The sequence below is a fragment of the Cellulomonas iranensis NBRC 101100 = JCM 18110 genome (assembly GCF_001552375.1).
In the GTDB taxonomy this organism is placed as follows: Bacteria; Actinomycetota; Actinomycetes; order Actinomycetales; family Cellulomonadaceae; genus Cellulomonas; species Cellulomonas iranensis.
The window spans coordinates 1-53,665 of record NZ_BCRB01000022.1 but is presented as its reverse complement, the minus strand read 5'-3'; the positions used below and the strand labels follow the sequence as shown (position 1 = coordinate 53,665).

Here is a 53,665-nt window from a genome sequence, read left to right as displayed (position 1 = left end):
GGTCCGCGGGCCGCTGCTGCTGCGCGTCCGCGGTCGTCTGGCCGCCGCGACCGCGGCGCACGTGCGCGGCGACGACGCGCGGGCGCTGCGCGAGGCGCGGGCGGGCCTGCGGGACCTCGCGTCGCACCGCTCGGCGCTGCCGACGATGGAGCTGCGGGCCCTCGCCTCGGGCCACGGCGGCGAGCTCGGGGAGGCCGGGCTGCGCGTGCTGCTGCGCACCGGGGACCCGGTGCGCGTCCTGCGGTGGATGGAGCGCACGCGGGCGGCGGCGCTGGCGGCCCGGCTGCCGGTCGCGCCGCCGGGCTCCGACGAGGCGAGCACCGGCGAGGTGCGTCAGGAGGAGGAGGGGGGTGCCGCGGGTCCGTCGCCCGTACCCGCGCAGGACGTGCTGCGCGCGGTCGCGCGGGGGGTCGTCCGTGCGGCGCCGACCGCCACCGGCCCGGTGCTCCCCGCGGGGGCGGCGGAGGCGCCCGCCGACGTCACGAGCACCCCGCCGCCGGCCGCGGCCGCGCTGCGGGCCGCGCTCGACGGGCGGGTCCTGGTGGAGCTGGGGGCGTGCGACGGGCGGTACGTCGCGGTCGTGGTGGACCGGCGTCGCACGCGACTGGTCCCGCTGGCCGCGACGGCCGACGTGACGTCCGCGCTGCGGCCGCTGGTGTTCGCGCTGCGCCGCCTCGCCGACCCGCGTTCGGCGGCGGCGGGTGCGGCGGCCCGCGCGAGCGCCGAGCTCTCGCTCGCGCGGCTGCGCGCGCTGCTGCTCGACCCGTTGGGCCTCGCGGGGACCGAGCTCGTCGTCGTCCCCGTGGGGGAGCTGCACCAGGTGCCGTGGGGCGCGCTGCACGACGCGCCGCTCGCGCTCGCGCCGTCGGCGACGGCGTGGTGGGCGACGGCGGTCGCGCCGCAGCGGCCGTCGACGTCGGTCGTGCTGGTCGCGGGCCCCGAGCTGCGCGGCGCGCGGGAGGAGGTCGAGGTGCTGGCGCGCCTGCACGCGGACGCGCGCGTGCTGGGCCCCGACGCGAGCCGTGCGCGCGACGTCGTGCTCGCGGTCCGGGACGCGGGGCTCGCGCACCTCGCGTGCCACGGCCTGCCGCGCGGCGACAACCCGATGTACTCGTCGCTGGTGCTCGCGGACCGCGCGCTCACGGTGCAGGAGCTGCACGCCGCCGGGGTCGCGCCCCGACGGCTCGTGCTCGCGTCGTGCCACGCGGGGGCCGACGTCGCGTACGACGGCGACGAGGTCCTGGGCTTCGTGTCGGCGATGCTGGCGCGCGGCACGCGGGGCGTGGTCGCGTCGATCGCGGCCGTGCCGGACGTGGAGGTGGTGGACCTCATGGTCGGGCTGCACGCGGGGCTCGCGCGCGGCGAGACGATGGCGCGGGCGCTGCACGCGGCGCGCGAGGGCGTCGACACGTCGTCGCCGGCGGGGTTCGTCAACTGGTGCACGTTCGGGGCGCACGGCGCGGCGTGACGCGGCCGGTGCGCTGTCCCCGGGGTGGTGCGGCGCGCGACGGAGCCGCGGCGGACGTGCGGCGAACGTGCGAGGACGTGCGGCAGCGTGCGCATTTGGTCCTGCCGCGCACGTGCCGTAGTCTCGTGGGGCCCAAGACCGCCGGTCGTCGGTCCGCTCGTCGGACAGGCCGAAGCTCCGCGAGAACGCGGGGGCCAGCGCAGGCGAGAGTTCACCGCACGGCACGTCCGCACGTCCGAGCCTCACGGTTCGAGTGCGTCCCGCCCTGCTCCGAGCCCCGCGCCTGCGCGGGGCTCTCTGTCGTTCTGGGGGTGCGACGCAGACGCCCGGTGGCACCACCATCGGAAGGATTGCCATGGCGAGGCCGGACAAGGCTGCCGCTGTCGCGGAGCTCGCGGAGCGCTTCCGCGGCGCGAACGCGGCCGTGCTGACCGAGTACCGCGGGCTCACCGTCGCGCAGCTCAAGACGCTGCGCAAGGCGCTCGGCGGCAACGCGCAGTACGCCGTGGTGAAGAACACGCTGACCGCGATCGCGGCCAAGGAAGCCGGCCTCGAGGGCCTCGACGACGCGCTCGCGGGCCCGTCGGCGATCGCCTTCGTCACCGGTGACCCGGTCGAGGCGGCCAAGGGACTGCGTGACTTCGCCAAGGCGAACCCCGCACTGGTCATCAAGGCGGGTGTGCTCGACGGGCGCCCGCTGACCGCTGCGGACATCACCAAGCTCGCGGACCTCGAGTCCCGCGAGGTGCTGCTGGCCAAGGCGGCCGGCGCGATGAAGGCCAAGCTCTACCAGGCCGCGTACCTGTTCACGGCTCCTGCCTCGCAGGCCGTGCGCACCGTCGAGGCCCTGCGTGCCAAGCAGGAGTCCGACGCCGCAGCCTGAGCCCGACGCTCCGGCCGCACGCTCTCGTAGCAAGCCCAGCACCCCCCGCCGCCGACGACCGGACGGCGGGTCCGAACGGAAGGAAGCGCCACCATGGCGAAGCTCACCACCGACGAGCTCATCGACGCGTTCAAGGAGCTCACGCTCATCGAGCTCTCGGAGTTCGTGAAGGCGTTCGAGGAGACCTTCGAGGTCACCGCTGCCGCTCCGGCCGCCGTCGCGGTCGCCGCCCCCGCCGCCGGTGGCGGCGCGGACGCCCCGGCCGAGGAGGAGAAGGACTCGTTCGACGTCATCCTCGAGGCCGCCGGTGACAAGAAGATCCAGGTCATCAAGGAGGTGCGCACGCTCACGTCCCTCGGCCTGAAGGAGGCCAAGGACCTCGTGGACGGCGCGCCGAAGCCGGTCCTGGAGGGCGTCAACAAGGAGACCGCCGACAAGGCGAAGGCTGCCCTCGAGGGCGCCGGCGCGACCGTCGGCCTCAAGTGATCCGATCCGGTCGGGGCGCCTGACGCCCTCACCGGTCGAGCACGGCACGAAGCCCGGTCCCCTCGTGGGGGCCGGGCTTCGTGCCGTCCGCGGGGTGCGCGTCCCGGCGGCGGGGTGGTGCGTGCGGGTGGACCGGGCTCGTCAGCCGTGGTGGCCGTGCGCCCCGGGGTCGAGCAGCAGGCCGTGGCTGCCGTGGGGCACGGCGTGCGCGCCCGCCTCGGTGGCCGCCAGGCCGTGCACGGTCGCGGCCGACGCGAGCAGCGCGCCCACGGCGAGGACGCCGAGTCGCGCCCACGGCCCCGGCGCGCGGCCGGCGCGTGCCACCGGTGTGCGCGCCGCGGCCCCCAGCAGGACGGCCCCGCCCAGCGTCAGCGCGCCCGCCGTGACGGCCGCGGTGCCCACGAGGCCCCAGGCGGGGGCCACGACGAGCACGGCCGCCCCCGTCGCGGTCGCCGCCCCCGCGGCGGCGCGAGGGGCACGGCCGGGGCCCCGCAGCGCGGCGACGGCGCCGGCCGCCGTGGTCGCGGCGAGCGCCAGCAGCGCACCGGCGAGCAGCGCGTGGTGCGCGAGGTGGGGGGCCGCGACAGCGATGGTCACGAGCGCGCCGCCGCCGACCGCGAGAGCGCCCGCCGTGCGCGCGCCGAACGACGTCGCGCCCTCGTCGGGCCACGCGGCCCGCGGCCCGGCGACGTGCGCGGACGCGGCGGGCAGCGCGGGCGCCGCGGCGTGGCCCGCGGTGGTCGTCACGCCGTCGCCGTGCGGGGGGCGGTCGCCTTGTCCGCGCCCAGCCCGACCGCGAGCAGCAGGACGGCGCTGGCCAGGTGCAGGACGTTGTCCGCGCCGTTGAGGGCCAGGATGTTGGCGCCCGAGCCGATGAGGAAGAGGCCGAGGACGCCGACCAGCAGGTAGACCGCGCCGATCGTCGTGTTGGTCGCGCGGGCGCCGGCGACCGACCGGGAGGCGAGGAGCAGCGCGAGGCCGATCCCCAGGTGGACGACGTTGTGCAGCGGGTTGACGTCGAAGACGACGAGCGCGTTGCCCTGCTGGCCGGCGAAGGGCAGGCCGCCCGTGACGAGGAAGCCGGCGAGGCCGACGAGCAGGTAGACGGCGCCGAAGACGGTGGCGACGAGCCGGTTCGGGGACGAGGTCATGGCGGGGCCCTTCTGTCGCGGGCGGGTGCCCGGGCCGGCGTGCGCCGGGAGGGTGCGCGGTGCGGCTCCCTCGGGGGTGGTTCGGAGCCGCGGGGCCGGCGGATGGGCGGCGTGCCGCGGCGGCCCGGCTACCGCGTGCGCGTGCGGTGTGCCACCATGTCCGTCGACGGACGGTCGCGAGGCTGCGGCCGTCGCACGGGGTTTACTTCGCGCGCCCGCACGGGTATGCTGTCGCTTTGCGCTGGCCTGTGCCCGCGATCTCAGATATCCCGACCACGATGACGACGTACGTGCGCGTCGCACCGTGGGTCGAGGCGGGGGATCGCGCATCGCCTGGCCGCGCAGCGTGCCACGATCCGCAGGGAAGGACCCCTCTTGGCTGCCTCGCGCATCCCTTCTGCACCGTCCGCCGACGCCATCGCGAACCGCACCGCATCTCGTCGCATCTCCTTCGCCAAGATCCACGAGCCCCTCGAGGTCCCCGACCTGCTCGGTCTGCAGACCGAGAGCTTCGACTGGCTGCTCGGCAACGAGCGCTGGCAGGCCCGCGTGGCCGCCGCGCTCGAGCTCGGACGCAACGACGTGCCGGAGACCGCGGGCCTCGAGGAGATCTTCGAGGAGATCTCGCCCATCGAGGACTTTGGCGGCACCATGTCGCTCTCCTTCCGCGAGCACCGCTTCGAGCCGCCGAAGTACACGGCCGAGGAGTGCAAGGAGAAGGACTTCACCTTCGCCGCGCCGCTGTTCGTCACGGCCGAGTTCGTCAACTACACGACCGGCGAGATCAAGTCGCAGACCGTGTTCATGGGTGACTTCCCCCTCATGACCGAGCGCGGCACCTTCATCATCAACGGCACCGAGCGCGTGGTCGTCTCGCAGCTCGTGCGCTCGCCCGGCGTCTACTTCGAGCGCGTCGCCGACAAGACGTCCGACAAGGACGTCCTCACGGCCAAGGTCATCCCGAGCCGTGGCGCGTGGCTCGAGTTCGAGATCGACAAGCGCGACAACGTCGGCGTCCGCGTCGACCGCAAGCGCAAGCAGAACGCGACCGTCCTGCTCAAGGCGCTCGGCATGACCGAGGGCGAGATCCGCGAGGAGTTCGCCGACTACCCGGCCGTCATCGACACGCTCGAGAAGGACAGCGTCCAGACGCAGGACGAGGCGCTGCTCGACCTCTACCGCAAGATCCGCCCGGGCGAGCCGCCGACCGTCGAGGCCGGCCGCGCGCTGCTCGAGAACTTCTACTTCAACCCCAAGCGCTACGACCTCGCGAAGGTCGGCCGCTACAAGCTGAACAAGAAGCTCGGCCAGGACGCGCCGCTGTCCGACTCGGTGCTGACGCTGTCGGACGTCGTCGCGACCATCAAGTACCTCGCCGCGCTGCACATCGACCGCCCCTCCCTGCCCGGCACGCGCGGCGGCGAGGCGATCGAGGTCCGCGTCGAGCCCGACGACATCGACCACTTCGGCAACCGTCGCATCCGCGCGGTCGGCGAGCTGATCCAGAACCAGGTCCGCACGGGTCTGTCGCGCATGGAGCGCGTCGTGCGCGAGCGCATGACGACGCAGGACGTCGAGGCGATCACGCCGCAGACGCTCATCAACATCCGCCCCGTCGTGGCCTCCATCAAGGAGTTCTTCGGGACGAGCCAGCTGTCGCAGTTCATGGACCAGAACAACCCGCTCGCGGGCCTGACGCACAAGCGGCGTCTGTCGGCCCTCGGCCCGGGTGGTCTGTCGCGCGACCGCGCCGGCATGGAGGTCCGTGACGTCCACACCTCGCACTACGGCCGCATGTGCCCGATCGAGACCCCCGAGGGCCCGAACATCGGCCTCATCGGCTCGCTCGCCACGTACGGGCGCATCAACCCGTTCGGGTTCGTCGAGACCCCGTACCGTCGCGTCGTCGACGGCAAGGTCACGGACGAGGTGGACTACCTCACCGCGGACGACGAGGACCGGCACATCATCGCGCAGGCCAACGCGCCGCTGAACGCCGACGGCTCGTTCGTCGAGGACGCCGTGCTCGTGCGCACCAAGGGCGGCGAGCCCGACCTGGTGCCCGGTGCGACGGTCGACTACATGGACGTCTCGCCGCGCCAGATGGTGTCGGTCGCGACCGCGCTCATCCCGTTCCTCGAGCACGACGACGCCAACCGCGCGCTCATGGGCGCCAACATGCAGCGCCAGGCCGTGCCGCTCGTGCGGTCCGAGGCGCCGCTGGTCGGCACGGGCATGGAGCGTCGCGCCGCCGTCGACGCGGGCGACGTCATCGTCGCGACCAAGCCGGGCGTCGTCACCGAGGTGTCGGCCGACCTGGTCACGGTCGCCAACGACGACGCGACCACGTCGACCTACCGCGTCGCGAAGTTCCGTCGCTCCAACCAGGGCACGAGCTACAACCAGCGCGTGCTGGTCGACCAGGGCGCGCGCGTCGAGGTCGGCTCGGTGCTCGCCGACGGCCCGGCCACGGACGAGGGCGAGCTCGCGCTCGGCCGCAACCTGCTGGTCGCGTTCATGTCGTGGGAGGGCCACAACTACGAGGACGCGATCATCCTGTCGCAGCGCCTCGTGCAGGACGACGTGCTCTCCTCGATCCACATCGAGGAGCACGAGGTCGACGCGCGCGACACCAAGCTCGGCCCCGAGGAGATCACGCGGGACATCCCGAACGTCTCCGAGGAGGTCCTCGCGGACCTCGACGAGCGCGGCATCATCCGCATCGGTGCCGAGGTCGCGGCGGGCGACATCCTCGTCGGCAAGGTCACGCCCAAGGGCGAGACCGAGCTGACCCCCGAGGAGCGCCTGCTCCGCGCGATCTTCGGCGAGAAGGCGCGCGAGGTCCGCGACACGTCGCTCAAGGTGCCCCACGGCGAGTCCGGCACGGTCATCGAGGTGCGCACGTTCAGCCGCGACGACGGCGACGAGCTGCCCGCCGGCGTCAACGAGCTGGTCCGCGTGTACATCGCGCAGCGCCGCAAGATCACCGCGGGCGACAAGCTCGCCGGTCGTCACGGCAACAAGGGCGTCATCTCGACGATCCTCCCGCAGGAGGACATGCCCTTCCTCGAGGACGGCACGCCGGTCGACATCATCCTCAACCCGATGGGTGTCCCCGGGCGCATGAACGTCGGCCAGGTGCTGGAGGTCCACCTCGGGTGGATCGCCAAGCAGGGCTGGGACATCCAGCTCGCCGAGGGCGACGTGCAGTGGCGCGACGGCGTGCCCGAGGTGGCGCACCGCTCCGAGCCCGGCAACCCGGTCGCGACGCCCGTGTTCGACGGCGTGCCCGAGGGGACCCTCACGGGTCTGCTCGACTCGACGCTGCCGAACCGCGACGGCGAGCGGATGGTCAAGGGCGACGGCAAGGCCCGGCTCTTCGACGGCCGCTCCGGCGAGCCGTTCCCGGACCCGGTGTCGGTCGGCTACATGTACATCCTCAAGCTGCACCACCTCGTGGACGACAAGATCCACGCGCGCTCGACGGGCCCCTACTCGATGATCACGCAGCAGCCGCTGGGTGGTAAGGCGCAGTTCGGTGGCCAGCGGTTCGGCGAGATGGAGGTGTGGGCGCTCGAGGCCTACGGCGCCGCCTACACGCTGCAGGAGCTGCTCACCATCAAGTCGGACGACGTCCCGGGCCGCGTGAAGGTCTACGAGGCGATCGTCAAGGGCGAGAACATCCCGGACTCCGGCATCCCGGAGTCGTTCAAGGTCCTGCTCAAGGAGATGCAGTCGCTCTGCCTGAACGTCGAGGTGCTGTCGTCCGACGGCGTGTCCATCGACATGAAGGAGAACGACGACGAGGTCTACCGCGCCGCGGAGGAGCTCGGCATCGACCTGTCGCGGCGCCCGAACGCCAGCAGCATCGAGGAGATCTGAGGCCGAGCCCCGGCCCGGTACCGCACCCCGCACGCGCGGGGCAGCGGGTCCGGGCCGGGCGCCGACACCCCTGTTGCAGATTCGCCGGTGAGCCGTCAGGCCCCGGAACGCGAAGGAAGTAGGAACCTTGCTCGACGTCAACGTCTTCGACGAGCTGCGCATCGGCCTGGCCACGGCCGACGACATCCGTGCCTGGTCGCACGGTGAGGTGAAGAAGCCCGAGACCATCAACTACCGGACCCTGAAGCCGGAGAAGGACGGGCTCTTCTGCGAGAAGATCTTCGGTCCCACCCGGGACTGGGAGTGCTACTGCGGCAAGTACAAGCGCGTGCGCTTCAAGGGCATCATCTGCGAGCGCTGCGGCGTCGAGGTGACGCGCTCGAAGGTGCGCCGTGAGCGCATGGGCCACATCGAGCTGGCCGCCCCCGTCACGCACATCTGGTTCTTCAAGGGTGTGCCGTCGCGTCTGGGCTACCTGCTCGACCTGGCGCCGAAGGACCTCGAGAAGGTCATCTACTTCGCGGCCTACATGATCACGTGGGTCGACGTGGACGGTCGCCAGGAGGACCTCCCGAACCTCCAGAACGAGATCGACCTGGAGAAGAAGGAGATCGCGGACCGCCGCGACAACGACATCAACGCCCGCGCCCAGAAGCTCGAGGCCGACCTGGCCGAGCTCGAGGCCGAGGGCGCCAAGGCCGACGCGCGCCGCAAGGTGCGCGACTCGGCCGAGCGCGAGATGGCGCAGCTGCGCAAGCGTGCCGACGCCGAGCTCGACCGCCTCGAGCAGGTCTGGGACCGCTTCAAGAACCTCAAGGTCGCGGACCTCGAGGGCGACGAGATGCTGTACCGCGCCCTGCAGGACCGGTACGGCAACTACTTCGAGGGCTCGATGGGCGCCGCGGCGATCCAGAAGCGCCTCGAGGCGTTCGACCTGGTCGCCGAGGCCGAGTCGCTGCGCGAGACCATCCGCAGCGGCAAGGGCCAGCGCAAGACCCGCGCCCTCAAGCGCCTCAAGGTCGTCAACGCGTTCCTCACGACGAACAACTCGCCGACGGGCATGGTCCTGGACGCGGTCCCGGTCATCCCGCCGGACCTGCGCCCGATGGTCCAGCTCGACGGCGGCCGCTTCGCCACGTCGGACCTCAACGACCTGTACCGCCGCGTCATCAACCGGAACAACCGCCTCAAGCGGCTCCTGGACCTGGGCGCGCCGGAGATCATCGTCAACAACGAGAAGCGGATGCTCCAGGAGGCCGTGGACTCGCTGTTCGACAACGGCCGCCGCGGTCGCCCGGTGACGGGCCCCGGCAACCGTCCGCTCAAGTCGATCTCCGACATGCTCAAGGGCAAGCAGGGCCGGTTCCGCCAGAACCTGCTCGGCAAGCGCGTCGACTACTCGGGCCGTTCGGTCATCGTCGTCGGCCCGCAGCTCAAGCTGCACCAGTGCGGCCTGCCCAAGCAGATGGCGCTCGAGCTGTTCAAGCCGTTCGTGATGAAGCGCCTGGTGGACCTCAACCACGCGCAGAACATCAAGTCGGCCAAGCGCATGGTCGAGCGCGCCCGCCCCGTGGTGTGGGACGTGCTCGAGGAGGTCATCACCGAGCACCCGGTGCTGCTGAACCGTGCGCCCACGCTGCACCGTCTGGGCATCCAGGCGTTCGAGCCGCAGCTCGTCGAGGGCAAGGCGATCCACCTGCACCCGCTCGTCTGCGCCGCGTTCAACGCGGACTTCGACGGTGACCAGATGGCCGTCCACCTGCCCCTGAGCGCCGAGGCGCAGGCCGAGGCCCGCATCCTCATGCTCTCGAGCAACAACATCCTCAAGCCGTCGGACGGCCGACCGGTGACCATGCCCTCGCAGGACATGATCATCGGCCTGTTCCACCTCACCTCCGACAAGGAGGACCCGCTGGGTGCGGGCCGCTCCTTCAGCTCGGTGTCCGAGGCGATCATGGCGTTCGACCAGGGGAGCCTCGACCTCAACGCGGTCGTGAAGATCCGGTTCGACGACCTCGTCCTCGACGAGGAGACCGCCCCCGAGGGCTGGGAGCCCGGTCAGACGCTGCTGTTCGAGACGACGCTCGGCCGCGCGCTCTTCAACGAGCTGCTGCCGGTCGACTACCCGTACGAGAACGGCGTGGTCGACAAGAAGCGCCTCTCGGCGATCGTCAACGACCTGGCCGAGCGGTACCCGAAGGTCGAGGTCGCGGCGTCGCTGGACGCGCTGAAGGAGGCCGGCTTCCGCTGGGCCACCCGCTCGGGCGTGACCATCGCGATCTCCGACGTCGCCACCCCGGCGATCAAGCAGGAGATCCTCGAGGAGCACGAGGCGCGCGCGGCCAAGGTGCAGGGCCAGTACGACAAGGGCCTCATCACCGACGACGAGCGTCGTCAGGAGCTCATCGAGATCTGGACGAACGCCACCGACAAGGTCGCGAAGGCGATGCAGGCCAACTTCCCGGCCCGCAACACCGTCTTCCGCATGGTCGGCTCGGGTGCGCGAGGCAACTGGATGCAGGTCCGCCAGATCGCGGGCATGCGTGGTCTGGTCGCCAACCCGAAGGGCGAGATCATCCCGCGCCCGATCAAGGCGAACTACCGCGAGGGCCTGTCCGTCCTCGAGTACTTCATCGCGACGCACGGTGCCCGCAAGGGTCTGGCGGACACCGCTCTGCGGACCGCCGACTCGGGCTACCTCACGCGTCGTCTGGTGGACGTCTCGCAGGACGTCATCGTCCGCGAGGAGGACTGCGGCACCGAGCGCGGCCTGACCATGCCGATCGGCGTGGCCGCGGCCGACGGGACGCTGCGCCGGCACGACAAGGTCGAGACGTCCGTGTACACGCGGACGCTCGCGACCGACGTGTCGGTCGGTGACGAGGTCGTCGGCCGTGCCGGCGACGACGTCGGCGACGTCCTGCTGGACCGGCTGCTCGAGGCGGGCGTGACCGAGCTCAAGATCCGCTCGGTGCTCACCTGCGAGTCGCGCGTCGGCACGTGCGCCAAGTGCTACGGCCGGTCGCTCGCGACCGGCAAGCTCGTCGACATCGGCGAGGCCGTCGGCATCATCGCGGCCCAGTCGATCGGTGAGCCCGGCACGCAGCTCACGATGCGTACCTTCCACACCGGTGGTGTGGCGTCGGCCGACGACATCACGCAGGGTCTGCCCCGTGTCCAGGAGCTCTTCGAGGCCCGTACCCCCAAGGGTGAGGCGCCGATCGCGGAGTTCTCGGGCCGCGTGACGATCGAGGAGGGCGACCGCTCGCGGGCGATCGTCCTGACGCCGGACGACGGCTCCGAGGAGATCCGCTACCCGATCACCAAGCGCTCGCGCCTGCTGGTCGGCGACGGGGACCACGTGTCGGTGGGCACCCAGCTCGTCCAGGGTGCGGTGGACCCGAAGAAGGTCCTGCGCATCCTCGGCCCGCGCGCCACGCAGAAGCACCTGGTGGACGAGGTCCAGGAGGTCTACCGCTCGCAGGGCGTGGACATCCACGACAAGCACATCGAGGTCATCGTGCGGCAGATGCTGCGGCGCGTGACGGTGCTCGACTCCGGCGAGACGGGTCTGCTGCCCGGCGAGCTGGCCGAGCGCGGCCGCTTCGAGGACGCGAACCGCAAGGCCGTGTCCGAGGGTGGCCAGCCCGCGTCGGGCCGTCCCGAGCTCATGGGCATCACCAAGGCGTCGCTCGCGACGGACTCGTGGCTGTCGGCCGCGTCGTTCCAGGAGACGACCAAGGTGCTGACCGAGGCCGCGATGTCGAGCCGTTCGGACCCGCTGCTGGGCCTGAAGGAGAACGTCATCCTCGGCAAGCTGATCCCCGCCGGCACGGGCCTGCCCCGCTACCGGGACATCGCGGTGGAGGCGACCGAGGAGGCGAAGGCCGAGCTGTACCCGGCCTTCGGCTACGACGAGATCGACTTCCCGGCGCTCGGCCTGGGCACCGGCGAGGCGATCCCGCTCGAGGACATCGACTTCGGCGACTACCGCTGAGGTCGACCACCTCCCCAGCACGACCCCGAGGGGCCCGTCGGATGCGTCCGGCGGGCCCCTCGGGCGTTCCCGCGCGCCTCGCGTTGGGCCCGCGGGCCCACGCGGTTGGTGCCGTGGTCACTGGCCGGGCGCACCTCGTGGCCCGGAAGATACGGCCATGACCAGGCACGACGCGCGTCGCGACGCGGAGCAGAGGGACGCCGGCGCCGGCGCCGTGGAGTACGTCGGCGTGATCGTCCTCGTCGTCCTGGTCGTGGCGGGCGCCCTCGCGGCCGTCCGCGCGTCCGGGGTGGGCACGACGCTCGCCGAGCGCGTGACGTGCGCGGTGCGGTCGATCGGCACGCAGGCCGGCGACTGCGGCGGCGACGACGCGCCGACCCGGTACGGCGACGACGACGGCGTGCGGGCGCCGGCACCGGCCGCGGACGGCGCGTCGGGTGGCGGGTCGGGCGACCCGGCGGACGGCGCGGGGTCGGCCGAGTACGCCAACGCCGCCACCGACCGGCAGGAGGCCGACCCGGCCCGGGTCGACGCGGCGCTCGACGACGTGCGGGACGCGCTCGAGGGGGGCTTCTGGGGCGTGCGCGGGGGCGACCTCGAGGACGCGAGGACCGCGGTCGCCGGGCTGAACGGGCGTGAGGTCGACGCGCTCGTCGCGGCGATGAGCGACGCGGAGCTCGAGCACTGGGTCGAGCAGATGGAGGAGGGCTGGCTGTTCGGCGGGTGGTCGCGCGAGGAGCGGCGCGAGCTGTGGGAGCTGCTCGCCTCACGGGCGTCGAAGGAGACGCTCGACCGGTTCGCGGCCGTGACCGACGAGCTGCAGCCCAGCTTCGCCGACCTCGGCGGCGACGGCGCGCGCGACGACCCCGAGAGCGTGCGGAACGTCGCGGAGTACGGCGAGGTGCCGCACCAGCTGTACGTCGGTGGCGTCGACCCGGCGGACATCCAGCAGGGGGCGATCGGCGACTGCTGGTGGATGGCCTCGCTGGGGGCCGTCGCGCAGGCCGACCCCGGCGTCATCCGGGACGCGATCACGGTGAACGAGAACGGGTCGTACACGGTGCGTCTGTACGACGACGGCAGGCCTGTCGACGTCACGGTGTCGCCGGAGATGGTGCTGGTCGACGGCGCGCCCGCGCTCGCGCGCTCGCCGCAGTACCTGCTGGACGACGACCGGACGCTCGGCTACGAGGTCTGGCCGATGGTCATGGAGAAGGCGCTCGCGCTGCACTACGGCGACTACGCGGCCATCGAGGGCGGGTGGCCGTCGGTCGGCATGGAGACCCTGACGGGGCGGCCGTCGACGAGCCACGACCCGGGTGACGTGTCGCTCCAGCGGCTCGCGGACACGCTCGACGACGGCGGCGCGATCGGCGTCGCGTCGCTCACCACCGACGGCGCGAAGAAGAGCCCGTACTACGCGGCGGACGCGTCGACGCGGCTGTACGCCAACCACGCCTACTACGTGCAGGAGGTCGACGTGGAGGCGGGTACCGTGACGTTGGTCAACCCGTGGGGGCTGCGGAGCTACGCGCCCGTGACCCTGCCCTACGCCGACTACCTGCAGCAGTTCCGCCAGGTCGACATGAACGAGGTGCGCTGATGTCCCTCCATCGACGGCTCGCGTCGGTCGCGGTGCTGCTCGCGGTCGTCGGGGGGCTCTCCGCGTGCGGGGACCAGGCGTCCGAGCCGCCCGAGGGGGCCGCGCGCCTGCGGGAGAACGTCCCGACCACGGTCGACGGCGTCGTGCTCGTGGCCGCGAACGTCTGGGACGACTCGATCGTGCTGACGGCGGACGACGGCGAGGGCGCGGCCGAGGACGCGGGGATCGCGGTCGGTGAGCGTGCGACGCTCAAGGGCCGCACCTACGAGCTGGTCTCGGTGCACGAGGACACCTCCTCGTCGGCGCCGGGCGGGTCGGGCAGCTACGCGTGGGTGCTCCCGGTCGAGTGAGGTCGGCCGCGTCGGGACCGGGGCGCGGCCACCGGACCGGCGCTCGACGCCGCGTGGGCGGGCGCCACGTGCGCGTCTGGTGCGTGTCGGCGGGGGTGGCCTGCTCCTTTGACGGGCCTGGTGGTGCGCGGTAGCGTAGGACACCGTGCCCGCGCCGTCGGGCCCTTGTGCGTGCACGCGGCCCGACCCCACTCGTGGGGTCGCGGCGAGCGGCACCGGGTGGCTGGCCCACCTCCCACGGAACGCGTCCTGCGGGACCGTCCGCGCGGGAGGGGAGCGAGCGACACGCCCGGGCGCGGGGGTCGGTGCGGGACTCGAGACCTCCGGGGTAGCCGTACGACGGGCGGCGATCCGGGACGAGCCGGCCGTCCTGGGTGACGGGTGCCGGTCAGACCAGAGAACACCGACAGACGGAGACGTAGTGCCTACGATCCAGCAGCTGGTCCGCAAGGGCCGGCAGGCGAAGACGAACAAGTCGAAGACGCCTGCCCTCAAGGGCTCCCCCCAGCGACGCGGTGTGTGCACCCGCGTCTACACGACCACCCCGAAGAAGCCGAACTCGGCGCTCCGCAAGGTCGCGCGCGTCCGCCTCTCCTCGGGCATCGAGGTCACGGCGTACATCCCGGGTGTCGGCCACAACCTGCAGGAGCACTCGATCGTGCTCGTGCGCGGCGGTCGTGTGAAGGACCTGCCGGGTGTCCGCTACAAGATCGTGCGCGGCGCGCTCGACACGCAGGGCGTGAAGAACCGCAAGCAGGCGCGCAGCCGCTACGGCGCGAAGAAGGGCTGAGACAGATGCCTCGCAAGGGTCCCGCTCCGAAGCGGCCGCTGATCGTCGACCCGGTCTACGGATCGCCCGTCGTCACGCAGCTCATCAACAAGATCCTCCTCGACGGCAAGAAGACCGTCGCCGAGTCGATCGTCTACGGCGCCCTCGAGGGCGTCCGCGAGAAGACGCAGTCCGACCCGGTCGTCGTGCTCAAGCGCGCGCTCGACAACGTGCGTCCCGCGCTCGAGGTCAAGTCCCGCCGCGTCGGTGGTGCGACCTACCAGGTGCCGATCGAGGTCCGCCCCGTGCGTGCCACGACGCTCGCGCTGCGCTGGCTCACGGACTACTCGCGGGCCCGCCGCGAGAAGACCATGACCGAGCGCCTCATGAACGAGATCCTCGACGCGTCCAACGGCCTCGGTGCCGCGGTGAAGCGCCGTGAGGACATGCACAAGATGGCCGAGTCCAACCGGGCGTTCGCGCACTACCGCTGGTGACCTCGCCGCCGCGGCGGGCCGGTCCTTCGCAGGACCGGCCCGCGGCGGCGCGGACGGGCACCGACCGCAAGCCAACCGACAAGGGGCTAACACGTGGCACTGGACGTGCTGACGGACCTCACGAAGGTCCGCAACATCGGCATCATGGCGCACATCGATGCCGGAAAGACGACGACCACCGAGCGGATCCTGTTCTACACGGGGGTCAACTACAAGATCGGTGAGACGCACGACGGCGCCTCGACGATGGACTGGATGGAGCAGGAGCAGGAGCGCGGCATCACGATCACGTCGGCCGCGACGACCTGCTACTGGAAGAACAACCAGATCAACATCATCGACACCCCCGGTCACGTGGACTTCACGGTCGAGGTCGAGCGCTCGCTGCGCGTCCTCGACGGCGCGGTCGCGGTGTTCGACGGCAAGGAGGGCGTCGAGCCCCAGTCGGAGACCGTCTGGCGCCAGGCCGACAAGTACGACGTCCCGCGCATCTGCTTCGTCAACAAGATGGACAAGCTGGGCGCCGACTTCTACTTCACGGTCAAGACGATCGTCGACCGCCTGAAGGCCAAGCCGCTGGTCATCCAGCTGCCGATCGGCTCCGAGAACGACTTCATCGGCGTCGTGGACCTGGTCGAGATGCGCGCCCTGGTGTGGCGGGGCGAGACCGCCCTCGGCGAGAAGTACGAGATCGAGGACATCCCGGCCGACCTGCAGGAGAAGGCGGAGCAGTACCGCGCCGAGCTCCTCGAGGCCGTCGCCGAGACGAGCGACGAGCTGCTGGAGAAGTTCCTCGGCGGCGAGGAGCTCACGGTCGCCGAGATCAAGGCCGGCATCCGCCAGCTCACGGTCACGTCGTCCGCCTACCCGGTCCTGTGCGGCTCGGCGTTCAAGAACAAGGGCGTGCAGCCCATGCTCGACGCCGTCATCGACTACCTGCCGACGCCCCTGGACGTCGCGGCGGTCGAGGGTCACGACGTCAAGGACCCCGAGATCGTCGTCGAGCGTCACCCCGACGCCGCGGAGCCGTTCTCGGCCCTCGCGTTCAAGGTCGCGGCGCACCCGTTCTTCGGCAAGCTGACCTACGTCCGCGTGTACTCGGGCAAGGTCGAGCAGGGCGCCGCGGTGCTCAACTCGACCAAGGGGAAGAAGGAGCGCATCGGGAAGCTCTTCCAGATGCACTCCAACAAGGAGAACCCCGTCCCCGAGGCGCAGGCCGGCCACATCTACGCGTTCATCGGTCTCAAGGACGTCACCACCGGTGACACCCTGTGCGACCCGGCCGCGCCGGTGATCCTCGAGTCGATGACCTTCCCGGAGCCCGTCATCGACGTGGCGATCGAGCCGAAGACGAAGGCCGACCAGGAGAAGCTCTCCACGGCCATCCAGAAGCTCGCCGAGGAGGACCCGACCTTCCGCGTGAAGCTCGACGAGGAGACCGGCCAGACCGTCATCGGCGGCATGGGCGAGCTCCACCTCGACATCCTCGTCGACCGCATGCGTCGCGAGTTCAAGGTCGAGGCCAACGTCGGCAAGCCGCAGGTCGCGTACCGCGAGACCATCCGCCGTGCGGTCGAGAAGATCGACTACACGCACAAGAAGCAGACCGGTGGCTCGGGCCAGTACGCCAAGGTCCAGATGACCTTCGAGCCGCTCGACCCGGCCGAGGGCGAGCTGTACGAGTTCGAGAACAAGGTCACCGGTGGCCGCGTCCCGCGCGAGTACATCCCGTCGGTCGACGCCGGCATCCAGAGCGCGATGCAGCTCGGTGTCCTCGCGGGCTACCCGCTCGTGGGCATCAAGGCGATCCTGCTCGACGGTGCCGCGCACGACGTCGACTCCTCGGAGATGGCGTTCAAGATCGCGGGCTCGATGATCCTCAAGGAGGCGGTGCGCAAGGCGGACCCGGCCCTCCTCGAGCCGATCATGGCCGTCGAGGTGCGCACGCCCGAGGACTACATGGGCGACGTCATCGGCGACATCAACTCGCGACGCGGCATGATCCAGTCCATGGAGGACGCGACGGGCGTGAAGGTCATCCGCGCCCAGGTGCCGCTCTCCGAGATGTTCGGGTACGTCGGTGACCTGCGGTCGAAGACCCAGGGTCGTGCCGTCTACTCGATGCAGTTCGACAGCTACGCCGAGGTTCCTCGGAACGTTGCCGACGAGATCATCAAGAAGACCCGGGGCGAGTAGTCCCACAGGTCGACCCCCGCAGTACCAGCAACACATCCGACCCGTAGGACCGCACGCCGCGCAGGTACCGTCAGGTGGCTGCCGTCGGGCAATCTCTACCAAGTCCTGAGGAGGACACCCAGTGGGCAAGGCGAAGTTCGAGCGGACCAAGCCGCACGTCAACATCGGGACCATCGGTCACGTCGACCACGGCAAGACGACGCTGACCGCCGCGATCTCGAAGGTGCTGCACGACAAGTACCCGGAGCTGAACCCCTTCACGCCGTTCGACGAGATCGACAAGGCGCCCGAGGAGAAGCAGCGCGGTATCACGATCAACATCGCGCACGTCGAGTACCAGACCGAGAAGCGTCACTACGCGCACGTCGACGCCCCCGGTCACGCCGACTACATCAAGAACATGATCACGGGTGCGGCGCAGATGGACGGCGCCATCCTCGTGGTCGCGGCGACCGACGGCCCGATGGCCCAGACGCGTGAGCACGTCCTGCTCGCCCGTCAGGTCGGCGTCCCGTACCTGCTCGTCGCGCTCAACAAGTCCGACATGGTCGACGACGAGGAGATCCTCGAGCTCGTCGAGATGGAGGTCCGCGAGCTGCTGTCGTCGCAGGAGTTCGACGGCGACAACGCCCCGGTCATCCGCGTCTCGGGCCTCAAGGCGCTCGAGGGCGACCCGCAGTGGGTCAAGTCGGTCGAGGACCTGCTCGACGCCGTCGACGAGAACGTGCCGGACCCGGTGCGCGACATCGACAAGCCGTTCCTCATGCCGATCGAGGACGTCTTCACGATCACCGGTCGTGGCACCGTCGTCACCGGTCGTGTCGAGCGCGGTCAGCTCAAGGTGAACGAGGAGGTGGAGATCGTCGGCATCAAGGAGAAGGCGATCAAGACCACCGTCACCGGTGTCGAGATGTTCCGCAAGCTCCTCGACTACGCCGAGGCGGGCGAGAACGTCGGCCTGCTCCTGCGCGGCACGAAGCGCGAGGAGGTCGAGCGCGGCCAGGTCGTCGTCAAGCCGGGTTCGATCACGCCGCACACCGAGTTCGAGGGCCAGGTCTACATCCTGTCCAAGGACGAGGGTGGCCGTCACAACCCGTTCTACGGCAACTACCGTCCGCAGTTCTACTTCCGGACGACCGACGTCACCGGCGTCATCACGCTGCCCGAGGGCACCGAGATGGTCATGCCCGGCGACAACACCGAGATCTCGGTGACGCTCATCCAGCCCATCGCGATGGAGGAGGGCCTCGGCTTCGCCATCCGCGAGGGTGGCCGCACCGTCGGCTCGGGCCGGGTCACGAAGATCATCAAGTGATCACCGCCCCTCGGGGCTGATCCACACGCAGGGCCCGGGAGCTTCGGCTCCCGGGCCCTGCGTCGTCCCCGGCCGGCCGACGGCAGCGGTCCGGACCAGGGGAGTTGGCTTTGCGGCCCGCGTCTGGCAGACTGTCGGGGTTGCCCGCTGGGGTGTGCGTTCACGCGCGCCCATCGCTGGGCGAACAGACGTGGCGGACGCCCAGACCCTCGGGGTCACCCGACGGGGGGCGGACGACAACCACGGCCCCCGTCCGGGAACGGTGCGCGAGCGCCGAGGCGCGTCGCGAACAGCGACACGCCCGAGTGCGGGGGTCGGACAGGACCGGTTCGAGAGAGAGAAGTAGACGACGCCATGGCGGGACAGAAGATCCGCATCAGGCTCAAGTCCTACGACCACGAGGTCATCGACAGCTCGGCGCGCAAGATCGTCGACACGGTGACTCGCGCTGGTGCGTCGGTCGTGGGTCCGGTGCCGCTGCCGACGGAGAAGAACGTCTTCTGCGTCATCCGGTCGCCCCACAAGTACAAGGACAGCCGCGAGCACTTCGAGATGCGCACGCACAAGCGGCTCATCGACATCATCGACCCCACGCCGAAGGCCGTCGACTCGCTCATGCGTCTCGACCTGCCCGCGGACGTGAACATCGAGATCAAGCTCTGATCGCTGGGAAGGGACTGATCTTTCATGGCTACCCAGCAGAACGCGCGCCCCGTCACGGCGCTGCTCGGCACCAAGCTCGGCATGACGCAGCTGTGGGACGAGGCCGGTCGCCTCGTGCCGGTCACGGTCATCGCCGTCGGCACCAACGTCGTGACGCAGGTCCGCTCCGCTGAGAGCGACGGCTACGCCGCGGTCCAGCTGGCCTACGGCCAGATCGACCCGCGCAAGGTCACCAAGCCGCTCAAGGGTCACTTCGAGAAGGCGGGGGTCACCCCCCGTCGGCACGTGGCCGAGATCCGTACGCCGAACGCCGCCGAGTTCACGCTCGGCCAGGAGATCACCGCGGGGGCCTTCGAGGCCGGCCAGGTGGTCGACGTCATCGGCACCACCAAGGGCAAGGGCACGGCCGGTGTCATGAAGCGTCACGGCTTCTCCGGCGTCGGCGCCTCCCACGGTGCGCACCGCAACCACCGCAAGCCCGGCTCGATCGGCGGGGCCTCGACCCCGTCGCGCGTCTTCAAGGGCCTGCGCATGGCCGGTCGGATGGGCGTCGCCCGTCAGACCACCCAGAACCTGACCGTGCACGCGGTCGACGCAGAGAAGGGTCTGCTGCTCGTCAAGGGCGCGGTTCCCGGCCCCAAGGGCGGCGTCGTCGTCGTGCGTACCGCTGCGAAGGGTGCGTGACCTCGATGAGCGACACGCTGACCGTCGACGTCCTCGACGAGAAGGGCAAGAAGGCCGGCACGGCCGACCTGCCCGGTGACGTCTTCGACGTGCAGACGAACGTCCCGCTGATCCACCAGGTCGTCGTCGCCCAGCTCGCCGCCGCGCGCCAGGGCACCCACGACACCAAGACCCGCGGCGAGGTCCGCGGCGGTGGCAAGAAGCCGTACAAGCAGAAGGGCACCGGCCGCGCCCGTCAGGGCTCGACCCGTGCGCCGCAGTTCGCCGGCGGTGGCACCGTCCACGGCCCGACCCCCCGCGACTACTCGCAGCGGACCCCGAAGAAGATGAAGGCCGCGGCGCTCCGCGGTGCTCTCTCGGACCGCGCGCGTGCCGGCCGCGTCCACGTCGTCACGGGCTTCGCCCCGGGCGAGGTCCCGTCGACCAAGGCCGCTCTCGCGGTGCTCGACAACCTCTCCGGTCGCAAGCACGTCCTCGTGGTCGTCGAGCGCCAGGACGAGATCACCTGGAAGTCGCTGCGGAACGTCGAGCGGGTGCACCTGCTCGTCGCCGACCAGCTCAACACCTACGACGTCCTCATCTCGGACGACGTGGTCTTCACGCAGGGCGCGCTCGACGCGTTCCTCGCCGGCCCTGCCAAGGGTGCGAAGGCCGTCGCCACCGAGGCCGAGGCCAACGAGGAGACGAAGTGACCGCCGTCGGTAAGGACCCGCGCGACATCCTGATCGCGCCGGTCGTCTCGGAGAAGAGCTACGGCCTGCTCGACGAGGGCAAGTACACGTTCCTCGTGGACCCGCGGGCCAACAAGACCGAGATCAAGATCGCCGTCGAGCAGGTCTTCGGCGTCAAGGTCGAGTCGGTCAACACCGCGAACCGTCAGGGCAAGGCCCGCCGGACCCGCTTCGGCATCGGCCGCCGCAAGAACACGAAGCGTGCGATCGTCACCCTCCGCGAGGGCTCGATCGACATCTTCGGCGGACCGGTCGGCTGACCGAGAGCGAAGAGGACGAACTCCCATGGGAATCCGTAAGTACAAGCCGACGACGCCCGGCCGCCGCGGCTCGAGCGTCGCCGACTTCGTGGAGATCACGCGCTCGACGCCCGAGAAGTCGCTGGTCCGCCCGCTGCACAAGACGGGTGGCCGCAACTCCACCGGCCGCGTCACGACGCGTCACCAGGGTGGCGGGCACAAGCGCGCCTACCGCGTGATCGACTTCCGTCGTCACGACAAGGACGGCGTGCCGGCCAAGGTCGCGCACATCGAGTACGACCCCAACCGCACGGCGCGCATCGCGCTCCTGCACTACGCGGACGGCGAGAAGCGCTACATCATCGCCCCCAACAAGGTGCAGCAGGGTGACGTGCTCGAGGCCGGCCCCGGCGCCGACATCAAGCCCGGCAACAACCTGCCCCTGCGCAACATCCCGACCGGTACGGTCATCCACGCCATCGAGCTCAAGCCCGGTGGCGGCGCGAAGATCGCCCGCTCGGCCGGTGCGTCGGTGCAGCTCGTCGCCAAGGACGGGCCGTACGCGCAGCTGCGCATGCCGTCCGGCGAGATCCGCAACGTCGACCTGCGCTGCCGCGCCACGGTCGGCGAGGTGGGCAACGCCGAGCAGTCGAACATCAACTGGGGCAAGGCCGGCCGTATGCGCTGGAAGGGCAAGCGCCCGACCGTCCGCGGTGTCGCCATGAACCCGATCGACCACCCGCACGGTGGTGGTGAGGGCAAGACCTCCGGTGGCCGCCACCCGGTGAGCCCGTGGGGTCAGCCCGAGGGCCGCACCCGTCGTCCGAACAAGCCGAGCGACAAGCTCATCGTGCGCCGTCGGCGCACCGGCAAGAAGCGCTGATAGGAGCCCGAGAGAATGCCTCGCAGCCTCAAGAAGGGCCCGTTCGTCGACGGCCACCTGCAGAAGAAGGTCGACGCGCAGAACGAGGCCGGCACGAAGAACGTCATCAAGACGTGGTCGCGTCGCTCGATGATCACGCCCGACTTCCTCGGCCACACCTTCGCGGTCCACGACGGCCGCAAGCACACCCCGGTCTTCGTGACGGAGTCGATGGTCGGGCACAAGCTCGGCGAGTTCGCTCCGACGCGGACGTTCCGCGGCCACGAGAAGGACGACCGGAAGGGCCGTCGCCGCTGACCCCGGTCAGCCTGGTGACGCCCTGACGGCAGAGACAAGAGAGCAGGACAGCGATGGAAGCCAAGGCGAAGGCGCGGTTCGTCCGCGTCACGCCCCAGAAGGCCCGCCGCGTCGTGGACCTCATCCGTGGCAAGCAGGCGGCCGAGGCCGTGGCGGTGCTGAAGTTCGCGCCGCAGGCCGCGGCGGAGCCCGTCCTCAAGACGGTGCAGTCCGCGGTCGCGAACGCGGTCGAGGGGGCCAAGCGCAACAGCGAGCGCCTCGACGAGGCAGACCTCTACATCTCGGAGGTCTTCGTCGACGAGGGCCCGACGCTCAAGCGCTTCCGCCCGCGCGCGCAGGGTCGCGCCGGTCGGATCATGAAGCGCACGAGCCACATCACGGTCGTCATCTCGCAGCGCGAGAAGGCGACCTCCACCAAGGGAGGGACCCGCTAGTGGGACAGAAGGTCAACCCGCTCGGGTACCGCCTCGGCATCACGACCGACCACCGGTCGCGGTGGTTCGCGGACTCGACGAAGCCGGGCCAGCGGTACCGCGACTACGTGCGCGAGGACGTGCAGATCCGCAAGCTCATGAGCACGGGTCTCGAGCGCGCCGGCATCGCCAAGGTCGAGATCGAGCGCACGCGTGACCGTGTGCGCGTCGACATCCACACCGCCCGCCCGGGCATCGTCATCGGGCGTCGTGGTGCGGAGGCCGACCGCATCCGTGGCGAGCTCGAGAAGCTCACGGGCAAGCAGGTCCAGCTGAACATCCTCGAGGTCAAGAACGCCGAGATCGAGGCTCAGCTGGTCGCCCAGGGCATCGCCGAGCAGCTCGCGAGCCGCGTGTCGTTCCGTCGTGCCATGCGCAAGGGCATCCAGTCGGCCCAGCGCGCCGGTGCCAAGGGCATCCGCGTGCAGGTCTCCGGCCGCCTCGGCGGTGCGGAGATGAGCCGCACGGAGTTCTACCGCGAGGGTCGTGTGCCGCTGCACACGCTGCGCGCGAACATCGACTACGGCTTCTTCGAGGCCCGCACGACCTTCGGCCGCATCGGCGTGAAGGTCTGGGTCTACAAGGGCGACGTCACCGAGAAGGAGTGGGCACGCGAGCAGGCCTCGCAGGCTCCCCGCCCCTCGCGTGGCCCGCGTGGTGACCGTGGCGACCGCGGTCCTCGCGGCGGCGGTCGTCGTACCGAGCGTCAGGACGCTCCCGCCCCGGCCGCCGAGCAGGCGCCCGCGGCGGAGGCGCCCACCGAGTCCGGAACGGAGGCCTGAGCCGTGCTGATCCCGCGCAGGCTGAAGCACCGCAAGCAGCACCACCCGAAGCGCTCCGGCGCCTCGACCGGTGGCACCACGATCTCGTTCGGTGAGTTCGGCATCCAGGCTCTCGAGCCCGCCTACGTCACCAACCGGCAGATCGAGGCTGCTCGTATCGCCATGACCCGCCACATCAAGCGTGGTGGGAAGGTCTGGATCAACATCTACCCGGACCGTCCCCTCACGAAGAAGCCCGCCGAGACCCGCATGGGTTCCGGCAAGGGCTCGCCCGAGTGGTGGATCGCCAACGTCAAGCCCGGCCGAGTCATGTTCGAGCTCGCCGGCGTCCCGGAGCCGCTCGCGCGTGAGGCCATGCGCCGCGCGCAGCACAAGCTCCCGATGAAGACACGTTTCATCGTGCGCGAGGGTGGTAACTGATGGCTATCGGAACCAAGGATCTGGCTCCCAGCGAGCTGGACACCTTCGACGACGAGAAGCTGGTCGCCGAGCTGAAGAAGGCCAAGGAGGAGCTGTTCAACCTCCGCTTCCAGTCCGCGACCGGTCAGCTCGAGAGCCACGGGCGCCTCAAGGCCGTCCGCAAGGACATCGCGCGCATCTACACGATCCTGCGCGAGCGCGAGCTCGGCATCCGGACCGCCCCGAGCGCGGAGTGAGGCACTCATGAGCACGAAGCACGAGCAGACCACGGCGACGACGGACCCCCGCGGCTACCGCAAGACCCGTCGCGGCTACGTCGTATCCGACAAGATGGACAAGACCGTCGTCGTCGAGGTCGAGGACCGCGTCAAGCACCCGCTGTACGGCAAGGTCATCCGCCGTACCAGCAAGGTGAAGGCGCACGACGAGCTGAACGGCGCCGGCATCGGCGACCTGGTCGAGATCATGGAGACCCGGCCGCTGTCGGCAACCAAGCGCTGGCGCGTCGTCGAGATCCTCGAGAAGGCCAAGTGACACGGGCCGGCGGCCCCCTCGTGGGGTCGCCGGCACCTGCAAGCAGCACCATGACAGTTGCCCACGGCGCGGGCGGGCCCGCCCGCCCGCGGCGTGTGCACCACGGCAACCATCCGTATGGCCAGGCTCGGCGCCACGGCAGACCGAGAACCCGCCAGACGACAGGAGTAGCTAGATGATCCAGCAGGAGTCGCGACTGCGTGTCGCCGACAACACGGGTGCGAAGGAGATTCTCTGCATCCGTGTGCTCGGCGGCTCCGGCCGTCGCTACGCCGGTATCGGCGACGTCATCGTCGCCACCGTCAAGGACGCGATCCCCGGCGGCAACGTCAAGAAGGGCGACGTCGTCAAGGCGGTCGTCGTGCGCACCCGCAAGGAGCGCCGGCGTCCCGACGGCTCGTACATCAAGTTCGACGAGAACGCCGCGGTGATCCTCAAGAACGACGGCGAGCCGCGCGGCACCCGCATCTTCGGCCCCGTGGGCCGCGAGCTGCGCGACAAGAAGTTCATGAAGATCATCTCGCTGGCTCCGGAGGTGCTCTGACCATGGCGAAGATCAAGAAGGGCGACCTGGTCGTCGTCATCTCGGGCCGCGACAAGGGGCAGCAGGGCCGCGTGCTCGAGGTGCTCCCCGAGACGCAGCGCGTCGTGGTCGAGGGCGTGCAGCGCGTGCAGAAGCACGTCAAGGCGGGCCAGTCGGCCCGCGGCACCCGCACCGGTGGCATCGAGACCGTCGAGGCCCCCATCCACATCAGCAACGTGATGCTCGTGGACCCGGAGACCAAGAAGGGCACCCGGGTCGGCTACCGCACCGAGCAGGTCGAGCGGGACGGCCGCACGCGCACCGTGCGCGTCCGCGTCGCCAAGCGCTCCGGTAAGGACATCTGATGACCGAGACCACCATCGAGGCCCCGGCCCTGCCGCGTCTGAAGACGCGCTACGCCGAGGAGATCAAGCCGGCGCTCTTCGAGCAGTTCGGCCACGAGAACATCAACCAGGTCGCGCGGCTGGTCAAGGTCGTCGTCAACATGGGCGTCGGCGAGGCCGCGAAGGACTCCAAGCTCATCGAGGGCGCGATCCGCGACCTGACCCAGATCACGGGTCAGAAGCCGCAGGTCACGAAGGCCCGCAAGTCGATCGCGCAGTTCAAGCTGCGCGAGGGCATGCCGATCGGCGCGCACGTCACGCTGCGCGGCGACCGGGCCTGGGAGTTCCTGGACCGCCTGCTGAACATCGCGCTTCCGCGCATCCGCGACTTCCGCGGGCTGTCGCCGCAGCAGTTCGACGGCAACGGGAACTACACGTTCGGTCTGACCGAGCAGTCGGTGTTCCACGAGATCGACCAGGACAAGATCGACCGGGTCCGCGGCATGGACATCACGGTCGTCACGACCGCGACGACGGACGACGAGGGGCGCGCGTTCCTCAAGCTCCTCGGCTTCCCGTTCAAGGAGAACTGACCATGGCGAAGACCGCCCTCATCAACAAGGCGGCCGCGAAGCCGAAGTTCGCGGTCCGCGGGTACACGCGCTGCCAGAAGTGCGGTCGTCCGCACTCGGTGTACCGCAAGTTCGGCCTGTGCCGGATCTGCGTGCGGGAGATGGCCCACCGTGGCGAGCTCCCCGGCGTGACCAAGAGCAGCTGGTAAGAACCACCGGACGTCGGTAGGTCCGCGGCCCCCTGGCGGGGCCGCGGATACCCCGGCGAGAAAGGGCGAACGCCCGATGACCATGACCGACCCGATCGCAGACTTCCTGACGCGTCTGCGCAACGCGAACTCGGCGCACCACGACACGGTGACGATCCCGTTCTCGAAGCTCAAGAGCCACATCGCCGAGATCCTGCAGGCCGAGGGCTACATCTCGGGCTGGACCGTCGAGGACGCCCCCGTGGGCAAGAACCTCACGATCACCCTGAAGTACGGCCCCAACCGCGAGCGTGCGCTCGCCGGCGTCAAGCGCGTGTCCAAGCCGGGCCTGCGCGTGTACGCCAAGTCGACCAACCTGCCGAAGGTGCTCGGCGGCCTGGGCGTGGCGATCCTGTCCACGTCCTCCGGCCTGCTGACCGACAAGCAGGCAGCCAAGAAGGGTGTGGGCGGGGAAGTCCTCGCCTACGTCTGGTAAGCCCGAGACGGAGAGGAGAACAGCCATGTCTCGAATCGGCAGGATCCCCGTCCCGGTGCCTTCGGGTGTCGACGTGACGATCGACGGCCGCGTGGTGACGGTGAAGGGCCCCAAGGGGGAGCTCACCCACACGGTCGCCGCCCCCATCGCGGTGGACCGCGACGACGCCGGCGCCCTCGTGGTGACGCGTCCCGACGACGAGCGCGCCTCGCGCTCGCTGCACGGCCTGACCCGCACGCTGCTGGCCAACCTGGTCACCGGCGTCACGGAGGGCTACACCAAGAAGCTCGAGATCGTCGGCACCGGTTACCGCGTGACGGCGAAGGGCAGCAACCTCGAGTTCGCGCTCGGCTTCAGCCACCCCGTCGTCGTCGAGCCGCCGGCGGGCATCACGTTCGCGGTCGAGACCCCGACGAAGTTCTCGGTCGAGGGCATCGACAAGCAGCAGGTCGGCGAGGTCGCCGCGAACATCCGCAAGATCCGCAAGCCCGAGCCGTACAAGGGCAAGGGCGTGCGGTACGCGGGCGAGAACGTGCGCCGCAAGGTCGGAAAGGCTGGGAAGTAAGCCATGGCGATCAGCATCAAGGGCAAGGGCACGACCATCGCCCGTCGCCGCCGCCACCTGCGCCTGCGCAAGAAGGTCGTCGGCACGGCTGCGCGTCCCCGCCTCGTCGTGACGCGGTCCGCGCGTCACATCACGGCCCAGGTCGTCGACGACGGCCTCGGCAAGACCGTCGCGTCGGCGTCGACCCTCGAGGCCGACCTGCGCGGCCACGACGGCGACAAGACCGCCAAGGCGAAGAAGGTCGGCGAGCTCGTCGCGGCCCGTGCCAAGGCTGCGGGTGTCGAGGCGGTCGTGTTCGACCGCGGCGGCAACAAGTACCACGGCCGTGTGGCCGCGGTCGCCGACGGCGCCCGTGAGGGTGGTCTGGCCCTGTGACGACGAACTCCGCATCGAAGAAGAGGACTTTCTGATGGCTGCTCCTCAGCGCAGCAACACCGGTGCCGGCGGCACCGGCGGCGACCGCCGGGACGGCGGCCGTCGTGACGGCGGGCGGCGCGGTGACGCCGCCGAGAAGAGCGCGTTCGTCGAGCGCGTCGTGACGATCAACCGTGTCGCGAAGGTCGTCAAGGGCGGCCGTCGCTTCAGCTTCACCGCGCTCGTCGTGGTGGGTGACGGCGACGGCACGGTCGGCGTCGGCTACGGCAAGGCCAAGGAGGTGCCCGCGGCGATCGCCAAGGGTGTCGAGGAGGCGAAGAAGAACTTCTTCCGCGTCCCCCGCATCCAGGGCACCATCCCGCACCCCGTCCAGGGTGAGAAGGCCGCCGGCGTCGTCTTCCTGCGTCCCGCGTCCCCCGGTACCGGTGTGATCGCCGGTGGTCCGGTGCGCGCGGTGCTCGAGTGCGCCGGCATCCACGACGTGCTCAGCAAGTCGCTCGGGTCGTCCAACGCGATCAACATCGTGCACGCCACGGTCGAGGCCCTGCGCTCCCTCGAGGAGCCCGAGGCCGTCGCCGCCCGTCGTGGGCTGGCGCTCGACCACGTCGCGCCGGCTCCGCTGCTGCGGGCGCAGGCCGAGGGCCGTGCGGCCTCGGCGGCCGCGAAGGCGGGTGCGTGATGGCGCGTCTCAAGGTGACCCAGACCCGGTCCGCCATCGGCGGCAAGCAGAACCAGCGCGACACGCTGCGCACCCTGGGCCTCAAGCGGATCGGCGACGTCGTCGTCAAGGAGGACCGTCCTGAGATCCGCGGCATGGTCAAGACGGTGACGCACCTCGTCGCGGTCGAGGAGGTCGAGTGACCATGGCCGACGACAAGAAGGCCGACGAGAAGGCGACGGAGACCACGGCTGCGGCCGAGAAGAAGGCTCCGGCGAAGAAGGCTCCCGCCAAGAAGGCTCCGGCCAAGGCGACCGCCACGACGGAGTCCTCGGCCGCGGCCGAGAAGACGGCTCCGGCGAAGAAGAAGGCCCCGACCGCTGCCGCGAAGGCGGCGGCCGAGGCCGCGGCGGCCCCCGGTGCGGGCGGCACGCTCAAGGTGCACCACCTGCGTCCGGCCCCCGGCGCCAAGACCGCCAAGACCCGTGTGGGTCGTGGTGAGGCGTCGAAGGGCAAGACGGCGGGTCGTGGTACCAAGGGCACCAAGGCGCGCTACCAGGTGCCGGACCGCTTCGAGGGTGGGCAGATGCCGCTGCACATGCGGCTGCCCAAGCTCCGCGGCTTCAAGAACCCGTTCCGCGTCGAGTACCAGGTCGTCAACCTGGACAAGCTCTCGGCGCTGTACCCGGACGGCGGCGACGTGACGGTCGCCGACCTGGTCGCCAAGGGCGCGGTCCGCAAGGGCCGTCCCGTCAAGGTGCTCGGCACCGGCGAGCTCACGGTCAAGGTGTCCGTCGCGGTCGACGCGTACTCCGCGTCCGCGAAGGACAAGATCGTGGCGGCCGGCGGCAGCGTCGCGCAGGACTGACGTCCGCGCGGCGCCCGTGGCGCACAGCAATGACACAGCGGGCGGTCCCGGTTCCACCGGGGCCGCCCGCTGTGGTGTGCGGGGCGCGCCACGGAGCGCCGTCGGCGTGATCCGGAACGTTTCAGACGCGCGGCCCGCACGCCGCGCACGGACGTCGTGCAGGGCGGCGCGAGCCGCAGGGTAGGCTTTCCCGGCGGTCCGTCCCGCTCATCGACGGCGACGGGGTCGGTGGACGGCCCACACAGCAGGAGGACGACAGGTGCTCGGTGCATTCGCGAGGGCGTTCAGGACGCCCGACCTGCGGCGCAAGCTGCTCTTCACCATCGGGATCATGGTGGTGTTCCGCGCAGGCTCGTTCCTGCCCACCCCCGGGGTGAGCTATCCGAACGTGCAGATCTGCATCGACCGCACCGCGGACAACGACCTGCTCGGGCTGGTGAACCTGTTCAGCGGCGGTGCGCTGCTGCAGCTGTCGGTGTTCTCGCTCGGGATCATGCCGTACATCACGGCGAGCATCATCATCCAGCTGCTGCGCGTGGTGATCCCCAAGTTCGAGGAGCTCCACAAGGAGGGCCAGGCGGGCACCGCCAAGCTCACGCAGTACACGCGCTACCTCACGATCGGCCTGGCCGTCCTGCAGTCGACGACGATCATCACGTTCGCGCGCAGCGGCAACCTGTTCCAGGGCTGCACCGTCGACGTCATCCCCGACGACTCGTGGATCACGCTGCTCATCATGGTCATCACCATGACCGCGGGCACCGGCCTCATCATGTGGCTCGGCGAGCTCATCACCGAGCGCGGCGTCGGCAACGGCATGTCGCTGCTCATCTTCACGTCGATCGCCGCGTCGTTCCCCGGCGCCATGTGGTCGATCGCTGGCGGCGCCGGCGGCATCGGCAAGTTCCTCGCCGTGATGGGCATCATCGTCCTGGTGATCGCGCTCGTGGTGTTCGTCGAGCAGTCGCAGCGCCGCGTGCCGGTGCAGTACGCCAAGCGCATGGTCGGGCGCCGCATGTACGGCGGGTCGAGCACCTACATCCCGATCAAGATCAACATGGCCGGCGTCATCCCCGTGATCTTCGCGTCGTCGCTGCTCGCGGTGCCGACGCTGATCGCGCAGTTCGGCGACCCGACGGCCGGCTGGGTGCAGTGGATCACGCGCTACGTCGCGGCCCCCGAGGCGCCGCTGCACATCGGCATCTACGTGCTGCTGATCATCTTCTTCTGCTACTTCTACACGGCCATCACGTTCAACCCGGACGAGGTCGCCGACAACATGAAGAAGTACGGCGGGTTCATCCCCGGCATCCGCGCCGGGCGTCCCACCGCCGAGTACCTCGACTACGTGATCACGCGGATCACCGCGCCCGGGTCGATCTACCTCGCGCTCGTCGCGCTCATCCCGACGATCGCCTTCATCGTGCTCGACGTCGGCAGCAACATCCCGTTCGGCGGCGCGTCGATCCTCATCGTCGTCGGCGTCGGGCTCGAGACCGTCAAGCAGATCGAGTCGCAGCTGCAGCAGCGGCACTACGAAGGGTTCCTCCGTTGAGCGCACGTCTGGTCCTCCTGGGCCCCCCGGGGGCGGGCAAGGGCACGCAGGCCGTCCGTCTCGCCGAGCGGCTGGGTGTCCCGGCCATCTCGACCGGCGACATCTTCCGGTCCAACATCAAGAACGGCACCGAGCTGGGTCGTCGCGTGCAGGACATCACCGCGTCGGGTGCGCTCGTGCCGGACGAGCTCACGAACGAGCTCGTGCGCGACCGCCTCGCGCAGTCGGACGCGGTGGACGGGTTCCTGCTGGACGGGTACCCGCGCAACGTCGCCCAGGTCGCGGCGCTCGACGAGATGCTCGCCGCGGCGGGCCAGCAGCTCGACCTCGCGGTCGAGCTGACCGTCGACCCGCAGGTCGTGGTCGAGCGGCTGACCAGGCGCGCCGAGATCGAGGGGCGGGCGGACGACACGGAGGACGTCATCCGTCACCGCCTCGACGTCTACGCCGAGCAGACCGCGCCCATCTCGCAGGTCTACGCCGCGCGCGGCGTCCTCGCGCAGGTCGACGGGCTGGGCGAGGTCGACGAGGTCACCGAGCGCCTCGTCGCCGCGCTGGCCCCCGTCCTGTCCTGAGGAGCAGCCCGTGTTCGGCCGCGAGAAGATCGAGTACAAGACGCCCGAGCAGGTGGCGATCATGCGCCGCGCGGGTCTCGTGGTCGCCGACGCGCTCGACGCGGTACGCGGCGCGCTCGCGCCGGGCGTGACGACGGCCGAGCTCGACGCCGTCGCGGAGGACGTCATCCGCTCCGCCGGTGCGACGCCCTCGTTCCTCGGCTACCACGGGTACCCGGCGAGCCTGTGCGTCTCGGTCAACGAGGAGATCGTCCACGGGATCCCGGGGAGCCGGGTCCTGCAGCCCGGCGACGTCGTGTCCGTCGACTGCGGCGCGATCGTCGACGGCTGGCACGGCGACTCGGCGTTCTCCGCGGTCCTCGAGCCGGCCGACCCCGCCGACGTCGCGCTCGTGACGACGACCGAGGACGCGCTCTGGGCGGGCATCGCCGCGCTCGCGACGCCGGGCGGGCGGCTCGGCGCCGTCGGCGAGGCCGTCGAGGACGTGGTCGAGGCCGCCGCCGCCCCCTACGGCACCGTCGAGGACTACGTGGGTCACGGCATCGGGACGGCGATGCACCAGCCGCCCGACGTCCCGAACTACCGCACGAAGGATCGCGGCACCAAGCTGCGGGCCGGCCTGTGCGTCGCCGTCGAGCCGATGCTCGTGCGCGGCGCCGAGGCGAACCACGTGCTCGCCGACGACTGGACGGTCGTGACCGACGACGGTGCGCGCGCGGCGCACTGGGAGCACTCCGTGGCGATCCTCGAGGACGGCATCGTCGTGCTGACGGCCCGCGACGGGGGAGCGGCGCGGCTGCGCGCGCTCGGCGTCGAGATCGCGTCGCTCTGACGTCGCGTACGCCGGGGCGGGGCACCGGCGACGGGGTCCGCACGACCCGGTTCCCGGCCGTTCCGGACCGGGCCCGCGATGGCGTATGATGGTTCGTTGGTTGTGCGTTCCGTGATACCCACCTGTCGGTGGCGGGATCGGTGCCCAGCCGCCCCACGACCGTCCAGCGGGTTCCGGCACGTCCGGAGCCGCCGGTGGCGCGGGGGTCGTGGGTCCGTCGCGAGGCGAGCCTGCAGCAGCACCCGTCAGTACGACAGTTAGCGGAGGACATGGCCAAGAAGGACGGCGTCATCGAGATCGAGGGCAGCGTTGTCGAAGCGCTGCCCAACGCGATGTTCCGTGTGGAGCTCGCGAACGGCCACAAGGTGCTCGCCCACATCTCGGGCAAGATGCGCCAGCACTACATCCGGATCCTCCCCGAGGACCGGGTGGTCGTCGAGCTCAGCCCGTACGACCTGTCCCGCGGGCGCATCGTCTACCGCTACAAGTAACCACCCCCATCGACACGCCGTCTCCCCGGGCCTCGGCCCGGTGCACGGCGGCGGAGGAACGAGCGATGAAGGTCAAGCCGAGCGTCAAGAAGATCTGCGACAAGTGCAAGGTGATCCGCCGGCACGGTCGCGTCCAGGTGATCTGCGAGAACCTGCGCCACAAGCAGCGCCAGGGCTGAGCAGCCACCTGCACCACCGCCCCTGACCGGGGCAGCAAGCGCACCGCCGCTCCGTGAGGACGACCCCCGGGTCGTGACCACGGCGAACCCCCAGCTCGGAGGCTGGGGCCCGCGAGAAGACGCGGGGGGACGGTGCGGCAGACCTCCGAACGCAGTACAGGAGCCACCAGGCACATGGCACGTCTCATCGGCGTCGACCTTCCCCGCGACAAGCGGGTCGAGGTCGCCCTCACCTACATCTTCGGGGTCGGGCGCACGCGTGCGCACCAGGCCCTCGCCGCCACCGGCATCAGCCCCGACGTCCGGGTCAAGGACCTCGGCGACACCGAGCTCGTCGCGCTCCGCGACTTCCTCGAGGGCAGCTTCAAGCTCGAGGGCGACCTGCGCCGCGAGATCGCGGCCGACATCCGCCGCAAGGTCGAGATCGGCTCCTACGAGGGTCTGCGTCACCGCCGCGGCCTCCCGGTGCGCGGTCAGCGCACCAAGACCAACGCGCGTACCCGCAAGGGCCCCAAGCGCACCGTCGCCGGCAAGAAGAAGGCCGGGCGCAAGTGACGTCGCGGGCCGGTCGCGCCCGTCGCTGACCGCCCGCCCGTCGGCCCACCGAACCGCAGACCCCGAGAGAAGAAGACATGCCTCCCAAGTCCCGCACCGCCGTGCGCAAGCCGCGCCGCAAGGAGAAGAAGAACGTCTCCCACGGCCAGGCGCACATCAAGAGCACGTTCAACAACACCATCGTGTCCATCACCGACCCGTCGGGCGCCGTGATCGCCTGGGCGTCGTCGGGCCAGGTGGGCTTCAAGGGCTCGCGCAAGTCGACGCCGTTCGCCGCGCAGCTCGCCGCCGAGGCCGCCGCGCGTCGTGCCCAGGAGCACGGCATGCGCAAGGTCGACGTCTTCGTAAAGGGCCCGGGCTCGGGTCGCGAGACCGCGATCCGCTCGCTCACCGCCGCCGGCCTCGAGGTCGGCTCGATCCAGGACGTGACGCCGCAGGCCCACAACGGCTGCCGTCCGCCGAAGCGTCGCCGCGTCTGACACGCCGCAGGCCGGGACCGTGCGTCCGCGCACCGGTCCCGGCCCTCGCGCGTCCGCCGCGTCCGGCGTCCCGCACGGGACGCCGAGCGGCGGTACGTCGGACCCGACCGCACCTTCGCCCGGACATGCGGACCGAGGCACGTCCAGGCACGTAGTACCTGCGAAAGCGTCATATGGCGGACGCTCGCGGAGAGGAATCCCACCGTGCTGATCGCACAGCGCCCCACCCTGACCGAAGAGGTCATCTCGGAGCACCGCTCGCGGTTCTCCATCGAGCCTCTCGAGCCCGGCTTCGGCTACACGCTCGGCAACTCCCTGCGCCGGACGCTGCTGTCGTCCATCCCGGGGGCCGCCGTCACCTCCATCCGGATCGACGGCGTGCTGCACGAGTTCTCGACGGTCCCGGGCGTCAAGGAGGACGTCACCGAGATCATCCTCAACATCAAGAACCTCGTCGTCTCCTCGGAGAACGACGAGCCGGTCGTGATGTACCTGCGCAAGCAGGGTGCGGGTGACGTCACCGGTGCGGACATCGTCCCGCCCGCGGGTGTCGAGGTCCACAACCCCGAGCTGCACCTGGCGACGCTCAACGAGAAGGGCAAGCTCGAGATCGAGCTGACCGTCGAGCGCGGCCGCGGCTACGTCTCGGCGAACCAGAACAAGTCGTTCGACGCCGAGATCGGCCGGATCCCGGTCGACTCGATCTACTCGCCCGTCCTCAAGGTGACCTACAAGGTCGAGGCGACGCGTGTCGAGCAGCGCACGGACTTCGACAAGCTCATCGTCGACGTCGAGACCAAGCCGGCGATCAGCCCGCGCGACGCCCTGGCGTCGGCCGGCAAGACGCTCGTCGAGCTGTTCGGCCTGGCGCGCGAGCTCAACGTCGAGGCCGAGGGCATCGAGATCGGCCCGTCGCCGACGGACGCCGCGCTCGCCGCCGACCTCGCGCTGCCGATCGAGGACCTGCAGCTGACGATCCGGTCGTACAACTGCCTCAAGCGCGAGGGCATCCACACGGTGGGCGAGCTCGTGGCGCGGTCCGAGGCGGACCTGCTGGACATCCGCAACTTCGGTGCGAAGTCGATCACCGAGGTCAAGGAGAAGCTGGCCGAGCTGGGCCTCACGCTCAAGGACAGCCCGCTGGACTTCGACCCCACGGCCGCCGGCGCCTACTACGGGGACGACGAGACCGACTTCGTCGAGGACGAGCAGTACTGACGCAGCCGTTGCCCGCAGCCAGGCGCTGACGCGCCGGCTGCGGGGCGTCGCCCTCACTGAGAACTCAAGGAGTAGAGACCATGCCCACGCCCACCAAGGGTCCCCGGCTCGGTGGTAGCCCGGCGCACGAGCGGCTGATCCTCGCGAACCTCGCGACGCAGCTGTTCGAGCACAAGCGGATCACGACGACCGAGACGAAGGCCAAGCGCCTGCGCCCGCTGGCCGAGCGTCTCATCACGTTCGCCAAGCGCGGCGACCTGCACGCGCGCCGTCGCGTGCTCACCGTCGTCAAGGACAAGGGCGTCGTGCACGCCCTGTTCACGGAGATCGCGCCCGCCGTCGCCGACCGTCAGGGCGGCTACACGCGCATCACCAAGATCGGTCCGCGCAAGGGCGACAACGCCCCCATGGCCGTCATCGAGCTCGTGCTCGAGCCGCTGTCGCCCAAGCAGGCCGTCGTCAAGGAGGCCACGAAGGCCACCGCGAAGGCCGCGCCCAAGGCGGAGAAGCCCGTCGAGGACGCCCCCGTCGAGGACGCCCCGGTCGAGGACGCGCCCGTCGAGGACGCCCCGGTCGAGGACGCGAAGGCCGACGACAAGGCCTGAGCCGCGTCGCACCCGCAGGGCCCGGACACCGCACGGTGTCCGGGCCCTGCGTCGTCCCGGGGCGAGGCGTCGTCGCCGCTGGACCGGCGGGCGTCCGGGCGCGGCACCCGTCGAAAGGCGAACGCCTGCCGGGGAGGGCTAGCGTCGTGCGCATGGACGAGCGGCAGGTGCCCGTGGTGCTGGTGCACGGGCTGCGGGCGTCGCGCACCATGTGGCGCGCGCAGGTGGAGGCGCTCACCGCCACCGGGCGCACGGCCCTCGCGGTCGACCTGCCCGGGCACGGGCACCGCCTCGACGAGACGTTCACGCTCGACGGCGCGGTCGACGCGGTCGCGGCCGGCGTCGAGGCGGTGGGAGGACGCGCCGTCGTCGTCGGCCTGTCGCTCGGCGGGTACACCGCGATCGCGCACGCCGCGAGGCACCCGCAGCAGGTCGCGGGGCTCGTCGCGGCGGCGTGCTGCACCGTGCCGCGCGCCGCGGTGGTCCGCGCCTGGGGGCTGGCCGCGGACGGGTTCTTCGCCCGGCTGCCCGACCGCGGCGCGGCGATCAACCAGGCGCTGGTCGACCGCGTGCTGCCGCCGCAGGCCGCCGCCGACGTCGCGGCGGGTGGGTTCGCCCTCGACGTCGTGGGCGACACGATGCGGGCCATGCGGGACGCGACGCCGCTGGCGGACCTCGCGCGCGTCGCCGCTCCCGTGTGGCTCGTCAACGGGCGCTGGGACCACTTCCGTGGTGACGAGCGACGGTTCCTGGCGGCGTGCCGCGACGGCCACCTCGTCGTGGTGCCGCACGCGACGCACCTCGTGAGCCTCGTGCAGCCCGTCCGCTTCACGCGCGTGCTGCTCGACGTCCTCGACGACGTGGACGCGCGCGAGGCGTCAGCCGTGCGGTTCGGCGAGCCCCCAGGCACGCACGCCACCGACGATGCCCGCCTGGTTCGGCACGACGACCACGTCGTCGCCGAGCCTGTCGAGCGTGGACGCCGTGATGCGTCGTGAGTTGCCGCCGCCCAGGTAGAGGCGGTCCCAGCGGAACACGGGCCGGAACCCGTCGACGACCTTGCGGACCCGGCGCGACCACAGCGCGTCGCCGAGTCGGGCGCGCTCGTGCTCGCCCACGTACGCGTCGTACGTCGTGCCCCAGCGCACGGGGGCGTGCGACAGCTCGAGGTGCGGCGCGATCCGGCCGCCGTCGAACAACGCCGACCCCAGGCCCGTGCCGAGCGTGAGGACCAGCTCGAGCCCCGTGCCCGAGACGACGCCCGCGCCGTGCACCTCGGCGTCGTTGAGCACGAGCGTGGGAAGCCCCAGGCGCTCGGCGAGCAGGGCCCGGACGTCGCAGCCCTGCCACGCCGCGAGCAGCTCGGGCACGACGGCGGTCCGCGGCCCGGAGCGGGTCACGTAGTGCGGGGTCGCGACGACGACGCCGTGCCGGATCATCCCGGGCACGCCGACCGTCGCGCGCTGCGCCGGCGGCAGCCCGGCCGCGATCCCCGCGATCGTCTCGGCGAGGCGCTCCGGGGGCAGCGGGTAGGGCGTGGGAACGCGCACCGGGGGTGCGTGCAGCGTGCCGGCGGCGTCGAGCACCGACGCCTTGATGCCGCTGCCACCGCAGTCCACGGCCAGCGTGTAGGGCTCGACGGGCACGTCACCACGGTAGCCCCACCGCTACCGTGGGCCCGTGACCAGCACGCCCGCCGACCTCGTCCGCCTGCGCCTGGACCTCGCGTACGACGGCACGGACTACGCCGGGTGGGCGCGGCAGCCGGGGCTGCGGACCGTGCAGGGCGTGCTCGAGGACGGGCTCGCGACGGTCCTGCGGGCGGGGCCCCGCGGGGAGGCGCCGCCGCGCGTGACGGTCGCGGGCCGCACCGACGCGGGCGTGCACGCGCGCGGTCAGGTCGCGCACGTCGACGTCGTCGCGGGGGCGCTGGCCGCGGCGCGCGGACGCTCGGACCGCGCGGACGTCGAGGCGCTGACCGCGCGCCTGGCCGGCGTGCTGCCGTCGGACCTCGTGGTGCGGTCGGTGACGCGCGCGCCGGACGGCTTCGACGCGCGCTTCTCGGCGCTGCGACGGCGCTACGCCTACCGCGTGTGCGACGAGCCCGCGGTACGCGACCCGCTGCGCCGCGCCGCGGTGCTGTGGCACCGGCGCCCGCTCGACGTCGACGCCATGGACGCCGCGGCGCGCACGCTCGTGGGGCGGCACGACTTCGCGGCCTACTGCAAGCCCCGGCCCGACGCGACGACGATCCGCACGCTCGAGGAGTTCGCCTGGGCACGGCCCGCGGACGGCGCCGACGCGGGCCTCGTCGTCGCGCACGTGCAGGCCGACGCGTTCTGCCACTCCATGGTCCGGGCGCTGGTCGGCGCGAGCCTCGCCGTGGGGGAGGGGCGGCGGCCCGTCACGTGGCCGCGCGACCTGCTCGACGCGCGCCGCCGCGAGGGCGGTGCGACCGTCGTCGCGGCGCACGGGCTCACGCTCGAGGAGGTCGGCTACCCGCCGGACGCCGAGCTCGCGGAGCGCGCCGAGCGCACCCGGGCCCGCCGGGGTGCGCACGAGGTCGACGGTCGGCGCGACGGCGTGACGGACGACGGCCCGCCGGCGCGCGGCTGCTGCGACTGACGGGCCCGGCGTGCGCTCCTCACCGCCCGCTCAGTACCGCGCGCCCTCGTCGTCGGTCGTGAGGTCGTCGTCGTCATCGGTCGGTGCGGCGCCGACGTAGTCCTCCTCGACCAGGTGGACGGCGGCCTCCTCGGCCGACGCCGCGCCGCCCGAGACGCCCGCGTCGATCGCGAACTCGTCGGTGCCGCCGGCCTCCACGGCGTCGTCGTCCTCGACCAGGCGGCCCGCGCGCAGCTCGTCGCGGTGCGGCGGCGGCGGTGCGTCGTCGGACTCCCAGACCTCGGGCTCCTCCTGCGCGACGCGCTGGTCGAGCGTCTCGCCGCGCGACTCCTCCCAGGCGGTCTCGCCGAACCGCGTCGACTGCGGCCGGGGACGCTCGGGAGGGGTGACGCCCTCGTCGAGCGGGTCGTCGACGCCGCGCTCGACGAGCGTGTCCTCGCCGGGCAGCTGGTCGCTGTCGCCCTCCGAGCCGAGTGCGGGGTCGGTGCTGGTGGCTGGGGTGTCCTCGCTCATGGCACGAGCCAAGCACCGCGGGTCGCGGGCCGCCACAGCAGGGCAGGGACGCGGGGGAGAGGGGGCGTGCCCGGCCGGCCGCGGGTCGCGGCGCCGCCTCCGGACGGTGCGGGGCCTAGTCGCCGCGCAGGGCGTCGTCCACGTGCGCGTACGGCCGCAGCACGAGGTCCATGCTGGTGAGCTCGAGGACCGCGCGGACCTGCTCGCCGGCCCCGGCGATCCGCAGGTCTCCCTGCGCGACGCGGGTCGCACGCAGCCCGCCGACGAGCACGCCGAGCCCCGAGGAGTCCATGAACGGCACGCCCGCCAGGTCCACCACGACGAGCGGGTGCCCCGCGTCGACGGCGCGGTCCACGGCGGCGCGCACGTCGCCGGCGCCGAGCATCGTCAGGCGTCCCACGAGCCGCAGCACGGCCGTCCTGCCGTCCCGCAGCTCGAGGTCGAGGTCGAGACCCATCACCGTTCTCCTTCCGTGCGCCCGGCGGCCCGGTACCCGCGGTACCGCAGCGCCTGGACGACGACGCCCAGGACGACGAGGTCGTAGCCGACCCACGCGACGTTGACGAGCGTGCCGCTCCACGCGGACAGGCCCAGCGCTGCGCGGGCCAGCCCGACGGGCACCGCGGCGACCAGCACGACCATCGCCACGAGCTGGGGCAGCACGCGCCGCCACGCGACGGTGCTCGACCGCCCGTCCTTGCGCGTCACCGCGAACTCCAGCGGCCGGCCCCACCACACGTTCGCGGCGGCGGTCACGCAGGCGCGGATCCACACCGGGAAGAGCGCGAGCGCGTACTGCTGGCCGCGCCAGGTGGTCAGGCCGCGCGCCACGACGAGGAACAGCAGCTGGCTCGCGACGAGGAACGGCACGAACCGGGCGAAGAAGTCGACGCTCCACGCGGTGACCGGCATGACCCCGAAGAGCAGGAAGAGGACGGGCGCCACGAGGTAGACCACGGCGGCGAAACCCGACAGGTAGCTCCACATCGTCGCGGAGTACATGAGGCGCTGGCCCACGGTGAGGCCCGGCACGCGCCACGGGTTGCGCCGCAGCATCGTCTGGACGGTGCCCTGGGCCCAGCGCAGCCGCTGCGTCAGCATCGTCGGGAGGTCCTCGGGGGCGAGGCCGTGCGCGAGGGTCTCGTGGTGGTAGACCGTGCGCCACCCCAGGGCGTGCAGCGCCATGGCGGTCGCCATGTCCTCGGTGACGGACACCGTCGCGACGGGCTGCACCGCCTGCGCCTCGTCGTGCCGGTCGACGTCGACGGCGCGCAGCAGGTCGCGGACCGCCTCGAGGGCGCCGAGGGGGGACCAGTCGCGAGCGGCGAGCCGGGTCAGCGCGGACTGGTCGAGCGTGAGCGTGCCGTGCGCGTCGTGCAGCTCGGCGATCTGCTCGAGGTCCGCCCGCATCCGGGCGACGTCCGCGTCGACGAGCGTGCCGGAGGCCGCGTCGACGGCGCGCTGGAACTCGTAGGTGACGGGCCCCAGGGGATCACCGCCGTCCAGGCGCCGCTGCGCTCGGGCCGCCGCGGCGCGCACCGTCGTGAGGGCGTCGGCGACCGTCGGGTCGGCGGCCTCGCGCGCGGCACGCGCGAGCACGGCGCGCGCGGTGCGCAGCGCCCGGCGCACCGCCGCCCGGGACGCGTCGACGTACCCCACGAGCCCGAGCTGCATGAGCGCGTCGCGACGCAGCACGGCGTTCGAGCCGCAGAAGAACGCCGCGTTCCAGCCGTCCTTGCCCTGCATGATGGGGCCGTAGAAGAGCGGCGCCTGGCTCCCCAGCGGGTCGGCGACCGGCACGTTGTCGAAGACCTGGGGCGTCTGGACGATCGCGACGCGCGGGTCGTCGAAGTACCCGACCGTGCGGTCGAGGATCGCGGGGTCGGGCACCTGGTCCGCGTCGAGCACGAGCACGAGCTCGCCCTCGGTCACCAGGAGCGCGTTGTTGAGGTTGCCGGCCTTGGCGTGCCGCGGGCGCCCCTCCCAGTCCGGCGAGCGCACGACGTAGCCGACGCCGGCGGCCAGCGCGGCGTCCCGCAGCGCGGGCCGTGCACCGTCGTCGAGGACCCACGTGGTGTGCGGGTGGCGGATCCGCTGCGCGGCGAGCGCCGTGCGCATGACGAGGTCGACGGGCTCGTCGTAGGTGGTGACGAGCACGTCGACGGTCGTACCGGGTGCGGGCGGCGGCGGTGCGGGCCGCTCGCGGGCGCGCCACATCGTGAGGCCGAACAGCGTCACGTCGATCAGGGAGTACGTCTCGGCGACCACGAGCGGGACCGCGATCCACCACGCCGCGAGGTTGAGCGACGACGACCAGCGCCAGGCGACGTACGTCCAGCCGAGGACGAGCGTCAGCACGACCAGCACCCGGACGACGACCCGACGTGGCACGGCGACGCACCCCCTGGAGGCGACGGTAGCGCGTGGCCACGCGGCGCGCCGGACCGGGGGCCGGGCGGAATCTCGTCGCGGACGGCCCCGCGGCCGGGCGACACTGGTCGCATGGGTCATGTGGACGTCGGCGGTGTCGGTTACACGCTCCCGGACGGCAGGCCCCTGCTGTCGGACGTGACGTTCCGCGTCGGCGACGGCGCGCGGGTGGCCCTGGTGGGCCCCAACGGCGTCGGCAAGTCGACGCTGCTGCGCGTCGTCACGGGCGACCTGGTGCCGCACGAGGGGTCGGTGCAGCGCAGCGGCGGCCTGGGCGTCATGCGCCAGGACGTCGGGCGCATCGACGACGACCGCAGCGTGCGCGACCTGCTGGCGGACCTCGCGGCACCGGCGGTGCGTGCGGCCGCGGCCGAGCTGACGGCGGCCGAGCTCGCGATGATGGAGGTCGACGACGAGCCGACGCAGCTGCGCTACGCGCAGGCGCTCGCGGACTGGGCGGACGTCGGCGGCTACGAGGCCGAGGCCGGCTGGGACCGCGTGACCGACGCCGTGCTGTCGGTGCCGTTCGAGCGTGCGCAGCACCGGTACGTGCGGACGTTGTCGGGCGGTGAGCAGAAGCGGCTCGTGCTCGAGGCGCTGCTGCGCGGGCCCGACGAGGTGCTGCTGCTCGACGAGCCCGACAACGCGCTCGACGTCCCGACCAAGCGCTGGCTCGAGGAGCGTCTGGTCGGGTGCGGCAAGACCGTGCTGTTCGTGAGCCACGACCGCGAGCTGCTGGCCCGCGTCGCGACGCACGTCGCGACGCTCGAGCCGACGGCCGTGGGGGCGCGCGTGTGGGTGCACGGCGGCGGGTTCGCGTCGTACGCGCAGGCGCGCGCCGACCGGCAGGCGCGGCTCGAGGAGCTGCTGCGCCGCTGGGAGGAGGAGCACGCGAAGCTGAAGGAGCTCGTGCTCACGCTCAAGACGAAGGCCGCCTTCAACGACGGGCTCGCGTCGCGGTACCAGGCTGCGCAGACGCGGCTGCGGAAGTTCGAGGAGGCGGGGCCGCCGGAGGTGGTCGCACGCGAGCAGCACGTGCGCGTGCGGCTGACGGGCGGGCGCACCGCCAAGCGCGCGGTCGTCGCGACGGGGCTCGAGCTGACGGGGCTCATGCGGCCGTTCGACCTCGAGGTCTGGTACGGCGAGCGCGTCGCGGTGCTCGGGTCGAACGGCTCGGGCAAGTCCCACTTCCTGCGGCTGCTGGCGGCGGGCGGCTCGGACCCCGAGCACGCGCCGGCCGGCGACGTCCCGGTCGCGCCGGTGGCGCACACCGGGTCGGTCGTGCTGGGCGCGCGCGTCCGCCCGGGGTGGTTCGCGCAGAACCACGCGCACCCCGAGCTCGTGGGACGCACGCTGCTGGAGATCCTGCACCGCGGCGACGGGCACCGGGCGGGCCTCGGCCGGGAGGCCGCGAGCCGGGCGCTCGACCGGTACGAGCTCGTGGAGGCCGCCGAGCAGCCCTACGAGACGCTGTCGGGCGGGCAGCAGGCGCGTCTGCAGATCCTGCTGCTCGAGCTGGGGGGCGCGACGCTGCTGCTGCTCGACGAGCCGACCGACAACCTCGACCTGCACTCGGCCGAGGCGCTCGAGGCCGGCCTCGCGGCGTTCGACGGCACCGTGCTGGCGGTCACGCACGACCGCTGGTTCACGCGCACGTTCGACCGGTTCCTCGTGTTCTCGGCGGACGGCACGGTCGTCGAGACGCCCGAGCCGGTGTGGGACGCCGGCCGCGTCGAGCGCGTGCGCTGACCCGGGCTCGCGGGGCCCGTCCCGCGCCGCGGTGAGGCGTTGCTCACGGGTTTTGCCGTCGGTGCGGCGTGCCGGTAGTCTGTTGTGTCGTTGTGCGTCCCCTGTCGCGCACCGGTGGCTTCTCACCACCGGGTGCCGATGGCCGTCCTGGTGCGATCCCACTCGCCGGGCGGGATGCTCCGGCAGCCATCCTCGGCCGGTCGCCCCGTGCGGCCTGCCAACGACACGCATCACGAGACAGAGGCACACCGTGCGCACGTACACCCCGAAGCCCGGCGACGTCGAGCGGAACTGGTACGTCATCGACGCGACCGACGTCGTGCTCGGCCGTCTGGCCAGCCACGTGGCCACGCTCCTGCGCGGCAAGCACAAGGCGACCTTCGCCCCCCACGTCGACGGCGGCGACTTCGTCATCGTCATCAACGCGGAGAAGATCGCGCTCACCGGCAACAAGCGTGAGACCAAGCTCGCCTACCGTCACTCGGGCTACCCGGGCGGTCTGCGGGCGACCCGCTACGTCGACCTGCTCGAGAAGCACCCCGAGCGTGCGATCGAGAAGGCCGTCCGCGGCATGCTGCCCCACACGACCCTCGGTCGTCAGCAGCTGAGCAAGCTCAAGGTCTACGCCGGCCCCGAGCACCCGCACGCGGCCCAGCAGCCGAAGACGTTCGAGCTGACCCAGGTGGCGCAGTAAGCCTCCGGCTGCTGCGGCAGAGAAACCAGAACGCGAGGATCCCGTGGCTCAGACCACCGTCGAGACCGAGTACGAGGGCGACGACACGCCCACCAGCTACACCTCCGAGACCGCTGCCCCCGTGGGTCGTGGCCAGTCCCTGACGGCACCGGGCCAGGCGCTCGGCCGCCGCAAGGAGGCCGTCGCCCGCGTCCGTCTGGTGCCCGGCACCGGCCAGTGGAAGATCAACGGCCGCACCCTCGAGGACTACTTCCCGAACAAGGTGCACCAGCAGCTCGTCAACTCGCCGCTGAAGACCGTGGACGTCGAGGGTCGCTTCGACGTCATCGCGCGCATCACCGGCGGTGGCGTCTCCGGCCAGGCCGGCGCGCTGCGCCTGGGCATCGCCCGTGCGCTCAACGCGATCGACGCCGAGAACAACCGCCCGGCCCTCAAGAAGGCCGGCTTCCTCACGCGTGACGCGCGTGTGGTCGAGCGCAAGAAGGCGGGTCTCAAGAAGGCCCGCAAGGCGCCGCAGTACTCGAAGCGCTGATCCAGCGCCTCGGCCCGATGGCCCCGGCTGGTCGACAGACCGCCGGGGCCATCGGCATGTCAAGGCAGGTCGCCGCCGTCACCGGCCGCGACGCAGGAGGAACGACACGACGCCGCGCGGCAGGACCGGGCGCGTCGGGCGAAGGAGTCGGGTGATGGGTCGGTTGTTCGGCACGGACGGCGTGCGAGGGCTCGCGAACCGCGACGTCACGGCGGAGGTCGCGCTCGACGTGTCCGTCGCCGCGGCGCACGTGCTCGGGTCGCAGGGCGCGTTCGAGGGGCACCGCCCGCGCGCCGTGATCGGCCGTGACCCGCGCGCCTCGGGCGAGTTCCTGTCCGCCGCCGTCGCCGCCGGCCTGGCGTCCGCGGGCGTCGACGTCGACAACGTCGGCGTGCTGCCCACGCCCGCGATCGCCTACCTGACGGCCGCGCGCGGCGTCGACCTGGGCGTCGTGCTGTCGGCCTCGCACAACCCGATGCCCGACAACGGGATCAAGTTCCTCGCGAGCGGCGGCCACAAGCTCGACGACGAGGTCGAGGCCGCCATCGAGGCGCGCCTCGGCGAGGCGTGGGAGCGGCCGCTCGGCGCCGCGGTCGGTCGCATCCGCACCGACCAGAGCCTCGCCGGCCAGCAGTACGTCGACCACCTCGTCGCGACGATCGGCGTGCGGCTCGACGGCCTGCGCATCGTCGTCGACTGCGCCAACGGTGCGGCCTCCGAGGTCGGCCCGGCGGCGCTGCGCGAGGCGGGCGCCGACGTCGTCGTCATCAACGCGTCGCCCGACGGGCGCAACATCAACGAGGCCTGCGGCTCGACGCACCCCGAGCAGCTGCAGGCGGCGGTCGTGGCGGCGCACGCCGACCTGGGCGTCGCGTTCGACGGCGACGCGGACCGCTGCCTGGCCGTCGACGCGGAGGGCGTGCTGGTCGACGGCGACCAGATCATGGGGATCCTCGCGATCGCGCTGCGCGACCGGGGAGCACTCCCGCACGACACGCTCGTCACCACGGTGATGAGCAACCTCGGCCTGCGGCTCGCGATGCGCGACGCCGGCATCGCGACCGTCGTCACCGGGGTCGGCGACCGGTACGTGCTCGAGGCGATGCGCGCGGGCGGCTTCGGGCTCGGCGGCGAGCAGTCCGGTCACATCATCGTCGCGGCCCACGCGACGACCGGCGACGGCCTGCTCACGGCGCTGCAGCTCGCGGCCCGTGTGGTCGAGACCGGTCGGACGCTCGCCGACCTCGCGTCGGTCGTGCAGCGGCTGCCGCAGACGCTCGTCAACGTGCCGGGCGTCGACCGCACGCGCACGGACGACGTCGTGCTCGTCGAGGCGGTGTCCGCCGCCGAGAAGTTGCTCGGCGACACGGGACGCGTGCTGCTGCGCGCCTCGGGCACCGAGCCGCTCGTCCGCGTCATGGTCGAGGCGGCGACGCAGGAGGAGGCCGACGAGACGGCGCACGACCTGGCCGCGGTCGTGCGCGAGCGGCTCTCGCTGTAGCGGGCGTCGTGACGACCGGGGGAGGCGCGGTGCGCGACGTCGACGGCTGGGTGCGGGACCACGTGCGCCGGCTGCTCGACGCCGTCCGCGAGGCGGGGCCGGACGCGGTGGCGCCGATCGTGCAGGCCGGGCACCCCGTCCTGCGGTCGGTGGCCGTGCCGTTCGACGGGCAGGTCGACGACGCCGAGCTGCACGAGCTGCTCGGCGTCATGCACCGCACGATGCGCGCCGCGCCCGGTGTCGGGCTCGCCGCCCCGCAGATCGGGCTCCCCCTCGCCCTCGCGGTGGTCGAGGACCCCGGGCCGGGGGACGACGAGATCGCGCGCGTGCGCGAGCGTCCCGCGGTCGCGTACCGCGTGCTGGTGAACCCGCGGTACGCGCCCGAGGGCGACGACGTCGTCGCGTTCTACGAGGGCTGCCTCAGCGTCGAGGGCTACCAGGCCGTCGTCGCCCGGCCCCGCCGCGTCCGCCTCACGGGCGCCGACGAGACGGGGCGGGCGCTCGACGAGGTGCTCACGGGGTGGCCCGCGCGCATCGCGCAGCACGAGACCGACCACCTGCACGGCACGCTGTACCTCGACCGCGCGGACCCGCGCTCGCTGTCCGCGACGGACGCCTGGGGTGCACACTGGGGGACGGAGCCCGTGCCGCGCGCCGCCGCGCGCGCCCTCGGGTTCGGGTTGCCGGACGGGACCCCGGAGGACACCGCGCCGCAGCGGTGACCGCGCCGGGCACCGCGCAGGGCGTCGCGCCTCCGCCCTGCGACGGAGACGCGGGGGCGGGGGGTGAGTCCCGGGGGAGGAGATCGGGGTCGCTCAGGGCTGATTCGGGGGCTATCCCGATGTGCCCGGACCCGACCCCGGCCTAGCGTGGTGACGTCGCCCCACCGGGGGGTGGGCGGGCGAGGGGAGATCACGTGCTGGAGTGGGCGCTGGAGCTGGCGGCCTCGCCGTGGATCTTCGTCGTGCTGTTCGCGTTCTCGGTGGTCGACGGGTTCTTCCCGCCGGTCCCGAGCGAGTCGGTGGTCATCGCGCTCGCGTCCCTGTCGGTGTCGACGGGGTCGCCGGCGCTGTGGATCGTGGTCGCGGTCGCCGCGCTCGGCGCGTTCGTCGGCGACCAGGTCGCCTACCAGATCGGCACCGCGGTGCACGTCCGGCGGCTGCGCGTGTTCCGGGGGCGGCGCGGCCAGGCCGTCCTGGACTGGGCGGAGCGCGCGCTGCGGACCCGTTCCGCGTCGTTCGTCATCGCCGCGCGCTACATCCCCGTGGGGCGCGTCGCCGTGAACATGACGGCGGGGGCCCTGGGCCTGCGTCGTCGGCGCTTCGTGCTGCTCACGGCCATCGCGGCCGTCACCTGGGCGGGGTACTCGACGCTCATCGGGATCGGCACGGGTGCGGTGCTCGGGCACTCGCCGCTCGTGGGCGTGGCGGTCGGCGTGGTGGGCGGGTTCGTGGTCGGGCTCGCCGTCGACTGGGCGTTGCGCCGGTGGCTGCGGCTCGACGACCCGCTGCCGCCGAGCGCACCCGTGACGCCGCTCGCCGCGGCGCCGCGGCCGGCGACGCTCGGCACCGGCACCGAGCCGGCGACACGGCCCGAGGGGTCCGCGGCCTGACCCTCGCCCGTTGTCGAGGTCACGATGACCTCACGATGTGGGACGTGTGACAACGATCCGGTATCGGCCGACCGGGTGACGGCGATCGGCCTCCCGGAGCGGCTTACGCTCGAACGCAGGACGACGTCGACGTCGTCCTCCCCGCTCCCGCGAGGCCCCGGCACCGCCGGGGTCCTGACCGTCGTGCCCGGGGACCGGCAGGACGACGGAGGGTGGGCAGGTGCGAGCAGCGCGACGTGCGGTGACGGCCGTCGCCGTGCTGCTCGCCGCCGCGGCCTGCGCGACCGACGCGCCCTCGGCCGAGGACGCGGCGGTACCGCCCGCCGAGGTCCGCACGGACGCGGGGTGCCTCGACCCGGGCGTGCTCGACGCCCTCGGTCTCGAGCTCGACGCGAGCCTGCGGACCACGGCGCCGCAGGCCACGACGCGCGGCCTGCCCCCGGCCGGGTTCGTCGCCGACAGCGTGCTCGTGTGCGACCGCGGCGACCCCCTGCGCGACTCCGCGGGCACGTGGTGGTCGGTGACCGCCACGCGCCTCGAGGGGGACCTGGACGACCTGCTCGGGGAGGTCGACGGCACGCGCACCCCGCGCGAGTGCCCGGACGACGCCGTCGTCCCGCAGGTGTGGCTCGTCGACGCGATGGGCGCCGCGGTGCTGCTGCCGGCGGACGTGGCGTGCGACGGCGCCGACGGCATCCCCGCCGCGCTCGGGACCCTCGAGGTCGTGGAGCGCACCGAGCACCCCGTGGCGCTCGCGCAGCCCGTCACGGCGCAGGCCTCGGCGCCGTGACGCGCGCCTGACGGGCGCGGGCGCGTCAGATCTTGCGGAGCCGCACGCGCTGCACCGTGTGGTCGGGCCCCTTGGTGAGGACGAGCGTGGCCCGGCTGCGCGTCGGCAGGATGTTCTGCTCGAGGTTGGGCGCGTTGATCGAGTCCCAGATGCTCTCGGCGCGGTCGATCGCCTCCTCGTCCGACAGCGACGCGTACCGGTGGAAGTACGACGCGGGCTGCGCGAACGCGGTGCGGCGCAGCGAGAGGAACCGGTCGACGTACCACTGCTTGACGTCCGACGTGCGGGCGTCGACGTAGATCGAGAAGTCGAAGAAGTCGCTCAGGGCGAGGTTCGACGTGCCCTCGAGCGTCGGGCGCGCGGGCTGGAGCACGTTGAGCCCCTCGACGATGAGCACGTCGGGCTGCCGCACGACGACCTCGGCGCCGGGCACGATGTCGTACGTGAGGTGGTCGTAGACGGGCACCGCGACCTCGGGGCGTCCGGCCTTGACCTTCGACACGAAACGCAGCAGCGCGCGGCGGTCGTACGACTCCGGGAAGCCTTTGCGCTGCAGCAGACCGCGGCGCTCGAGCTCGGCGTTGGGGTGCAGGAAGCCGTCCGTGGTCACGAGCTCGACGCGCGGCGTGGCGGGCCAGCGCGCGATGAGCTCGCGCAGGATGCGGGCGGTCGTGGACTTGCCGACCGCGACGGAGCCCGCGACGCCGATGACGTACGGCGTGCGGCCCACGTCCTCGTGGAGGAACGTGCTGGTCGCGCCGTGCAGACCCTGCGTGGCCTGGATGTACAGGTCGAGCAGGCGGGACAGCGGCCGGTACGTCGCGTCGACCTCCGCGAGGTCGATCGGGTCGCCGAGGCCGCGCAGCCGGTCGACGTCGGCGTCGGTGAGCGGCAGGGGCGTCGAGGCGGACAACCGGGTCCAGGCGTCGCGGTCGAGGTCGACGTAGGGCGTGGCGGGGACCAGGGACGGCACGACGACGATCATCGCGCATCGCGGGCCCGTGCCGCGCACGGCGCGGTGCGGCGCGGGCGCGACGGGTGTCACGCGTCACCCGGCCGGGCGTGCGCCGGGGTGCCCACTAGGATCGGGCGCATGTGCGGAATCGTCGGTTACGTGGGTGGAGCGGGGGCCAGCGAGCGCCCCCTCGAGGTGGTCCTCGAGGGGCTGCGGCGGCTGGAGTACCGCGGGTACGACTCCGCCGGTGTCGCTCTCGTGGTGCCCGGGGGGCGCCTCGCCACCGCGAAGAAGGCCGGCAAGCTCGCGAACCTCGTGGCCGAGCTGGACACGCACCCGCTGCCGCCGGCGACGGCGGCGATCGGGCACACGCGCTGGGCGACGCACGGCGGCCCGACCGACGCGAACGCGCACCCGCACGTCTCGGGCGACGTCGCGGTCATCCACAACGGCATCGTCGAGAACTTCGCCACGCTCAAGGCCGAGCTCGTCGCGGACGGCGTCGAGTTCGCGTCGGAGACCGACACCGAGGTGGTCGCGCACCTCGTGGCGCGCGAGCACGCGCGCTCGCAGGACCTGACCGCCGCGCTGACCACGGTGTCGCGTCGGCTCGAGGGGACGTTCACGCTGCTCGCGGTGCACGCGGACGCGCCGGACACGGTGGTCGGCGCGCGGCACGACTCGCCGCTCGTCGTGGGGCTGGGCGACGGCGAGAACTTCCTCGGCTCGGACGTCGCGGCCTTCATCGGCTCGACCCGTGACGCCCTGGAGCTCGGGCAGGACCAGGTCGTGACGATCACGCCGACCTCGGTCACCGTGACCGACCTCGACGGGAACCCGGTCGAGGCGACGCCGTTCCGGGTCGACTGGGACACCGAGGCCGCCGAGAAGGGCGGGTTCGGCTCCTTCATGGACAAGGAGATCCACGACCAGCCGCACGCGGTCGCGGACACGCTGCTGGGCCGCACCGACGCGGCCGGGCACCTGGTCCTCGACGAGCTGCGGATCGACGAGGCCGTGCTGCGCGCCGTCGACAAGATCGTGGTCGTCGCGTGCGGGACGGCGGCGTACGCCGGCCACGTCGCGAAGTACGCGATCGAGCACTGGTGCCGCATCCCCGTGGAGGTCGAGCTCGCGCACGAGTTCCGCTACCGCGACCCGGTCGTCGACGAGCGCACCCTCGTGGTCGCCATCTCGCAGTCCGGCGAGACGATGGACACGCTCATGGCCGTGCGGCACGCGCGCGAGCAGGGCGCGACGACGCTCGCGATCGTCAACACGCACGGCTCGACGATCCCGCGCGAGTCCGACGCGGTGCTCTACACGCACGCCGGCCCGGAGATCGCCGTCGCCTCGACCAAGGCGTTCCTGTCGCAGATCACCGCCGCCTACCTGCTGGGTCTGTTCCTCGCGCAGCTGCGCGGCAACAAGTTCCCGGACGAGATCGCGTCGACGCTCGAGGAGCTGCGCGCGATGCCCGACAAGATCCAGGAGGTCCTGGACCGCTCGGGCCGCGTGCGTGAGATCGCCCGGTGGATGGCGGACACGCAGTCGGTCCTGTTCCTCGGTCGGCACGTCGGCTACCCGATCGCGCTCGAGGGTGCGCTCAAGCTCAAGGAGCTCGCGTACATCCACGCCGAGGGGTTCGCGGCCGGCGAGCTCAAGCACGGTCCGATCGCGCTGATCGAGCCGGGGCAGCCCGTGTTCGTCGTGGTGCCGTCGCCGCGGGGCCGGCACTCGCTGCACTCCAAGGTGGTCTCGAACATCCAGGAGATCCGCGCGCGCGGCGCCCGCACGATCGTCATCGCCGAGGACGGCGACGAGGCGGTGCGCCCGTACGCCGACGAGGTGTTCTCGGTGCCGCAGTGCCCGACGCTGCTCGCACCGCTGCTGACGGTCGTCCCGCTGCAGGTGTTCGCGTGCGAGCTGGCGACCGCCAAGGGGCTGGACGTGGACCAGCCGCGCAACCTGGCCAAGTCCGTCACGGTCGAGTGAGCCGCGCCCGCGGGGGCGCGCGGGGCGCGTCGTGATCGTCGGCGTCGGGATCGACGTCGTCGACGTCGCGCGGTTCATGGCGACGCTCGCGCGCGTGCCGCAGCTGCGCGAGCGGCTGTTCACGCCCGCCGAGCGGGACCTGCCGGACGCCTCCCTGGCCGCGCGGTTCGCGGCCAAGGAGGCGATCGCGAAGGCGCTGGGCGCGCCCCCGGGGATGAGCTGGCAGGACGCGACCGTGCGGCGCGTGATCGGCGCGCAGCCGGTCGTCGAGGTCACGGGCACGGTCGCGGCACGTGCCGACGCGCTGGGCGTCGCGCGGTTCCACCTGTCGATCTCGCACGACGCGGGCATCGCGTCGGCGATGGTCGTGGCCGAGCGCGACGTCTGACCGACGTCGCGCCCGGCGCGCGCTCAGCGCAGGTGCGGCACGACCTCGCGGGCGAAGAGCTCGATGCCCGACCGGTCGTACGCGGCCTCGGCGAAGTACGTGATGGCGTACGTCATGCCCAGGCCCTGCAGCTCGCGCAGGGTCTCGACGATCTGCTCGGGCGTGCCGACGAGCGGGCCGCTGCGGAACTGCTCGGCGACCTCGGGGGCCTTGTCGGGCACCGTGTTCGCGTAGTGCTCCTCGACCCACGCGACGCGGTCGTCGACCTCGGCCTGCGTCGCGCCGATGACGACGTTGTAGTTGGCCGACCGCGTGATCTCGTCGAAGTTGCGGCCGATGGCCTCGCAGTGCCCGCGCAGGATCTCGGACTTGTGCGCGAAGCCCTCGGGCGACCCGTCGAAGTTCGTGTACTGCGCGTGCTCGGCCGCGATGCGCAGCGTCTTCTTCTCGCCGCCGCCCGCGATCCACAGCGGCGGACCGTCGACCTGCAGCGGCAGCGGCGAGAGCTGCGCGCCGTCGACCTGGTAGTGCGTGCCGTCGAGCGTCGCGGTGCCGTTGGTCCACATCTGCTTGAAGATCTGCACGCCCTCGTCGAGCATCGCGATGCGCTCGCCGGCGCGCGGGAACCCGTAGCCGTAGGCGCGCCACTCGTGCTCGTACCAGCCGGCGCCGATGCCCATCTCGACGCGGCCGCCCGAGATGACGTCCGCGGTGGTGGCGACCTTCGCGAGGTACGCGGGGTTGCGGTAGGCCATGCACGTGCACATCTGGCCGAGCCGCACGCGCGACGTCGACGCCGCGAACGCGTTGATGAGGCTCCAGGCCTCGTGCGTGGCCTCGCCGTTGGGCTCGGGCACGGCGTGGAAGTGGTCGTAGACCCAGATCGACTCGAAGGCGTCGCCGTCGTCGGCCCACGACGCGAGGCCGTGCATGACCTTCCAGTGGTCGCGGGCGTCGATGCCCGTGAGGTCCTGCCGCCAGCCCTGGGGGATGAAGAGTCCGAAGCGCATGCCTCGCACGCTACCCGCGGGTCGGGCGCGCGTCCGGGTGGCGCGGCGAGCCCGTGCAACAGGCCCCCGCGACGTGCGCGCGCGTCGCGCCCGCGCGCGGGCCCGGGCAGGATGGGCGGGTGCTGCTCTCGTGGGACGCCGCCGCCGTGCGCGCGGCCGAGGAACCCCTGCTCGCGGCCGGCGTGCCGCTCATGGACCGCGCCGCCTTCGGTCTCGCGACGCACGTCGCGCACGTCCTGCGGGACGTGCGCGGGCGCGTCGGCGGCGCGCACGTGGTGCTGCTCGTGGGCCCCGGCAACAACGGCGGCGACACGCTGCACGCGGGTGCGCGGCTCGCGCGCCGCGGTGCGCGCGTCACGGCCGTCCTCGCGTCGCCGCGCGTGCACGGCGACGGTCTCGCGGCGCTGCGGGCCGCGCACGGCCGGGTCGTCCCGGCGCACGACGACGCGGCGGCGGACGCGCTCGCGGGCACGGTGCTCGCGGCCGACGTGGTGCTCGACGGGCTGCTGGGCATCGGTGGACGGGGCGGTGTGCGCGGGCCGGGTGCGCGCCTGGTCGGTGCGCTCGCGGCCGCCGCCGCGCGGCCGGTGGTCGTGGCGGTCGACGTGCCGTCGGGCGTGGGCGTCGACGACGGCACGCGCACCGGTGCCGTGGCGCAGGCCGACGTCACGGTGACGTTCGGCGCGTGCAAGCCCGCGCTCCTGCTGCCGCCGGCGGCCGACGCGGCGGGGCGCGTCGAGGTCGTCGACCTCGGCCTCGACCTCGCGGGTGCGCCGGCCGTCGCACGGCTCGCGGGCGCCGACGTCGCCGCGCTGTGGCCGGTGCCGGGGCGGACGTCCCACAAGTACGCGCGCGGCGTGCTGGGCGTCGTGGCCGGCTCGGACCGGTACCCGGGCGCGGCGGTCCTCGCTTCCGGCGGTGCGCTGCGGGCCGGCGTCGGCATGGTGCGGTACGTCGGGTCGGCCGGCTCGCAGGTGCTCGCGGCGCACCCCGAGGTCGTGGTGGGGGAGGGGCGCGTGCAGGCGTGGGTCGTCGGGCCGGGCGTCGCGCCCGACGACGACGCGCAGCGGGCCCGCGCCCGCGACGCGCTGGTGCACGCGCTCGCGCACGACGAGCCGGCGGCCGTCGACGCGGGCGCGCTCGACCTGCTGCCGGACCGCGTGCCGCCGCACGTCGTGCTGACGCCGCACGCGGGCGAGCTCGCGACGCTGCTGTCCGCGCGGGGCGCGGCCGTCGACCGGGCCGACGTCGAGGCGGCACCGCTCGCGCACGCGCGTCGCGCGCACGAGCTCACGGGGGCGACCGTGCTGCTCAAGGGCGCGACGACCGTGGTCGTCGGTGCGCACGGCGCGGTGTACGCGCAGGCCGACGCGCCCGCGTGGCTCGCGACCGCGGGGGCGGGTGACGTGCTCGCGGGCGTGCTCGGCGCGCTGCTCGCGGGGCGCGCGGCCGACGCGGTCGACGACCCGACGCTGCCGGCCGCGCTCGCG

General features: G+C 72.2%; 61 protein-coding genes. 53 read left to right on the top strand and 8 right to left on the bottom strand.

What is annotated here, in order from left to right; translation table 11 throughout:
- From CS2_RS06945 to rplL, 3 genes are all read left to right on the top strand, one after another.
- Nucleotides 1-1,468, top strand: a 1,468-nt coding sequence (locus CS2_RS06945; RefSeq protein WP_156442028.1) for a CHAT domain-containing protein, incomplete at its 5' end; no start/stop codon positions are given.
- A 355-nt stretch (nucleotides 1,469-1,823) separates the two neighbouring features.
- Nucleotides 1,824-2,351 (top strand): 50S ribosomal protein L10, encoded by a 528-nt coding sequence (rplJ, locus tag CS2_RS06940; protein WP_046529003.1) that lies wholly within the window; start codon nucleotides 1,824-1,826, stop codon nucleotides 2,349-2,351.
- Nucleotides 2,352-2,444: 93 nt separating this feature from the next.
- Nucleotides 2,445-2,837 (top strand): 50S ribosomal protein L7/L12, encoded by a 393-nt coding sequence (gene rplL, locus CS2_RS06935; protein WP_046529002.1) that lies wholly within the window; start codon nucleotides 2,445-2,447, stop codon nucleotides 2,835-2,837.
- Nucleotides 2,838-2,978: 141 nt separating this feature from the next.
- Here the strand turns inward: rplL and CS2_RS06930 are convergent, their stop codons facing one another.
- A complete protein-coding gene (locus tag CS2_RS06930; RefSeq protein ID WP_070319400.1) occupies nucleotides 2,979-3,584 on the bottom strand; it encodes a hypothetical protein in 606 nt (201 codons plus the stop codon).
- Nucleotides 3,581-3,988, bottom strand: coding sequence for a DUF4383 domain-containing protein (locus CS2_RS06925; protein WP_046529000.1), 408 nt, complete (start codon nucleotides 3,986-3,988; stop codon nucleotides 3,581-3,583). The genes CS2_RS06930 and CS2_RS06925 overlap by 4 nt, the downstream gene beginning before the upstream one ends.
- A gap of 375 nt (nucleotides 3,989-4,363) precedes the next feature.
- Here CS2_RS06925 and rpoB point away from each other — a divergent pair, with 375 nt between their 5' ends.
- From rpoB to CS2_RS06730, 39 genes are all read left to right on the top strand, one after another.
- Nucleotides 4,364-7,870: a DNA-directed RNA polymerase subunit beta gene (gene rpoB / locus CS2_RS06920; protein ID WP_046528999.1), complete on the top strand. Its 3,507-nt coding sequence runs from the start codon at nucleotides 4,364-4,366 to the stop codon at nucleotides 7,868-7,870.
- Between the two features lie 127 nt (nucleotides 7,871-7,997).
- A complete protein-coding gene (locus CS2_RS06915; RefSeq protein ID WP_046528998.1) occupies nucleotides 7,998-11,867 on the top strand; it encodes a DNA-directed RNA polymerase subunit beta' in 3,870 nt (1,289 codons plus the stop codon).
- Nucleotides 11,868-12,024: 157 nt separating this feature from the next.
- Nucleotides 12,025-13,470, top strand: coding sequence for a C2 family cysteine protease (locus CS2_RS06910; protein WP_070319399.1), 1,446 nt, complete (start codon nucleotides 12,025-12,027; stop codon nucleotides 13,468-13,470).
- Nucleotides 13,470-13,820 (top strand): hypothetical protein, encoded by a 351-nt coding sequence (locus CS2_RS06905; RefSeq protein ID WP_070319398.1) that lies wholly within the window; start codon nucleotides 13,470-13,472, stop codon nucleotides 13,818-13,820. Before CS2_RS06910 ends, CS2_RS06905 begins: the two co-directional genes overlap by 1 nt.
- Before the next feature lie 421 nt (nucleotides 13,821-14,241).
- Nucleotides 14,242-14,610, top strand: coding sequence for a 30S ribosomal protein S12 (gene rpsL, locus CS2_RS06900; RefSeq protein WP_013117883.1), 369 nt, complete (start codon nucleotides 14,242-14,244; stop codon nucleotides 14,608-14,610).
- A gap of 5 nt (nucleotides 14,611-14,615) precedes the next feature.
- On the top strand, nucleotides 14,616-15,086 hold the full coding sequence (rpsG, locus tag CS2_RS06895; RefSeq protein ID WP_046528995.1) for a 30S ribosomal protein S7: 471 nt from the start codon (nucleotides 14,616-14,618) through the stop codon (nucleotides 15,084-15,086).
- Nucleotides 15,087-15,179: 93 nt separating this feature from the next.
- Complete coding sequence (fusA, locus tag CS2_RS06890; RefSeq protein ID WP_046528994.1) at nucleotides 15,180-17,282, top strand: elongation factor G; 2,103 nt, start codon at nucleotides 15,180-15,182, stop codon at nucleotides 17,280-17,282.
- A 121-nt stretch (nucleotides 17,283-17,403) separates the two neighbouring features.
- The gene (tuf, locus tag CS2_RS06885) at nucleotides 17,404-18,597 is read left to right on the top strand and encodes an elongation factor Tu (RefSeq protein ID WP_046528993.1); all 1,194 of its coding nucleotides are present in this window, start codon (nucleotides 17,404-17,406) and stop codon (nucleotides 18,595-18,597) included.
- 354 nt (nucleotides 18,598-18,951) lie between these two features.
- Nucleotides 18,952-19,260, top strand: coding sequence for a 30S ribosomal protein S10 (rpsJ, locus tag CS2_RS06880; protein WP_013117879.1), 309 nt, complete (start codon nucleotides 18,952-18,954; stop codon nucleotides 19,258-19,260).
- Between the two features lie 24 nt (nucleotides 19,261-19,284).
- Nucleotides 19,285-19,944 (top strand): 50S ribosomal protein L3, encoded by a 660-nt coding sequence (rplC, locus tag CS2_RS06875; RefSeq protein ID WP_046528992.1) that lies wholly within the window; start codon nucleotides 19,285-19,287, stop codon nucleotides 19,942-19,944.
- 5 nt (nucleotides 19,945-19,949) lie between these two features.
- A complete protein-coding gene (gene rplD, locus CS2_RS06870) occupies nucleotides 19,950-20,636 on the top strand; it encodes a 50S ribosomal protein L4 (protein ID WP_046530713.1) in 687 nt (228 codons plus the stop codon).
- Entirely contained in the window at nucleotides 20,633-20,935 is a 303-nt protein-coding gene (gene rplW / locus CS2_RS06865; protein WP_046528991.1) for a 50S ribosomal protein L23, read from the top strand. The genes rplD and rplW overlap by 4 nt, the downstream gene beginning before the upstream one ends.
- 25 nt (nucleotides 20,936-20,960) lie before the next feature.
- Entirely contained in the window at nucleotides 20,961-21,797 is an 837-nt protein-coding gene (rplB, locus tag CS2_RS06860) for a 50S ribosomal protein L2 (protein ID WP_046528990.1), read from the top strand.
- Nucleotides 21,798-21,812: 15 nt separating this feature from the next.
- Nucleotides 21,813-22,094 carry a 30S ribosomal protein S19 gene (gene rpsS, locus CS2_RS06855; protein WP_013117874.1) on the top strand — a complete coding sequence of 94 codons (282 nt, stop codon included), beginning with the start codon at nucleotides 21,813-21,815 and terminating at the stop codon, nucleotides 22,092-22,094.
- A gap of 53 nt (nucleotides 22,095-22,147) precedes the next feature.
- A complete protein-coding gene (gene rplV, locus CS2_RS06850) occupies nucleotides 22,148-22,528 on the top strand; it encodes a 50S ribosomal protein L22 (RefSeq protein WP_046528989.1) in 381 nt (126 codons plus the stop codon).
- Nucleotides 22,528-23,349, top strand: coding sequence for a 30S ribosomal protein S3 (gene rpsC / locus CS2_RS06845; protein WP_046528988.1), 822 nt, complete (start codon nucleotides 22,528-22,530; stop codon nucleotides 23,347-23,349). The genes rplV and rpsC overlap by 1 nt, the downstream gene beginning before the upstream one ends.
- A 3-nt stretch (nucleotides 23,350-23,352) precedes the next feature.
- Complete coding sequence (rplP, locus tag CS2_RS06840; protein ID WP_046528987.1) at nucleotides 23,353-23,769, top strand: 50S ribosomal protein L16; 417 nt, start codon at nucleotides 23,353-23,355, stop codon at nucleotides 23,767-23,769.
- Nucleotides 23,769-24,005: a 50S ribosomal protein L29 gene (gene rpmC, locus CS2_RS06835; protein ID WP_046528986.1), complete on the top strand. Its 237-nt coding sequence runs from the start codon at nucleotides 23,769-23,771 to the stop codon at nucleotides 24,003-24,005. Before rplP ends, rpmC begins: the two co-directional genes overlap by 1 nt.
- 7 nt (nucleotides 24,006-24,012) lie before the next feature.
- Complete coding sequence (rpsQ, locus tag CS2_RS06830) at nucleotides 24,013-24,303, top strand: 30S ribosomal protein S17 (protein ID WP_046528985.1); 291 nt, start codon at nucleotides 24,013-24,015, stop codon at nucleotides 24,301-24,303.
- 175 nt (nucleotides 24,304-24,478) lie between these two features.
- Nucleotides 24,479-24,847: a 50S ribosomal protein L14 gene (rplN, locus tag CS2_RS06825; protein ID WP_013770175.1), complete on the top strand. Its 369-nt coding sequence runs from the start codon at nucleotides 24,479-24,481 to the stop codon at nucleotides 24,845-24,847.
- Nucleotides 24,848-24,849: 2 nt separating this feature from the next.
- The gene (gene rplX / locus CS2_RS06820; RefSeq protein WP_046528984.1) at nucleotides 24,850-25,191 is read left to right on the top strand and encodes a 50S ribosomal protein L24; all 342 of its coding nucleotides are present in this window, start codon (nucleotides 24,850-24,852) and stop codon (nucleotides 25,189-25,191) included.
- Nucleotides 25,191-25,763, top strand: coding sequence for a 50S ribosomal protein L5 (gene rplE, locus CS2_RS06815; RefSeq protein ID WP_046528983.1), 573 nt, complete (start codon nucleotides 25,191-25,193; stop codon nucleotides 25,761-25,763). Before rplX ends, rplE begins: the two co-directional genes overlap by 1 nt.
- A gap of 2 nt (nucleotides 25,764-25,765) precedes the next feature.
- Nucleotides 25,766-25,951, top strand: a complete 186-nt coding sequence (locus tag CS2_RS06810; protein ID WP_046528982.1) for a type Z 30S ribosomal protein S14 — start codon at nucleotides 25,766-25,768, stop codon at nucleotides 25,949-25,951.
- A 76-nt stretch (nucleotides 25,952-26,027) separates the two neighbouring features.
- A complete protein-coding gene (rpsH, locus tag CS2_RS06805) occupies nucleotides 26,028-26,426 on the top strand; it encodes a 30S ribosomal protein S8 (RefSeq protein ID WP_046528981.1) in 399 nt (132 codons plus the stop codon).
- Nucleotides 26,427-26,451: 25 nt separating this feature from the next.
- Nucleotides 26,452-26,991 carry a 50S ribosomal protein L6 gene (gene rplF, locus CS2_RS06800; protein WP_046528980.1) on the top strand — a complete coding sequence of 180 codons (540 nt, stop codon included), beginning with the start codon at nucleotides 26,452-26,454 and terminating at the stop codon, nucleotides 26,989-26,991.
- 3 nt (nucleotides 26,992-26,994) lie between these two features.
- Nucleotides 26,995-27,366, top strand: a complete 372-nt coding sequence (gene rplR, locus CS2_RS06795) for a 50S ribosomal protein L18 (protein ID WP_046528979.1) — start codon at nucleotides 26,995-26,997, stop codon at nucleotides 27,364-27,366.
- Between the two features lie 34 nt (nucleotides 27,367-27,400).
- Nucleotides 27,401-28,045 carry a 30S ribosomal protein S5 gene (rpsE, locus tag CS2_RS06790; RefSeq protein WP_070319397.1) on the top strand — a complete coding sequence of 215 codons (645 nt, stop codon included), beginning with the start codon at nucleotides 27,401-27,403 and terminating at the stop codon, nucleotides 28,043-28,045.
- Nucleotides 28,045-28,227 (top strand): 50S ribosomal protein L30, encoded by a 183-nt coding sequence (gene rpmD, locus CS2_RS06785; RefSeq protein ID WP_013117860.1) that lies wholly within the window; start codon nucleotides 28,045-28,047, stop codon nucleotides 28,225-28,227. The genes rpsE and rpmD overlap by 1 nt, the downstream gene beginning before the upstream one ends.
- Nucleotides 28,228-28,229: 2 nt before the next feature.
- On the top strand, nucleotides 28,230-28,892 hold the full coding sequence (gene rplO, locus CS2_RS18495) for a 50S ribosomal protein L15 (protein ID WP_082131421.1): 663 nt from the start codon (nucleotides 28,230-28,232) through the stop codon (nucleotides 28,890-28,892).
- 259 nt (nucleotides 28,893-29,151) lie between these two features.
- Nucleotides 29,152-30,447: a preprotein translocase subunit SecY gene (gene secY, locus CS2_RS06775; RefSeq protein ID WP_046528977.1), complete on the top strand. Its 1,296-nt coding sequence runs from the start codon at nucleotides 29,152-29,154 to the stop codon at nucleotides 30,445-30,447.
- A complete protein-coding gene (locus CS2_RS06770; protein WP_046528976.1) occupies nucleotides 30,444-31,022 on the top strand; it encodes an adenylate kinase in 579 nt (192 codons plus the stop codon). The genes secY and CS2_RS06770 overlap by 4 nt, the downstream gene beginning before the upstream one ends.
- 10 nt (nucleotides 31,023-31,032) lie before the next feature.
- Complete coding sequence (map, locus tag CS2_RS06765) at nucleotides 31,033-31,854, top strand: type I methionyl aminopeptidase (RefSeq protein ID WP_070319396.1); 822 nt, start codon at nucleotides 31,033-31,035, stop codon at nucleotides 31,852-31,854.
- Between the two features lie 269 nt (nucleotides 31,855-32,123).
- Nucleotides 32,124-32,345 (top strand): translation initiation factor IF-1, encoded by a 222-nt coding sequence (infA, locus tag CS2_RS06760; RefSeq protein WP_012867920.1) that lies wholly within the window; start codon nucleotides 32,124-32,126, stop codon nucleotides 32,343-32,345.
- Between the two features lie 65 nt (nucleotides 32,346-32,410).
- Nucleotides 32,411-32,524, top strand: a complete 114-nt coding sequence (rpmJ, locus tag CS2_RS06755) for a 50S ribosomal protein L36 (RefSeq protein ID WP_013117849.1) — start codon at nucleotides 32,411-32,413, stop codon at nucleotides 32,522-32,524.
- A 174-nt stretch (nucleotides 32,525-32,698) separates the two neighbouring features.
- The gene (gene rpsM, locus CS2_RS06750) at nucleotides 32,699-33,079 is read left to right on the top strand and encodes a 30S ribosomal protein S13 (protein WP_046528974.1); all 381 of its coding nucleotides are present in this window, start codon (nucleotides 32,699-32,701) and stop codon (nucleotides 33,077-33,079) included.
- Nucleotides 33,080-33,156: 77 nt separating this feature from the next.
- Entirely contained in the window at nucleotides 33,157-33,558 is a 402-nt protein-coding gene (gene rpsK / locus CS2_RS06745; protein WP_046528973.1) for a 30S ribosomal protein S11, read from the top strand.
- Nucleotides 33,559-33,762: 204 nt separating this feature from the next.
- Entirely contained in the window at nucleotides 33,763-34,776 is a 1,014-nt protein-coding gene (locus CS2_RS06740; RefSeq protein ID WP_046528972.1) for a DNA-directed RNA polymerase subunit alpha, read from the top strand.
- Between the two features lie 80 nt (nucleotides 34,777-34,856).
- On the top strand, nucleotides 34,857-35,381 hold the full coding sequence (rplQ, locus tag CS2_RS06735; protein ID WP_070319395.1) for a 50S ribosomal protein L17: 525 nt from the start codon (nucleotides 34,857-34,859) through the stop codon (nucleotides 35,379-35,381).
- 152 nt (nucleotides 35,382-35,533) lie between these two features.
- Nucleotides 35,534-36,379, top strand: coding sequence for an alpha/beta fold hydrolase (locus CS2_RS06730; protein WP_082739936.1), 846 nt, complete (start codon nucleotides 35,534-35,536; stop codon nucleotides 36,377-36,379).
- On the opposite strand, the gene CS2_RS06725 is transcribed toward CS2_RS06730, so the two are convergent.
- Nucleotides 36,260-37,027 (bottom strand): ROK family protein, encoded by a 768-nt coding sequence (locus CS2_RS06725; protein ID WP_046528970.1) that lies wholly within the window; start codon nucleotides 37,025-37,027, stop codon nucleotides 36,260-36,262. The genes CS2_RS06730 and CS2_RS06725 overlap by 120 nt on opposite strands.
- Before the next feature lie 34 nt (nucleotides 37,028-37,061).
- Here CS2_RS06725 and truA point away from each other — a divergent pair, with 34 nt between their 5' ends.
- On the top strand, nucleotides 37,062-38,006 hold the full coding sequence (truA, locus tag CS2_RS06720) for a tRNA pseudouridine(38-40) synthase TruA (RefSeq protein WP_070319394.1): 945 nt from the start codon (nucleotides 37,062-37,064) through the stop codon (nucleotides 38,004-38,006).
- 30 nt (nucleotides 38,007-38,036) lie between these two features.
- Here the strand turns inward: truA and CS2_RS06715 are convergent, their stop codons facing one another.
- The 3 genes from CS2_RS06715 to CS2_RS06705 all read right to left on the bottom strand — a co-directional run bounded on the left by CS2_RS06715 (nucleotide 38,037) and on the right by CS2_RS06705 (nucleotide 40,910).
- Nucleotides 38,037-38,519 (bottom strand): DUF5709 domain-containing protein, encoded by a 483-nt coding sequence (locus CS2_RS06715; RefSeq protein ID WP_046528968.1) that lies wholly within the window; start codon nucleotides 38,517-38,519, stop codon nucleotides 38,037-38,039.
- Nucleotides 38,520-38,634: 115 nt separating this feature from the next.
- Nucleotides 38,635-38,976, bottom strand: coding sequence for an STAS domain-containing protein (locus tag CS2_RS06710; protein WP_070319393.1), 342 nt, complete (start codon nucleotides 38,974-38,976; stop codon nucleotides 38,635-38,637).
- The gene (locus tag CS2_RS06705; protein ID WP_070319392.1) at nucleotides 38,976-40,910 is read right to left on the bottom strand and encodes a glycosyltransferase family 2 protein; all 1,935 of its coding nucleotides are present in this window, start codon (nucleotides 40,908-40,910) and stop codon (nucleotides 38,976-38,978) included. Before CS2_RS06705 ends, CS2_RS06710 begins: the two co-directional genes overlap by 1 nt.
- Nucleotides 40,911-41,021: 111 nt before the next feature.
- On the opposite strand from CS2_RS06705, the gene CS2_RS06700 reads away from it, so the two are divergent.
- The 7 genes from CS2_RS06700 (at nucleotide 41,022) to CS2_RS06670 (ending at nucleotide 47,827) form a co-directional block, all read left to right on the top strand.
- Entirely contained in the window at nucleotides 41,022-42,698 is a 1,677-nt protein-coding gene (locus CS2_RS06700; protein WP_070319391.1) for an ABC-F family ATP-binding cassette domain-containing protein, read from the top strand.
- Nucleotides 42,699-42,948: 250 nt separating this feature from the next.
- Nucleotides 42,949-43,392, top strand: a complete 444-nt coding sequence (rplM, locus tag CS2_RS06695) for a 50S ribosomal protein L13 (protein ID WP_046528964.1) — start codon at nucleotides 42,949-42,951, stop codon at nucleotides 43,390-43,392.
- 43 nt (nucleotides 43,393-43,435) lie between these two features.
- The gene (gene rpsI, locus CS2_RS06690) at nucleotides 43,436-43,924 is read left to right on the top strand and encodes a 30S ribosomal protein S9 (protein WP_046528963.1); all 489 of its coding nucleotides are present in this window, start codon (nucleotides 43,436-43,438) and stop codon (nucleotides 43,922-43,924) included.
- 154 nt (nucleotides 43,925-44,078) lie between these two features.
- Entirely contained in the window at nucleotides 44,079-45,425 is a 1,347-nt protein-coding gene (glmM, locus tag CS2_RS06685) for a phosphoglucosamine mutase (RefSeq protein WP_070319390.1), read from the top strand.
- 29 nt (nucleotides 45,426-45,454) lie between these two features.
- On the top strand, nucleotides 45,455-46,147 hold the full coding sequence (locus CS2_RS06680) for a peptide deformylase (RefSeq protein ID WP_070319389.1): 693 nt from the start codon (nucleotides 45,455-45,457) through the stop codon (nucleotides 46,145-46,147).
- A gap of 194 nt (nucleotides 46,148-46,341) precedes the next feature.
- Nucleotides 46,342-47,037: a DedA family protein gene (locus CS2_RS06675; RefSeq protein ID WP_070319388.1), complete on the top strand. Its 696-nt coding sequence runs from the start codon at nucleotides 46,342-46,344 to the stop codon at nucleotides 47,035-47,037.
- Between the two features lie 220 nt (nucleotides 47,038-47,257).
- Nucleotides 47,258-47,827 carry a hypothetical protein gene (locus CS2_RS06670; protein ID WP_156442027.1) on the top strand — a complete coding sequence of 190 codons (570 nt, stop codon included), beginning with the start codon at nucleotides 47,258-47,260 and terminating at the stop codon, nucleotides 47,825-47,827.
- 25 nt (nucleotides 47,828-47,852) lie between these two features.
- Here CS2_RS06670 and coaA read toward each other — a convergent pair whose 3' ends face one another.
- A complete protein-coding gene (gene coaA / locus CS2_RS06665) occupies nucleotides 47,853-48,812 on the bottom strand; it encodes a type I pantothenate kinase (RefSeq protein WP_046530710.1) in 960 nt (319 codons plus the stop codon).
- A gap of 108 nt (nucleotides 48,813-48,920) precedes the next feature.
- On the opposite strand from coaA, the gene glmS reads away from it, so the two are divergent.
- Entirely contained in the window at nucleotides 48,921-50,777 is a 1,857-nt protein-coding gene (gene glmS / locus CS2_RS06660) for a glutamine--fructose-6-phosphate transaminase (isomerizing) (protein WP_070319386.1), read from the top strand.
- Between the two features lie 31 nt (nucleotides 50,778-50,808).
- Nucleotides 50,809-51,165: a holo-ACP synthase gene (locus tag CS2_RS06655; protein ID WP_046528957.1), complete on the top strand. Its 357-nt coding sequence runs from the start codon at nucleotides 50,809-50,811 to the stop codon at nucleotides 51,163-51,165.
- Nucleotides 51,166-51,188: 23 nt separating this feature from the next.
- On the opposite strand, the gene CS2_RS06650 is transcribed toward CS2_RS06655, so the two are convergent.
- Entirely contained in the window at nucleotides 51,189-52,175 is a 987-nt protein-coding gene (locus CS2_RS06650) for an LLM class F420-dependent oxidoreductase (RefSeq protein ID WP_046528956.1), read from the bottom strand.
- A 119-nt stretch (nucleotides 52,176-52,294) separates the two neighbouring features.
- Here CS2_RS06650 and CS2_RS06645 point away from each other — a divergent pair.
- Nucleotides 52,295-53,665 (top strand): NAD(P)H-hydrate epimerase (locus tag CS2_RS06645; RefSeq protein WP_070319385.1); only part of this gene is annotated, 1,371 nt, incomplete at its 3' end.

Coding starts and splice junctions, on each gene's coding strand:
- rplJ (WP_046529003.1), top strand. CDS start 1,824: ATGGCGAGGCCGGACAAGGCTGCCGCTGTCGCGGAGCTCGCGGAGCGC.
- rplL (WP_046529002.1), top strand. CDS start 2,445: ATGGCGAAGCTCACCACCGACGAGCTCATCGACGCGTTCAAGGAGCTC.
- CS2_RS06925 (WP_046529000.1), bottom strand. CDS start 3,988: ATGACCTCGTCCCCGAACCGGCTCGTCGCCACCGTCTTCGGCGCCGTC.
- CS2_RS06910 (WP_070319399.1), top strand. CDS start 12,025: ATGACCAGGCACGACGCGCGTCGCGACGCGGAGCAGAGGGACGCCGGC.
- CS2_RS06905 (WP_070319398.1), top strand. CDS start 13,470: ATGTCCCTCCATCGACGGCTCGCGTCGGTCGCGGTGCTGCTCGCGGTC.
- rpsG (WP_046528995.1), top strand. CDS start 14,616: ATGCCTCGCAAGGGTCCCGCTCCGAAGCGGCCGCTGATCGTCGACCCG.
- rpsJ (WP_013117879.1), top strand. CDS start 18,952: ATGGCGGGACAGAAGATCCGCATCAGGCTCAAGTCCTACGACCACGAG.
- rplC (WP_046528992.1), top strand. CDS start 19,285: ATGGCTACCCAGCAGAACGCGCGCCCCGTCACGGCGCTGCTCGGCACC.
- rplD (WP_046530713.1), top strand. CDS start 19,950: ATGAGCGACACGCTGACCGTCGACGTCCTCGACGAGAAGGGCAAGAAG.
- rplB (WP_046528990.1), top strand. CDS start 20,961: ATGGGAATCCGTAAGTACAAGCCGACGACGCCCGGCCGCCGCGGCTCG.
- rpsS (WP_013117874.1), top strand. CDS start 21,813: ATGCCTCGCAGCCTCAAGAAGGGCCCGTTCGTCGACGGCCACCTGCAG.
- rplV (WP_046528989.1), top strand. CDS start 22,148: ATGGAAGCCAAGGCGAAGGCGCGGTTCGTCCGCGTCACGCCCCAGAAG.
- rpmC (WP_046528986.1), top strand. CDS start 23,769: ATGGCTATCGGAACCAAGGATCTGGCTCCCAGCGAGCTGGACACCTTC.
- rpsQ (WP_046528985.1), top strand. CDS start 24,013: ATGAGCACGAAGCACGAGCAGACCACGGCGACGACGGACCCCCGCGGC.
- rplN (WP_013770175.1), top strand. CDS start 24,479: ATGATCCAGCAGGAGTCGCGACTGCGTGTCGCCGACAACACGGGTGCG.
- rplX (WP_046528984.1), top strand. CDS start 24,850: ATGGCGAAGATCAAGAAGGGCGACCTGGTCGTCGTCATCTCGGGCCGC.
- rplE (WP_046528983.1), top strand. CDS start 25,191: ATGACCGAGACCACCATCGAGGCCCCGGCCCTGCCGCGTCTGAAGACG.
- CS2_RS06810 (WP_046528982.1), top strand. CDS start 25,766: ATGGCGAAGACCGCCCTCATCAACAAGGCGGCCGCGAAGCCGAAGTTC.
- rpsH (WP_046528981.1), top strand. CDS start 26,028: ATGACCATGACCGACCCGATCGCAGACTTCCTGACGCGTCTGCGCAAC.
- rplF (WP_046528980.1), top strand. CDS start 26,452: ATGTCTCGAATCGGCAGGATCCCCGTCCCGGTGCCTTCGGGTGTCGAC.
- rplR (WP_046528979.1), top strand. CDS start 26,995: ATGGCGATCAGCATCAAGGGCAAGGGCACGACCATCGCCCGTCGCCGC.
- rpsE (WP_070319397.1), top strand. CDS start 27,401: ATGGCTGCTCCTCAGCGCAGCAACACCGGTGCCGGCGGCACCGGCGGC.
- rpmD (WP_013117860.1), top strand. CDS start 28,045: ATGGCGCGTCTCAAGGTGACCCAGACCCGGTCCGCCATCGGCGGCAAG.
- rplO (WP_082131421.1), top strand. CDS start 28,230: ATGGCCGACGACAAGAAGGCCGACGAGAAGGCGACGGAGACCACGGCT.
- infA (WP_012867920.1), top strand. CDS start 32,124: ATGGCCAAGAAGGACGGCGTCATCGAGATCGAGGGCAGCGTTGTCGAA.
- rpmJ (WP_013117849.1), top strand. CDS start 32,411: ATGAAGGTCAAGCCGAGCGTCAAGAAGATCTGCGACAAGTGCAAGGTG.
- rpsM (WP_046528974.1), top strand. CDS start 32,699: ATGGCACGTCTCATCGGCGTCGACCTTCCCCGCGACAAGCGGGTCGAG.
- rpsK (WP_046528973.1), top strand. CDS start 33,157: ATGCCTCCCAAGTCCCGCACCGCCGTGCGCAAGCCGCGCCGCAAGGAG.
- rplQ (WP_070319395.1), top strand. CDS start 34,857: ATGCCCACGCCCACCAAGGGTCCCCGGCTCGGTGGTAGCCCGGCGCAC.
- CS2_RS06730 (WP_082739936.1), top strand. CDS start 35,534: ATGGACGAGCGGCAGGTGCCCGTGGTGCTGGTGCACGGGCTGCGGGCG.
- CS2_RS06715 (WP_046528968.1), bottom strand. CDS start 38,519: ATGAGCGAGGACACCCCAGCCACCAGCACCGACCCCGCACTCGGCTCG.
- CS2_RS06710 (WP_070319393.1), bottom strand. CDS start 38,976: ATGGGTCTCGACCTCGACCTCGAGCTGCGGGACGGCAGGACGGCCGTG.
- CS2_RS06700 (WP_070319391.1), top strand. CDS start 41,022: ATGGGTCATGTGGACGTCGGCGGTGTCGGTTACACGCTCCCGGACGGC.
- glmM (WP_070319390.1), top strand. CDS start 44,079: ATGGGTCGGTTGTTCGGCACGGACGGCGTGCGAGGGCTCGCGAACCGC.
- coaA (WP_046530710.1), bottom strand. CDS start 48,812: ATGATCGTCGTCGTGCCGTCCCTGGTCCCCGCCACGCCCTACGTCGAC.
- glmS (WP_070319386.1), top strand. CDS start 48,921: ATGTGCGGAATCGTCGGTTACGTGGGTGGAGCGGGGGCCAGCGAGCGC.
- CS2_RS06650 (WP_046528956.1), bottom strand. CDS start 52,175: ATGCGCTTCGGACTCTTCATCCCCCAGGGCTGGCGGCAGGACCTCACG.